Below are 57,671 nucleotides of genomic sequence, written 5' to 3'. Positions count from 1 at the left end.
AGGGGATTTTCAGTATCCCTTTACAATACAGAGTATCTCAAAGGTTATTACTTTGCTGATTGCATTAGAAGACAGAGGGCCAGAAGAACTCTTCCAATTTGTTGGAATGGAGCCAACAGGGGATTCTTTTAATTCTATGATGAAACTGGAGGTAGTAAGGCCTTCAAAGCCCTTTAATCCAATGATTAATGCGGGGGCTATTGCAGTAACTTCCTTGATTAAAGGAAACCCAGAAGAGAAATTTCAAAAAATCTTAGATTTATTTAGAAAAATAACAAATAATGATACTTTAGACATTAATCTTGATGTGTACTTGTCTGAGAAAAAGACAGGTGATCGTAATCGTGCAATGGCCTATTTTATGAGGGATGTTGGGGTGATAGATGGAGAAGTAGAAGAAAATCTAGATGTTTATTTTAGACAATGCTCTCTAGAGGTTACCTGCAGAGATATTGCCAGAATAGGAAGATTTTTAGCCAATGATGGGGCGTTAATTGAGACTGGTGAGCAATTGGTGGACCCAAGGTATGCAAAAATTGCAAAAACCTTTATGGTGACCTGTGGAATGTATAATGCCAGTGGAGCCTTTGCCATCGAAGTGGGGATCCCTGCTAAAAGTGGTGTAGGTGGTGGAATAATGGCATTAGTACCGGGAAAAATGGGGATCGGTGTAGTTGGTCCTGCTCTGGATGAAAAAGGAAATAGTAGTGCTGGAGTAAAGATACTAGCTGATCTAGCAAAAACTTATAACTTATCAATTTTTTAATCATTACAGTTTTTTAATAATTTTGACAAATTGTTAAAAAAGAAATATAATTAATATTAAGAAACTGATAAAAAGGGGACGAATAAATGAAGGATATACTTGTAATGAGGGATCTAGAGCAAATAAAAGCCATATCTCATCCCTATAGAGTTGAAGTTTTTGGTGCGTTTGAAGGGGATCAACCTCAATCAGCCAAACAAATAGCTGAAAAGTTAGGGGAACCCCATGCAAAAGTAAATTATCATATTAAGAGTTTGCTTAAAGTGGGTATTCTAGAGTTGGTGGACGAAAAGGTGAAATCAGGTATTATAGAGAAGTATTATTTACCAGCTGCCACAAAATTGGTCATTGATAAGAGTTTTATGCAAAATGTAGATGATGATGTTCTTCAATCTATCAATCAGGCCAGTATCTCTATATTTGAAAAAATCAGTGCAGATTTTTATAAATCAGCGGAAAAATCAAATAATGGGCTACCGAAGTTCTTAGACTACCACAATGATTATTATTTAACTACAGAGGAATCTAAAGAGCTCATTGGTAAAATTAATGACTTGGTGAAGGATTATCTAACGGATAAAAAAGATAAAACAAGAGAAGATACAAGAACATTTTCGATTGCAGTTATAGGAATTACTAAAATGTCTAAAAATAAACAACAGCGTGGATAATTCCACGCTTTTTGTTAGCCTTTCTTTAAGCTTGTTTGACGAGGAGTAGAATAGGATGGTATTTCTTAAAGTGGCAATAATAGATAGTGTATAGTACATGATTTTAAAAGGTTGGTGATGGGGATATGAACTACTATTTATTTTTTAGTGTAATACTAATAATTCTAGGAATTATAGGGATATTTGTAGCATTTTTACCGGGGCCTATTTTAGTTTTAGCAGGAATTGTCCTTTATGGCTGGTCCACATCCTTTACTGTTATCTCTTTAAAGGTGATAGTGTTGTTTGGGTTATTGACTTTAGGAGGAATTCTATTTGATTATTTAGCCTCTTTTATTAGTGCAAAGAAATTCAACGTCTCAAAAACAGGAACATGGGGTCTGATTATTGGTGGTATCGTTGGTTTTTTATTGTTAAACTTAATTGGCTTAGTAGTGGGGCAGTTTTTAGGAATTATGGCTGGGGAGATTTTATCAGGAAAGAACTTAAAATCCTCTATAAAATCAGGTACAGCAAGTTTAGTGGGATACGTATTGAGTATTATCGTCAATGTAATAATCGTCACCATTATGATGGGGTATTTTAGCCTTGTTGTATTAACTTAAAATAGAGCTTAACATAGTGTCAATAATTTAAATCCAACCACTGTAAATTTAGGGGTGCAAACCTTCCTATATTTATAGTGGTTTTTTAATTTTTTTCACCATTAAGGGGATAATATCCCTAAAAGTAATCATAATAATAAAAATAGGGAGCGGTCTGTTAATAGAGGCCACTAATTTATTAACATCGTCAATTAGTTATCCAACCAAATATTGGAAAAATAACTTATATACAGACATTAGGAGATGTGTTATAATGGTGAAAAAATTAAGTAGATTCGGTGAATGGTTTGAAATTATTTTAGTGGCGCTAGTGATTGCTTTTTTTGTAGAGAAGTTCGTATTTGGGTTTGCTGTGGTACAGGGTCAATCTATGGAACCTACTTTAAAGAATAAAGACAGGCTTTTTGTCTTTAAATGTGCCTACCTTTTTCAACAGCCACAGGTTGGGGATTTGATAATTTTTACGCCCCCGGGCAATCATGGGAACGGGCAACTTTTTGTTAAACGCATTGTAGCCGATGAAGAAGATTATTTTGCCCTCAAAGAAGGGACTTTATATAGGAATGACGAAGAAATAAAAGAGGAATACATAAATTCAGAAGGATATATAGATCGAGTGTACCCCTATCTTCAAGGGATCGTACCAGAAAAAGCAGTTTTTGTTATGGGGGATAACCGAAACGATAGTAACGACAGCAGGAACTTTGGCTTTCTTGATACCGATAGGATTAAGGGGAGGGTGTTATTTAGGGTGTGGCCGTTGGATGAGCTGAGGCTATTTATACACCAACATTAGCCTGTTGAAAAACCTCCAGCTTCTGCGTCACGGCGTAAACCCAGCACACTCACGTATTACTGCATACGCTACGATCGCTGGCTTCACTTGCTCCTTGAATCTGAAGGCTTTTGAACAGGCTCCAATATTGAAAAACCTCCAGCCGTAAAAGGGGAATTATAATGAATTTAAAGGATAAAATCATAAATTACGCAAAGGCAATCGGGGTGGATTTAATAGGCTTTACCTCAGCCCAACCCTTTGAAGAAGTGCGACAAATTCTTGAAGACCGTAGGGAAGCCCAATATCTTACCGGGTTTGAAGAGGAAGATATAGAGTTAAGGATTGATCCCCGCAAAACCCTCCAGACGGCAAAATCCATCATCGTGATTGGACAAGGCTACTATATAGATGACTCCCAGTTGGAGGTGGAAAAGCCCCAATATTATGGAGAATTGGCCAGAACTGCTTGGGGAAAGGACTATCATCTTGTCCTCCATGAAAAGCTGGAGGCTATTGGAAAATTGCTGGAGATTGAGGTGGCGGGGGCTGAATACAAAGCCTTTGTGGACACAGGTCCACTGGTGGACCGAGAAGTAGCCCATCGGGCAGGGCTAGGGTGGTATGGATACAATTCAACTCTAATTAATGAGGAATATGGATCATGGTTTTTTATCGGTTACATGATCACAAATGTAGAAATTAAGGGGGACATGCCCCTTAAGAATAAGGAATGCTTGGGTTGTAATCTATGTATAGAACATTGTCCATCAGGTGCAATAGAGGCGCCCTACGTCTTCAATGGAAATAGGTGTTTGTCCTGTCTCCTACAAAAAAGAACCGATATTGCAGAAGAAGACAGGGTTAAACTAGTCAAAAGGCTCTACGGCTGCGATGTATGCCAAACAATATGTCCCCATAATAAGGGGGTAAGGGCTTCGTCTACTAAAGATTTTGTCCCTATGGGTACTTCCCATCAAGTGGATTTGGTCAAACTATTAAATATGTCAAACAAAGAGTTTAAGGAGGCATTTAAAGATAATGCTTCTGGCTGGAGGGGGAAGAAAGTCCTTCAAAGGAATGCCATTATTGCTTTAGTAAACCAAGGAACCCCAGAGGCTATACAGTACCTAACCCCTCTTTTAAAGGACCCTAGACTAGATATACGACAGTATGCAGAGTGGGGGATTGAGCGGTTGAAGGAGAAGAAAAATACGAGTAAAGCTAACACAGAAAATAACAATCAATAAAAACACTAGATCAGAATTATATAAGTTGATACAAACAGAATAATAGATTAATCAAAACAAGGGGGGAATACAGTGGCACAAAAGAAATACTACGCTATTAAAATGGGTAGAGAGACGGGTGTGTTTGATAATTGGAATGAGTGCAAAAAACATATACAAGGTTTTAGTGGAGCGATTTATAAAAGTTTCTCCTCCTATGAAGAAGCCTATAACTATGTCAGTGGAGATGCTGCTTCAAATCCACTGCAGGAGGATGGTAAAGAAATCAAAGCTGAAGTCGAAGCCTATGTTGATGGTAGCTACATGAATGGTTATCAGAGGTACGCCTATGGATGTGTGATCCTACATAAGGATGAAGTGATTCGTTTGGCTGGTGTAGGGATTGAAAAGGAATATGTAGAAATGCGGAATGTAGCTGGAGAGCTGCTGGGGGCCATGAAGGCGATTGAGTGGGCCCATGAAAATAAATGTGCATCCATCATGATCTACCACGACTATGAAGGAATCGAACGATGGGCCAATGGTAACTGGAAGGCAAATAAGCAGGGGACTCAAGAATATGTTGAGTTCATCAAGGATTATAGAAAATACTTAGATATAAAATTCACAAAGGTAAGGGCCCATACTGGGGATAAATACAATGAAGAAGCTGATCAACTGGCTAAGAAAGCTCTATTGGGAGAAATTAAGGATGGGCATATGAAGGTGGAGAAAAGGGAAAGCACTGGAAATAGTTCAAGCATATACTCCTTAGATGAAGAAATGAAAATATTTAAGAAAATAATGAAGGTCAGAGAGCGAAAGAAAAATTCTATTGATTTTATCTTCAAGGAATATGTCATCTCCGAGAGTAAATTAATCAAGTTTGCTAAGGAAGTATGGGAACTTAAGGGGTATGATAAAAATGCTCTAGATACGATAGAGATAAAATTCGATATAGAGAATTCTAAGATTCAATGGACAGTAACGGATAAAGAAGGTAATAAGAAGGATTTTCAATACGAGGTATAAGTGAATGAGAAATGCAGTCTCCTTATTTTAAGGGGACTTTTTTTTTGCTTATATTTTCATGACGAAATTAGTCACGAAATCACCTTTTAAATACTAATATAAAAATATAGTAGAGAATGATGTCCACTATGAATATGATGGTAGTAGTCTATTATTTAAAAAAGAATGGAGGGATCATGTTGAGACACCCACTGGAATTAACCCCTGATCAATTAAGACGATTATGTAATATAACAGCATTTCCATTTAAAACCACCGATGAAGTCCCAGAGATAGAAGGGATGATGGGTCAGAAGAGGGCAGAGGAAGCTATGCAATTTGGATTGGGGATTGAACACAACAGTTATCATATGTATATCAGTGGTCCAAAAGGGACTGGTAGAACCAGCTATGCAAAATCCCTAATAGATAAATTATCAAAAGAAAAGCCAATACCAGAGGATTGGTGTTATGTTTATTGTTTCCAACAACCTGATAAAGCGCAGGCGCTAAATCTTCCAGCAGGGAGGGGGAAAGCGTTTCAAAAAGATATGGTGGAAATGGTGGAGGAGGTGGTTATCCAAGTCTCCAGAGCCTTCAATAGCGAAGATTATGACCGTCAAAGAAATGAAATCTCTCGAATTTATCAAGAGGAAAAAAATAGACTGTTAAATTACTTGCAGGCATATTCAAAAGAAAGAAATTTTTTCGTAAAGGCCATCAGTACTGGTTTTGCCTTCAAGCCCATCTACAAGGATGAGGAGATAACAGAGGAAGAATACGAGATGTTGCCGGATGAAGTAAGGGAAGAGATGGATGAGTATTTAGCAGAAGTTCAAGAAATGGCACTGGAGGTATTAATTAAGATTAAGAAACTTGAACGATTAGCTAAAAAAAGACTTCTTCAGTTGGAAAAGAAAGTGGGGATTTTTGTAGTAAGCCCCATTATCCAGGAATTTGTCGAGATCTATGAGGATTGTGAAAAAGTAGTTAATTATCTGAAGGCAGTAGAAGAAGATATGCTGGAAAATGTATATCAGTTTGTAATGGATGATGAAGATTTACTAATTTTATCTGAAAAGATAGAAGGGGAACCTTTCCTGCAGAAATATCGAGTGAATCTATTTATTGACAATAGTAACACTGAGGGAGCTCCCCTTGTAATGGAGTTCAACCCTACCCTTAACAAATTAACAGGGGCAGTTGAATACATCAATAGTAATGGTGTTCTTAAAACCAGTTTTCTTCATATTAAGCCAGGGGCAGTACATATGGCCAATGGTGGGTATCTGATGATGGAAGCAAGCAAACTCCTTACAAATCCTTATTCATGGGAAACTTTAAAACGTATCCTACAGACCAAGGAAATCACTGTAGAAAATATGGGAAGTCAGTTGGGAATTATAGATGGAGGTTCGTTAAAATTAGAACCGATTCCAATTCAACTAAAGGTAATTTTAATCGGTAGTGAACAATTATACTATCTACTTCATCATTATGATGAAGACTTCCAAAAGTATTTTAAAGTTCTAGTGGATTTTGATGATGAAATGGAAAGAAATAGAGAAAATGAAATTAGGATGGCGCAGTTTATCAGTAGTTATACAAAGGCCAAGGGGCTACGTCCCTTTGACCATGAAAGTGTAGCTAGATTGGTGGAATATAGCAGTAGACTTACGGGTAGTCAGAAGAAGTTGTCCACAAGATTTAATAAAATTATAGAAATTATCGTGGAGGCTGATCGTTGGGCAGCATTAGCACATCACGATATCATCACTGTTGAGGATATCAAAAAGGCCATAGGTCATAAATCCTATCGAGTCGGTAAGTATCCGGAAAAGATTCGACAACAGTTTAAGGATGAACATGTATTAATTGATGTAGCTGGAGAAAAAGTTGGCGTAATCAATGGTCTTTCAGTCCTTTCAATCGGTGAAAATTCCTTTGGTAAGCCTAGTGTTATTACAATCACCTCCAGTGCTGGTAGGGGTGGCATTGTCAACATTGAAAGGGAAGTTAATCTCAGCGGTGAAATCTATGATAAGGGTGTCTTGATCCTGACAGGTTTTCTACTGGAGCAATTTGCCCAAAACCGACCATTGGCATTGTCAGCTAGAATATGCTTTGAGCAGTCCTATGGAGGTGTAGATGGAGATAGTGCCTCCAGTACAGAGCTATATGGTCTTCTTTCTAGTATTTCAGGAATCCCCATTAAGCAAAATATAGCAGTAACAGGTTCTGTTAATCAAAAAGGATTAATCCAGCCAGTAGGGGGAGTGACAGAAAAAATTGAAGGCTTCTTTAATGTATGTAAACAAAAGGGACTTACTGGAGATCAAGGGGTAATTATTCCCCATCAAAATGTTGAAAATTTAATGTTATCGGAGGAAATCGTAGAGGCGGTGAAGGTAGGGCAGTTCCATATTTATGCTGTGAAGCATGTTAATGAGGGAATGGCACTAGTGATGGGAGAATCCCATGAAAAAATTTATGAAGCAGTAAATAAGAAATTAGACAAATATTATGGTGTCCTTACAAATGGCAAGGTGAAGAAAAAGAAATCTGAGAAGTCTAAGTTTGAAGCTTATAAGGAAGACGATTTAAAGGAAGGGCAAACTAAGGAAGAGCAAGCTGAGGAAGAGGAGTTGAAGAAAAAATAATCCATTTGACTGTCTTCGGAGAAGATCAAAAGTTAGCGGAACAAGTAAATGAGCCTTAAAATTTAAATTAAGCTAAATCAATAAAAATAGGCATCCTTGAATAGGATGCCTATTTTTTAAGGTATAGTTGTATAGGGACAAATTAGTAAGTTATACATATTTTCATTAGTAATTTTTAAAAAAGTTTGTTAAAATTATAATTAATAAATTTAATTTTCTAACTTTGTAAAAAAAGAAGAAATTTCCTCATAGATATGTTATTCTATGGATGGAGTAATTTTGGCGAAATTTAATTTATTTAAATGTAATTATACATATATTGGGAGGTTTTGTCGAATGGAAGGTAAGATGAAGGTTGTTATGAAACAGGAAGCAAAGGCAGGAGCTGTTTTATCAGAGATGGACATTCCTAAAATTGGACCAAAGGATGTATTAGTTAAGGTTATGGCAACATCCATATGCGGTACAGATGCCCACATCTATAGCTGGGATGCTTGGTCTCAAAATAGGATTAAGCCACCTTATGTAATGGGACACGAATTCGCTGGTGAGGTTGTTGAAATAGGAGCAGATGTTAAATCTATTCAAGTAGGAGACATTGTTTCTGCTGAAACTCATATTGTATGTAATACATGTGAGCTTTGTACAACTGGAAAGGCTCATATCTGTAAGGATACAGCAATCTTAGGAGTAGACACTAACGGTACATATGCTGAATACGTTGCAATCCCAGAAACAAATGCTTGGAAAAACCCAAAGGGTATCGACCCAGCTTACTTAGCAGTTCAAGAACCCCTTGGAAACGCTGTACATACCATCATGTCTGGGGACATCATTGGAAAAACTGTAGCGGTTGTTGGTTGTGGACCAATCGGGATCATGGCAGTGGCTGTTGCTAAAGCTGTAAGTGCATCAAAGGTAATCGCAATCGAAGTTAATGAATATAGATTAGAGTTAGCAAAACAATTAGGAGCAGATGTAGTCATTAATCCAATGAAGGAAGATCCTATTGCTAGAATCTTAGAAGAAACTGAGGGGCTTGGAGTAGATGTAGTAGCTGAAATGTCAGGAAATGCCATTGCCATCAAGCAAGCATTAAAGTACATCAAGTTGGGTGGAAGAATGGCTATGCTGGGAATCCCAACTGCTGAAGTTCCTTTAGATATTGCAAATGATATCGTATTTAAAGGAATCACAATCCACGGAATTGCTGGTAGAAAAATGTACGAAACATGGTACCAAGTAAAGGGACTAATTGAATCAGGAAACCTTAACTTAGATGCCATTATCACCCACCGCTTACCAATGGAAGAGTTTGAAAAAGGTTTTGATTTAATGGCAAGTGGAGACTGTGGTAAAGTTGTACTTTATCCAACAAAGGAGCTTTTCGATACATACAATAAATAAGAAATTTTTGAAGTTAGCTTGATATTTTATTACTATTTATGTTAATAATATATTGAATAGAAAAGAAAAAAATATGAGGAGGTAATCAAACATGTCAAACATACATGAATTGAGTTTCCTAAAAGAAAAGATCCAAGAGTTAAAAAATGATGGAGTATATCGTAAGCTTCCAATCTTAGAAGGAGCAAACGAATCAGAGGTAATCCTTAATGGAAAGAGTGTTATTAACCTTTCTTCAAACAACTACTTAGGGTTTGCTAATCACCCAAGATTAAAGCAAGCTGCTATTGATGCAGTAAATAAGTACGGAGTTGGTTCTGGTGCTGTTAGAACAATCGTAGGTAACATGGATATCCATGAAGAATTAGAAACACTATTAGCTGAGTTTAAAAGAGAAGAAGGGGTTATGGTTTACCAATCGGGCTTCAACTGTAATGCTGGTACAATTCAAGCAGTTACAGAAAAAGGTGACTTAATCATCTCTGATGAATTAAACCATGCTTCCATCATTGATGGTGCTAGATTAAGTAGAGCTGATAAAACAGTTTACAAGCATTCTGACATGAATCACTTAGAAGCAGTACTTAAGGAAAAAAGAGATAACTACAGAAATGTATTAATTATTACTGATGGTGTATTCAGTATGGATGGAGATATTGCTCCATTACCAGACATCGTTAACTTAGCTGAGAAATACAATGCCATGACTTATGTAGATGATGCCCATGGTTCTGGGGTATTAGGTGAAAGCGGTAGAGGTACTGTAGACCATTTTGGACTTCACGGACGAGTAGACTTCACCATCGGTACATTATCTAAAGCGATTGGTGTAGTGGGTGGTTACGTAGCAGGTAGCGAAACAATGAGGGATTGGTTAAGCCATAGAGGTCGACCATTACTATTCAGTACATCTTTACCACCAGCTGCTGTAGGTGCGATTATGGAGGCTGTAAGATTATTGATGAGCACGACTGAGTATACTGATCGCCTATGGGATAACGCTAAGTACTTCAAGGCTAAGATGAGTGAACTAGGATTCAACATTGGTAACAGTCAAACACCGATTACACCTGTAATTATTGGTGAAGAATCTAAGACTATGGAATTCAGTAGAAAATTATTTGAAAATGGTGTTTTCGTTTCTGGAATTGTATTCCCAACTGTTCCGAAGGGTACCGGTAGATGTAGAGTAATGGTAACAGCTGGCCACACTAAAGAGCAATTAGACCGTGCAGTTGAGATTTTCAGAAAAGTTGGTAAGGAAATGAACTTAATCTAGTAAATATAGATGTAAAAAATTTTGGGGATTGTCACAGAGGTAACTAGTCTGTGGCAATCCTTTTTGTGTCTTGAATTCCACTATTGTTAACGAAGGACTCCGTTTATTTTTAAGGAAACTTGGAGATATTTAGAAGTAAGAAGAAACTAGAGGGGGTTATTCTATGACAAGAAGGACACTGGCAAAAATAGCTTTAATTATGGTGATGCTTATCACTTTATTAGGGTGTCGAAAACAGGCTGATACTGAGGAAAATAAGGCAGTTGCAGTGGAGGTAGAGACGGCAACCCTAAAGGATATAGAAGAAATTAGCACCCTTAGAGGACAGTTAAAACCCAAAGATGAGTTCATGATTTTTGTCAAAACACCTGGATTGAAGGTAACAAAACTTTCAGTTCAAATGGGGGATGAAATTAATGAAGGGGCGTATCTATTTGAATTAGATAAAACCTTGGCAAGGAAACAGGTGGAGCAGACAAAAATCAATTATGATATAGCATTAGAAAGTTATAATAATCAAAGACAGCTACAGCAGGAGAGTGGGAAGGAATTAGATGAAGGCGAAGAAGGGCTAAATGAAAATGAACAGCCTGAGGTTGATATTTCAGTCTTCAAAAGTCTAGGAAGAATACCTTCTCAATATCAATCTATGGTAGAGGAACAGATGAAACAAGGGCAGGCGGCTGCAAGTCAGCAGGTGATGGAGGTCTCCATGATGACAGCTCAAGCCCAGATGGAACAGGCACGAATGGCTTATACAACCTCTATTCAACAATTGGGGGAGCTGGAGTATTATGCTCCGATCTCTGGCATAGTATCACAATTAAATTTGCAAAAAAATCAAATGGCATTGAATAATATGCCTGCGGTGGTAATCTCCAATACTGACCAATTGAAGGTAATGCTTTCGGTATCTTCTAGTCTTTTAGATGACTTGAAAAAAGGACAGAAGCTTAGGGTTCGCCATGGGGATGATACTGTGGAGGGGGTTATCAGCTTAGTAAATCCTGTAACAGATCTGAGAAGTAATCTTCATACGGTGGAGGTTTTAATTGAAAATCACAAAAAGGCGTTTAATTCAGGTGGATTTGTTCACGTGGACATCCAGAGGGATAAAAAGACTGATGTGGTGGTGATACCAAAGAAGGCAATCATTACTGAAGATCAAAATCACTACGTCTTTCTAGAAGTTGATGGAAAAGCCCATCGAAGGAAGGTTGAGCTGGGAATAGACTCAGGGGAAGAAGTAGAGGTTTTAGACGGGATAAAAAAAGGAGATCGGGTGATTGTAAAGGGGCAACACTTTATTGAGGACTTAAATCCTGTATTGATAAGGGGGGATCAGGGTGAAAATAGTTAATTGGGCAGTTGAAAAATCTGTGTCTGTCATCATGCTGATGGCCTTCATTATTTTATTGGGGGGGGTATCTATTTTTAGGTTATCAATGGACCTTTTACCCAAGATTAATGTTCCCATAGCAGTAGTGAATACCCAGTACCCAGGTGCAGGCCCCCACGAAATAGAAAACTTGGTAACCAGACCTGTAGAAGAAGCTTTGGCTATGGTGCATAATGTAAAAAGAATTAATTCAACTTCTTCTGAAGGGAACTCATTGGTGGTAATTGAGTTCAATGAAAATACAGATATGGACTTTGCTACCCTAGAAATGAGGGAAAAGATAGATTTAATTAAAAATTATCTTCCTAAGGACACAAAGGCACCTCTAATATTAAAGATCGACCCCAACGCCCTACCCATCATGACTTTAGGGGTTTCCGGTGAGGGGGATTTGGGGGATTTACAGGAAATCGCCGAAAAGAGGATTAAACCCAGACTCGAAAGAATAGAGGGAGTGGCATCTGTCACCATTACAGGGGGGGATGAAGAACGGGTGGAGATTGTGACGGACCCAGCTATTATCCAGAGCTATGGAATAACATTTCAACAATTGGCAGGCATCTTAATGGCGGAGAATCTCAATTTGCCAGCAGGGGAGGTCTATGACGGTAATAGTAAGAGACTAGTGCGGACCCTTGGAGAATTTCAGTCTGTTGAGGAAATCCAAGAGCTACCGATCCCTTTACCAACGGGAAACACCATCCCTTTGAAGGAGATTGCCTTTGTTGGGATTAAAGGGAATGAAGTACAAGAAATGGCCCGTATGGATGGTGAGGCCAGCATTAGGATGACAATTCAAAAGCAATCCATCGCCAATACTGTGCAGGTGGCGGGCACGTTGAATCGGGAGTTGGAGCTTTTGAATGAACAGATGGATGAAGTGGAAATCAAATCAATCATTGACCAATCCATCTATATTAAGAATTCTATTGAAAACGTAGGGAAAACAGCAATCTATGGTGGATTATTAGCTGTTTTTGTATTGTTTCTTTTTCTAAGGAACTTCAGAAGTACCATGATTATTGCCTTGGCAATTCCCATATCTATATTGGCAACCTTTTGTATGATGTACTTTTTTGACATGACCCTAAACCTCCTATCCTTAGGGGGGTTTGCATTGGGGGTAGGAATGCTGGTGGATAATGGGATTGTTGTAACGGAGAACATACATCGATATAGAGAGGAAGGTTGCGGTGCTAAAAAAGCCGCTACGAAGGGGACTAGAGAGGTGGCTATGGCGGTAACTGCCTCTACCCTTACTACCACAGCAGTGTTTTTACCCATTGTATTTGTTGAGGGGATGACAGCACAAATCTTCAGGGAATTGGCCCTTACCGTCACCTTTGCTTTATTGGCTTCTCTATTGATTTCTTTAACCCTTGTTCCTATGTTATCCTCTAAAATGCTGGAGAAACAGTTACCAATGCAAGGGAAAAAAAGTAACTTCTTGTTTAACGCCTTTGATGGGATGATGGAGTCAATTCACAACAGTTATAAAAAGCTTCTTGAAAAAAGTCTAAGACAACGAGGCTGGGTAATGGCACTGGCGGTATTAATCTTTGCTGGTTCTGTTGGCGTTTTAATTTCCTTAGGGGCAGTATATTTCCCAGAATTTGACGAGGGGTCCTTTTCTATTGATGTGAAGCTACCCCATGGGGCGACAATTGAAGAAACCACGGCTATTGTGGATGAAATTGAGGAGATCGTAAAAAATCACAAGGATATAGACTCTATATTTACCAATATAGGGGGCTCCGATAGCTACTATTACGGACAAAGTAAAAAGTCCAACAGAGGATCCATTGAAGGAAAATTGGTTCCTCAAAAGCATAGGGACAAAAGGACCTCAGAAGTGATTGATGAAATTCGGGAGGAACTAAAGGGGATTGCTGGGGCTGAAATCAGCATGAGTAGTACCTCCTCCATCATGTCTATGGGTTTTGGTGGAACGGCTGTGGAGCTGGAAATCAGAGGGGATGATTTAGAAACCCTCAAAGCTATTTCGGCTGATTATGTTCGTCTTATAAAAGAGGTAAAGGGGACTAGAGAAGTGGAGTCCAACTATGTGGAGGGACCTCCCCAGTTGGCTTTAAAGCTCAATCGACATATTACATCCCGTTATGGGCTACAGGCGATGCAGATAGCCACCACCGCCAAAGGGGTTCTCCAAGGTTCTACCGCCACCATGTTTAAAATCAATGGACGCGAAATGGAAGTAGTCCTAAAGGGAGAGGACTATTTGAAGGAAAGTGTGGCAAATTTCTTGCAGGTACGAATTCCTTCACCGTTGGGAATTACTGTTCCATTGGAGGAACTTGTAACCCTTGAAAGAATTAAAAGCCCCACCAGTATTAGAAGATCGGACCAAGTACGGACAATCACCATTGATGCTGCCATATTTGGACGGGACTTAAACTCAGTAATTGCAGATATTAAAGATAAAATAGATAATTATCCACTGGAAGCAGGCTACAACTATCGCTTTAGGGGACAACAGGAACAATTGGAGGAAGCTTTTAATAGCTTGATTTTAGTTGTTATTTTAGCTATATTATTGGTATATATGATATTAGCAGCACAATTTCAATCACTGCTACATCCCTTCACCATCATGTTCTCTGTACCTTTGGCCTTCTCTGGTGGAGCAATCGGACTACTGTTATCCAGTCGTCCTTTAAGTGTTCCTGCTATGATTGGAGCTATTGTTCTAGCAGGGATAGTGGTTAATAACGGTATTGTTTTAATTGACTATATTAATATCCTAAGGTTAGAAGGTACCGACAGACATGAGGCTATTCTTACAGCCGGTTATACGAGATTAAGACCAATCATGATGACTACCTTTACCACGATTTTAGGTCTTTTACCACTGGCGGTGGGAATGGGGGAAGGGGCTGAAGCCCAAGCACCTATGGCAACGGTTGTGATCGGGGGGCTGATATCGGCTACCCTGTTGACTCTAGTAGTGATTCCAGTGATTTATACAATATTTGATGATCTAAAAATGAGGTTTAGTCATCACTAGTTCCTAAAGAAAGAATATACTAATAGTCTATAGGGTTGAAGGGAGCTAGCAGAAAGGATGGATAGATATGATGGTAGGAATCTGTACTATGAGGCTCTTTATCTATGAGGTTCAATCTTTAAAGGAAAAAAGACATGTAGTAAAAAGTGTTATTGAAAGGGTAAAATCTCGGTTTAATGCCTCCATTGCTGAGGTGGGAGATATGGATAAGTGGCAGTCGTCTGAGATTGGTTTTTCCTGTGTCAGTAACAGTAGAAGGCATTTAGATGAGATGTTAAACAATATTATTCATTTTATAGAAAGAGACGGTAGATTTGAGGTTTCCCACATTGAAATGGAAATCCTGTAGCAAGGGGGTAACAAATGAGAAAGAAGATGTTAAATAAAGAGGAGCGGAAAAAGGCCCTAGGGATTTTGCAGGGGCTTTATCCAGGAGCAGAGAGTGAATTGGAATACAGCAATCCTTTTGAACTATTGATTGCTGTAATTCTTTCTGCCCAATGTACTGATGTAAGGGTAAATCAAGTAACGGGGGAATTGTTTAAGCATTATAGGACGGCAGAGGATTTTTTGACGTTAACAGAGGCAGAAATGGAAAAATGGGTCAAGAGCTGTGGATTTTACAAAAACAAGAGTAAAAATATTTTAGCCACCTGTAGGATATTGGTTGAAAAATATGATGGAAATGTCCCTGAAAACCGTGAGGATCTAATGGCGTTGCCAGGGGTAGGTAGAAAAACCGCCAATGTAGTGATTAGTAATGTATTTGGACAAGATGCCATAGCTGTGGATACCCATGTCTTTCGAGTCTCCAATAGAATTGGATTGGCCAATGCTGAAAATGTCGATTTGACCGAAAAGCAGTTGATGAAGAATATTCCTCAAAAAGATTGGTCTGAAGCCCACCATTGGCTGATTCTTCATGGTAGAAGGGTATGTAAAGCCCGAAAACCTGATTGCGAAATTTGTCCTTTAACGGAAATTTGTCTATATTATCGTAGAAATACTCCATAAGAAAAAAAGGAAATTTTATTTCCGTGCAGAAATTAATACAAACAGATACCGCTTTTTAAGAAAGGATGTACTCTATGGATAACAATTCTTATGATAAAGGTTCTATAGTCTTTGCGCTGGATATTGGAACCCGTAGTGTCATTGGAATACTTGGCAGCTACAGGGATAAAAAAATAGTAATCCATCATAGTGCTATTGAATTCCATCAAAATAGGGCAATGTTTGATGGACAAATCCATGATATTGAGGAAGTAGCAAGTATTGTTGGGAAGGTAAAGTCCCAATTGGAGGTAAAGGCAGGTTTCACCTTAAAGGAAGTTGCCATAGCTGCTGCGGGTCGTGCCCTCAAAACCCAAAGAATAGAAATAGAAAAAGAATTGGATGAAAATAAAAGTATAGATCGTCATTTAGTCAATAGTATTGAAATCGAAGGTCTACAAATGGCAAAGCTTCAGTTGGAGGAGAGGGATGCTGAAACCACCAACTATTTTTGTGTAGGTCACACAGTCATCAACTATTTTTTAAATAATGGAATCATCACCAACCCTGTAGGACATCGTGGCCGTAGTCTAAAGATGGATATCTTAGCTACCTTTTTACCCCATGTGGTGGTGGATAGTCTATATACAGTGATGAATAAAGTAGGGTTAGAGGTAACCTATATGACCCTAGAGCCGATTGCTGCCATTGAAGTTGCTGTACCTCAAAGTATCAGGCTACTTAATATTGCTATGGTTGATATAGGGGCAGGGACATCTGATATTGCCATTACAAAGGATGGCGCGGTGGTTGCCTATGGTATGACCTCCACTGCAGGTGATGAGCTTACTGAAGCCATTGCAAAGAATTATCTATTGGACTTTGATACAGCAGAGGCTGTAAAATGTCAGCTTTGTCAAAAGGAGTATCAGCATTTTACTGATATTTTAGGCATGCAGCATGAAATACCAACAGAAACAGTGTTGGAGGCGATTCAACCTGCTATTAAAACTATTGCAAAGGACATCGCTTCTAATATATTACTGCAAAATGAAAAAGCACCTAGTGCCATTTTCTTAATAGGTGGAGGTAGTCAAATCCCTTTTTTGAATGAAGAGGTAGCAAATCTATTGGAGATGCCAAAGGAAAGGGTTGTGGTGAGGGGAACTGAAATCATCCAAAACCTCAATCAAGAAAATCTCTTGGTGGTGGGCCCGGAAGGGATTACCCCAGTGGGGATTTTAGTAAAGGCACTGGAAAATCAATCCCGTGATTTTATAGAAATTAATGTAAATGGTAAGGAAATAAAACTCTTCCAGTCAAAGAAATTAAAGGTCAGTGATGCTTTGGTGTTGATTGGCTTTAATCCGAGGGACTTGATACCAAAACGGGGTAAAACCATTACAGTCATGGTTAATGGTAAGGAAAAAAGCTTCTATGGGGAATATGGTGTAGCAGCAGAGATTTATGTGAATCGGCTAACCTCCAGTTTAGATTCTCCGATAAAGGGTGGGGACACAATCAATATATTACCTGCTAAACAAGGGAAGGATGCCCTATGCTCCTTAAAGGATGTTGTAGATCTAAATACATTGGTAGAAATGAATGGTAATCATGTAAAGTTAGTCCATCAATTGACCCTTAATGGAGAAGCAATGACTGAAAATGTCCCCCTAAAGGATGGGGATATCATTTCATACAAGATGTTTAAGACGGTGGAGGAGCTTTGTCATCAGCTTAATATAAAATACAACGATAAGGTAATTTATATTAATGGAAAGGTTGCAAATCTATTTGATTTTATTAAAGACCATGATAAAATTGAGCTGATAGATATGTTGGAAGTAGAGGAATCGGAGAATATAGTCGAGGAAGAAATCATTGAAGAGGAAAACGTTCAAAGGGAAATGGTTTGGCAAAAGAATGAAGTGTTGGAGGAGATCGAATCTTCAGAGGAAGCGATTAGTTTAATCTACAATGGTAGACCTTTGACTATTCCAAAGACAAAAACAGAAATGATTTTTGTAGATATTTTTGACTACGTTGATTTTGATCGATATCAACTCAAGGGGAAGTTGATTTTATTACACAATGGAGAAAATGCAAATTATGTTCAGCCCCTTATGGACGGAGACGAGATTGTTGTAAAGTGGGATACTCCAGATAGACAGCATTAGGGGCTATTGTAAAGTCCCTAATTTTTCATCTTATTTTTTAAAAAATACAAACTTGTTTGATTGATATGTATCATGAATATTTTCTTTTCTATTAAATAAAATGTATTGAGCGGGTAATTAAAATTACTTGCACCGGGGAGTGATTGCTTATGGAGCCTTTAGCTGAAAAAAGAAATGCAAAGAGATTAGTTTTATGGTTAACTGGAATTATTCTTACTTCTGTTTTTGTTTCACTAATTACATTAGGAGTTCTAATTTTTAATGAAAATGCAATATATGAAAATGTTTATGTAGAATCAGTGGGTGTAGGACATCTTACTAAAGATCAGGCGAAGGAAAAACTACAGTCGGTTTTTGAAAATGAGTTGGGACGACACTATTTAAAATTAAAACATTACAATACAACTTGGGACTATTCCTATGAGGAGCTAGGATTTAGCTATTTGTATCAGGATGCCGTAGAGGAAGCCTACTCGGTAGGTAGGCGTGGCAATTTTTTCAATCGATTGAGGGAAGTTTATCAACTTAGAAAAAAACCGATGATGATTACCATCAACACCTTTTATGATTCCGACAAGCTGGAGGCAATTATAGAAGAGGTGAATCTAGGAGTTTATAGAGAACCAGTTGATGCCAATATCGAAAGGAAAAATGGTGTTTTTGTAGTTACTAAAGAAGTAGAAGGTGTTGAAATGGATGCCCATGAGTTGCGGCGACTGATGAGGGAGGCAGTAGAATCCTATAGGGCGGATGCAGTGACGATTCCAGTTCAATATGTTGTTCCTACAATTACAGAAGAGCAATTAAGCCAGATTCAGGATGTAATGGGGGAATTCTCAACGGTATTTAATGCTGAGGTGACAGGAAGAAGCGCCAACATATCTATAGCTTCAAATAGTATTGATCATAAAATTTTAATGCCGGGGGAGACCTTCTCCTTTAATAAACAGACGGGACCAAGGGGTGTAAAGGAAGGGTATCAAGAAGCGCCTGTAATCCTAAATGGCAAGCTGGTTCCAGGTGTTGGAGGCGGTATCTGCCAAGTTTCCACTACCCTATACAATGCTGTGGTAAGGGCGGACCTTGAAGTCATCGAAAGAAGAAATCATTCTTTACCAGTTTCTTATGTACCCCTCGGACAGGACGCCACTGTTTCTTATGGTTTTATAGATTTTCAGTTCATTAACAATACCCAGTATCCTCTTTTTATAGAGAGCTCCATCTATGGTAGCAAAATTTCCGTAAGGATTTATGGTAAGTCTACTCAAGATTACTCAATCAATCTCCACTCAAATATAACTGAAACCATTGAGCCTAAGGCTGAGATTATGAAGGATCCAACCCTATTTGTAGGGGATACTAAGATGGAAAAGGAAGCTAAGACTGGCTATCGTGTAGAAACCTACAAGATTTATATGAGGAATAACAAGGAATTTATGAGGGAGCTAATTTCTAAGGATTTATATATTCCTGTTCATGGATTAACCTTTGAGGGTACAAAACCAAGACCTCAAGCTGAAGGAAACACTAAAATACCCGATAAGGAAGAGAATCCAGCGTCAACCCCAACTGATGTAGAAGAAGTAGAGGAAGAAGAAAAACCTGAGTGATAGGGGAATAGGGAACATTGCAGCAATAAAGGTAAGAGAATAAAAGAAAAAGAAGAGATTGAAACATAAGGATAAATATGAAACCCATAAGGTGTCTGTTGATGCTTTGTGGGTTGTTTTGTTTAACGCAAAATCCACACAAAAGTAGAAAAATGAGATGAATTTATTGTTTTAGAATCTCAAGGGTTCAAAGTAGTCTATTTTTAATATTTACATGAAAATTAATTAATATAGATTTCTTTGGATATTTATAAAAAAAATTGCAATATTAAATAGAATCGAGAAATATTTTGTGCTATAATTAAGGGAAAATGCAACTGAAGGAGGGAAAGGATGGACACGTTGTTATATGATAAGACAGTAAATTGTCCTGTTTGCCAAAGAGACTTCACATCTAAAAAAGTAAGAAGCAGAAAATTGATTATAGCTGAAAAACAGGATGACTTGAATGTTGTCTATAAAGATATTAATCCATTATATTACCACGTACTTGTATGTCCTGAGTGTGGATACACTGGGACAGAAGTAGAGTTTGAAGATATTTCCCCAATACATAAGAAGATTTTTGATGACCAGATTAGATATAAATGGAAGCAAAGAAACTATGGAAATCCACGAACAGTAGAAGAAGCTATTGAAACATATAAACTAGCTCTATTAATGGCTCAGTTGTTTAAAAAACCCAAAAATTACATTGGAAATATATGCTTAAAACTAGCATGGATTTATAGAGAAATTAAGAGTAACAAAGAAGAAGAATTCCTCAAGTATGCTCTTGTAAATCTACAAGAATCCTACCAAGAGGAAAGACTGGAATCAGCCAGTATCAATGAGATTACCACTGCTTATATAGTAGCTGAGATAAATCGTAGGTTCGGTAACTACAAAGAAGCTATAGTATGGTATGCAAAGGTACTGGACAATCCTGTGATTAAAAATCATAGACAACTCCAATTAAAAACAAGAGAACAATGGAGGGTAGCAAAGGGGCAATATGATGAAGAAAAAACTGCTTAAAAGATCAAAAATATATATTAGTCAATTGTCTTTTGACGATCTAAAGCTCTTTTTGGCATCTACTGAAAAAGGATTAGCCATCATAGACTTTAATTCTGATGAATTAGATTTTATTCAATCCCTTACTAAAAAGTTTGGAGAAGTAGAGATTATTAAGGACCCTCAACACAATAAAGCTTATGGAAAAGAGATTAATGACTATTTCCTAGGAAATACGACAAAATTTACAGTAGCCCTAGATTTGATTGGAACAGACTTTCAAAAGCAAGTATGGCAGGCGCTTATGGATATCCCCTATGGGGAAACAACAAGCTATAAGGAGATTGCCAATAAAATTAATAATCCCAACGCAACGAGGGCAGTGGGAATGGCAAATAATAAAAATACAGTTCCAATTATTATCCCCTGTCACCGTGTTATTGGGGCCGATGGGAGCCTCGTTGGTTACGGTGGTGGACTTCATATAAAAGAAAAACTTCTGCAATTAGAAGGAATAAAGATAGATAATCAAAAAGTGGTGAAATAGCCACTTTTTTCTGTTCATTACCTCAATTTCCTCGCATAGATTATAAGAAGAAAACATATAAGGAGGGGGTTGTATGGAGAGACCATCAAAAAATCCAATAATATTTCTACCTGGGTTAATGGGATCTATAGGCGGAGAGATGATTCCAGGATTAAAGGACTGGAGCTTTGGCGTTGCAAGTACAGTTTATGATCCATTAATAGAAGGGCTAGAAGAAATGGGCTACAGAAAAGACCAAAATCTATTTATATGCTATTATGATTGGAGAAAAAATACAGAAGAAATCATGGAAAATTTCTTATTACCAATGATGCAAACAGTGAAAACAAAGTACCCTAATCAATCGGTGGATATCATAGGTCACAGTATGGGGGGCGTCGTAGCAAGACAGTATGTACAGGGAAAATATTATCATTGGGATGTTGAAAAACTAATTATGCTGGGTACACCCAATAAGGGATCCCTAGATGCCTATTACTTATGGAGTACAGGACAATTGGCCCCCTCCCGTCGGAAGAGCTTTCTTAAAATCATCTACAGGGGATACATATGGTTGCTGACCAAAATACTTAATATCCCAATGGGAGTAAAGGATTTAAAGAAGCTTCATGAAAATTTTCAAGGTCTTTTAGATTTAATACCAACCTATGATTATGGAGATTTTCTATGGGTAGAAGATGCACCAAACAAATGGGTAAAGATTCCAAGACGAAATATAAAGTACAAAAACAAAAGACTGGATTACTTAAACAGAGACCTACAATTATTGAAAAATAGGGTGAAGGAAATTAAATGCTTTGTAGGAACAGGATACGAAACAAATAAGGAACTGATATTAGATCGTAAAGCTCTGTTGATGCAACGTAAAGAACTGATTAGGGATGTAAGAGCCACCCTTGAAGGGGATAATACAGTTACTGTGAAGAGTGCAAGCATAGAAGGAGTAGAAAATATAATCATGCCAACAACCCATAGGGGGATTGTCAAAGAATGCATAGGATCTATTGCGCAGATTTATGGAGTAGAACTGGAGGCAAGGAGTACATCAACTGAGGAAGAACATGACGAAACCCTTCATATTATATTTAAAGGGGAAGTAGATTTGACTTTAGATTTAAATGGAAAAACACTTATGACTTATTCTAAAAAAACGGTGAATAGTTTTCTAAGTCATTACAGGGAAGAATTTGTAGGAGAATATGTTTGGTTAGTTATGAAAAATGTACCAAATGGGAATTATTCCTTAAAGTTGAATAATGGAACAAAACAAGGATTAAAGATGCTGGTAATGGCCACCACTGTAGAGGAGGAATATAGTAGTGGGGTGGGATCAACGAAGTCGCAAGAAATTATGCGGTTCACCCTCTAGCCTGTTGAAAAGCACCTATCTTTCTTCGTCACGGCAACGAACTAACACCCTTACGTATTTACTGCATACGCTTCGGTCGCTAGTTCATTTTGCTCCTTGAATCTAGGCACTTTTGAACAGGCTTACAGCCAGTTGAAAGCACCTATCTTAATAATATAGAGATATTTGTAGAAATGCATTGATAATAAAAACATATTCTGATAGAATAAATAGGAAGTGAATACTTAAATATAGTGATGGCGCATAGACGCTTAATAGGGAAAGTGGTTAAAATCCACTACAGCCCCCGCTACTGTGAGTAAGGACGAAAGCAAGTTGATTGCCACTGGTGAAGATCATCGGGAAGGTGTTGCGAGTAGATGGAGTTACGAGTCAGGAGACCTACCAACACTACATTAAACAACCTTCGGAGGGAAGGAGTGTTTCATTTTTATGTCAATATCCCCTGACCTAGGTTACTATGGTGGGGGTTTTTTATTTAGAAGATGTGGGGTGATTTATGAGTCAGAAAATACTAACCTTAGTTACTGGAGGGGCCAGAAGTGGCAAAAGTAGCTTTGGAGAATCTATTTTAATAAATGAATCTAGGAATGTACTGTATATTGCTACAGCCCAAGCATTTGATCAAGAAATGAAGGACAGAATTAAAAAACATCAGCAAAGTAGACCTCAAGAGTGGATTACTTACGAGGGCTATAAAAACTTTAATGAAGTATTAGCACCTTATGCTTCAGAGGTGAACGGGATTTTTTTAGATTGTGTCACCATTATGACCACCAACCTATTACTGGCACAACAGGTGGATTGGGATACTGTGAGTCATCAGCAAATTGATGAAATTGAAGCAATGATTTTTGATGAATTTAAGAAATTAGTACAGTTTATAAAGTCTTCAAAAATGAGGACTGTCTTAGTCACAAATGAAGTGGGATTGGGGATTGTACCTATTGATCGATTAACGAGGGTTTTTAGGGATATTGCAGGGAGAGTAAACCAATACCTAGCTCGAGAAGCCGACGAAGTATATTTGGTCACTTGTGGCATATCCACTAAAATTAAATAAGGGGTGAAGTGAAAATGAAAAAGCTAGAAAGAGGATTAATACATATATATACAGGTGATGGAAAAGGAAAAACCACTGCAGCAGTAGGACAAGGGACTCGAACCTCTGGTGGAGGTTATAAAGTATTGATGACCCAGTTTTTAAAAGGGGATGATACAGGGGAACTCTATAGTATTGAAAAAATGGCTCCCAACTTTGAAATCAAACGATATGCCAGTATCAAAAACTTTTACAGAAACCTTGATGAAGCAGGAAGACAGCGGGTACAACAGGAGGCTCAGGAGGGTATAAGTCTGATTAAAGAAGCCTTAGAAGAAGAACAGTACAACTTAATCATTATGGATGAAATCATGGCGGTTATGTACCTTGAAATCATCCCTGTAGAGGTAGTTATCAACCTATTAAAAAACAAGCCTGAGCATGTGGAAATGATTTTAACAGGAAGAAATGCTCCCGAAGAATTGATCCAATTAGCTGATTATGTCACAGAAATGAAAATGATTAAGCATCCCTTCCAACAGGGAATCTACGCTAGAAAAGGTATTGAGAGTTAATGTATAGTTTCATTGGGATACTGCAATTCCTAACTCGTATATCTGTAGTGAAGGCCCTACCCTTTAATGAAGAGTTTGAAAAGGGAGTGGTGTATTTTCCGCTAGTTGGCCTAGTCCTTGGGATTTTACTGGTGGCATTTAATTATATCCTATCCTTTCTGCTGCCCCCATCGATAGGAGTCATATTAACCGTGACCCTTTATATTTTTTTAACGGGAGGACTGCACCTAGATGGTTTGGGGGATTCCTTTGATGGGCTATATAGCAACAGGCCCAGAGAAAGGGTTCTAGAAATCATGAAGGATAGCCGATTGGGAACCAATGCCCTATTGGCGATTTTAATGATTCTATTGATTAAAATTGTAGGACTGCAAAGCCTGGGAGAACATCAGCTTAATATAGCTTTAATACTAATGCCAGTAATGGGAAGACAAGCCTTGGTATTGGGGAGCTATCATGCTGTCTATGCTAGAAAAGAAGGTATGGGAAATATATTTATTGGCAAAGTTACAACAGAACAGTTGATGATCACCCTTTTGATAACAATTCTAATTAGCATGATTAGTATTAAAAGCTTGCTATTTCTAACCCTTCTTCTGGGGTTTGCCCATTGGTATAAAAAACATACCACAAGGATTATCGGAGGAATGACAGGGGATACCCTTGGGGCCTTGTGTGAGCTAACAGAGGCGATTTATTTGTTGTTCTTAATCATTCAAATAAGGATATAAAGGGTGTAGGGTATGACAGAAATTTATTTTGTAAGACATGGGGAGACTGATGACAATCGTGATCATAACCTCTGTGGATGGATAAACCCTTCTTTAAATAAAGAGGGACTTATACAAGCAGAGAGGGTAGCACAACAATTAAAAAATGAATCCTTCGATGCCATTTATACTAGTGGGTTAAAGCGAACCAATGAAACCGCCGCCATGATTTTAGGTTGTAAACATGAAAAAATCCAACCATTAGACACTTTAAAAGAGCTAAACTTTGGTGATTTTGAAGGCCGTAAAATGGTAGAGTTGGAAAAAGAGCACCCTCAACTGTATCAGCAAATGAGGGATGATTTCATAGGCTTTCGTTTTCCAGGGGGAGAGAGTCTGAGGGAGATGCATCATAGGGTGAATAAAACCATGAAAGAGTTGATTTCTAGACATGATGGAGAAAAAATTCTGATTGTTGCCCATTCAGGTGTAATTCGTTCCATCATGGCAGAACTCATTACTGGAGACATGAAGAAGCACTGGAACTTTAAGATAGACCATTGTAGTGTCTCTAAAATAGAAGCCCATGGTGATTTTTATATCTTAACTAAATTAAACGAATGATCAATATTTTGATCAGAGCTTTATTTAATACTGGTGTTAATATGTAACTTTAAAATTACGTATATCTCATATTTAAAACATTAAGTTAGACAAAACAAGGAGGAGAATAAATGAAGAAAAAATGGTTAGTTGTATTAGTTGCATTTATGATGTTGATATCTGTTTTAGCTGGTTGTACTGGTGAGAAGGAAATGGGAGATGGGGGAGCAGAAGAAACAACGCCTGTAGAAGTCTCGTATCCAATGACTGTAGTTGATGGAGTAGGAAACTCTATAACGATAGAAAAGATGCCAGAGAAGATTATCTCCATCGACCCAAGTCAAACTGAAATCCTATACGCGTTGGGATTACAAGATAAGCTTTTAGCTGTTTCTGATTACTGTGATTACCCAGTTGAAGCAAAGGAAAAGGAAAAAGTAGGTAGCTCATGGGGAATTAACTTAGAGAGGGTAATTGAATTACAGCCAGAACTAGTATATGTATATGGAAATGGACAACCGGATGCAGTTGAGCAAATGCAAGCTGCAGGAATCACTGTTTTAATCTATGATCCCACTTCTATAGCACAAATTTTTGATGCCATCAAGACTACTGGTAAAGTAAATGGTATAGAGGAAGAATCTAATGCAATGGTCAAGGATCTAGAAGAAAGAAGAGACGCCATTGTAGAAAAAGTGAAGGACCAACCAAAGGTGAAGGTATTCTACCAAGTATGGGATGAGCCTTTGATGACAGCTGGACCAGGATCATTTATTGATGAGCTAATCCAATTGGCAGGTGGAGAAAATATCGCTGCCGATGCTGAAGGTGCATGGCCTACCTTTAGTGTTGAGTCATTAGTAGAAAGAAACCCAGAGGTATACTTAGCACCAGCCCATGTTGGTGAAAAAATGAGTTTAACAGAAGATGAAGAGCAACAATTGATTGATACGATTAAGTCAAAACCAGGATTCGAAGAAATCAGTGCCATGGTCAATGATCGTGTAGAATTAATGGAACCAAATATTATGTCAAGACCAGGGGCAAGAATTATTGATGCTTTAGAATTGTTAGCTAAAGAATTACATCCAGATTTATTTTAGTATTTTAAGGAGTAATTAATTCCCGCCTAAAAAGGCGGGAATTCTTCTATGGAGGAAAAACTATGATTAATAAGTTTAAGCATCCCAGAAATTTTATGATATTACTTATATTATTATTTGTTGTAATTATTGGGGCATCTATTTCTGGCTCTGCCAATATCACAGCTAGCAACAGTATTAAAATTATATTTAGTCGTATTCCTGTATTCGGGGAAGGAATTGATTTGACTGATATTCCAAAATCCCATTTGACTATTGTTCATAATATAAGGCTCCCAAGAATTCTACTGTCCTTCATTGTGGGCTTTGGACTATCGGTGGTGGGAGTGGCACTACAGGGACTATTAAAAAATCCGATGGCGGACCCCTTTATTATGGGAACATCCTCTGGTGCGGCCCTTGGAGCGGCTATTGCCATCCTATTAAAGCTGAATATGGCCTTTTTAGGAGTTGGAATCATTTCAGTCTTTGCTTTCTTTGGAGCATTACTGGCTACCTTCATTGTTTATCAACTGGCAAAGGTTAAGAACAAAGTGCCTGTTACCACCCTTTTATTGGGGGGGATAGCAGTAGGTCAGTTATTTACCGCCATGATGTCCTTTATCATGGTGATTTCCTCAAAGGATGTCACCAGTATCGTCTACTGGACGATGGGGAGCTTTTCTTCCCGTGGTTGGAATCATATACAGGTGGCAGTTCTACCAATTTTTCTTGGGACTGCTATCATCTATATCTTTGCAAAGGATTTAAACATATTACTCTTAGGGGAATCCACCGCCCAAAATACAGGGGTAGAGGTGGAGAAGGTAAAGGGAATCATATTAGCCATCAGTGCATTAGTGACGGCATTTGCCGTTTCTGTCAGTGGAATTATTGGCTTTGTCGGACTAATCATACCCCATATCGTGAGAATGCTAGTGGGACCAGATCATAGAATCTTAATCCCTGCCAGTGGACTACTGGGGGGAATCTTTCTAATCGTTGCTGATACACTGGCAAGGACAATGATTTCACCTACAGAAATTCCTGTAGGGATTATTACAGCCTTAGCGGGAGGTCCATTTTTTATTTATCTGTTAAGAAATTCTAAAAGAGCAATTTAGTGGAGGGGAGAAGTCATGAAAAATTCTATATCAACTAAGGCAATTACCTTTAAATATGACGAAAGTACAATTGTTGATGAGATTAGTCTACAGGTAAAATCAGGCTCCTTCCTTACCATCATAGGACCCAATGGATCTGGTAAATCAACTTTACTAAAGCTTATTGCTGCAAATCTTACCCCTGATGAAGGGACTATCTTGATAAATGACCGTCAGTTAACGAGTTATAAAATGAAGGACTTAGCAAAGGAAATGGCTGTGGTTCCTCAAGATACCAACGTAGCCTATGATTTTGATGTTTTTGATATTGTATTAATGGGAAGAAATCCTCACCTAAAACGTTTTCAAAAGGAAGGGGATGCTGACTTTGCCATCGTGAGGGATGCAATGGAGCAGACAAATACATGGCATCTGAGGGAAAGAAAAGTAAATGAAATCAGCGGTGGAGAGAGGCAAAGGGTAATCATTGCTAGAGCCTTAGCCCAACAGCCGAAAATTATCCTATTGGACGAGCCCACCTCATCCTTAGATATCCATCATCAAATCGAGGTATTGGAACTTTTGAAACGTCTGAATCAAGAAAAGGAAGTAACCATTGTGGCAGTACTTCATGATATGAACTTGGCCGCCCGATATAGTCAAGAGGTATTGTTATTACATGTTGGTAAAATCATCACCATGGGTAAAACGGAGGATGTTATGACGGTGGAAAATCTCCAAAGAGCCTACAAAATGGAGATGATTATTCAAAGAAATATCTATACCAACGCCCTTGAAGTTATCCCCTTATCATTAAGTGCCAAGAAGGAAAAGAGGACTAATAAGAAAATCCACCTTGTCTGTGGGGGAGGGACTGGTAAAGAACTCTTGCAACATCTTCTAGAAGAAGGATATAAAGTCTCTATGGGGGTGGTGAATGTGGGGGATAGTGATTGGGAGTTAGGAAAGCTTCTCGCCATCCCAATGGCGGAGGAAAAGCCCTTTAGTGAAATCAGTGAAGAGGCATTGGGAAAGGCTGAAAAATTAGCAAATGAAAGTAATTTAAGTATCATGACCAGTGTCCCTATAGGATGGGGAAATATAAAAAACCTGCAACTCGTAAAGAATCAACTACAGCAGAGTAAGAAGGTCTTTCTATACAAGCAAAATCTGTGGGGAGAAAGGACTGATTTTACAGAGGGGAGAGGTAATGCATTAATAGAAGAATTAAAATCTCTAGGACTACAGGAGATTTCAACTATGGAAGAATTACTAAATCAATTGGGGGAATATAAGTGATGGCAGGAAAAAAAGTGATGATGCAGGGGACGGCTTCCTCAGTGGGAAAGAGCTTATTGGCAGCTGCCCTTTGTCGAGTGTTATATCAAGATGGACATCGGGTTGTACCATTTAAATCTCAAAACATGGCTTTAAACTCCTTTATTACTGATGAAGGTTTGGAAATGGGACGGGCGCAAGTGATGCAGGCAGAGGCGGCTAATGTAAAGCCCCATGTATTAATGAATCCAATACTATTAAAACCCTCTGCCGATACTGCAGCTCAAGTAATCATTAAAGGAAAAGTTCAAGGAAACATGACAGCTGCCAGTTACCACAAATTCAAACCACAGCTTAAGGAAATGCTGGGGGAAGTATTTCAAGAGTTGTCAAAGGACTATGATATGGTGGTGATGGAGGGGGCTGGAAGTCCTGCTGAAATTAATCTAATGGAAAATGACGTGGTGAACATGGGAATGGCTGAGATTGCAGACGCGCCGGTAATCTTGATTGGAGACATTGATCGGGGTGGGGTTTTTGCGGCTCTTTATGGGACGATACAACTATTAGGAGAGCACCGTAAAAGGGTTAAAGGAATCATCATCAATAAATTTAGAGGAGACAAGCAAATCCTCGAGCCAGGATTAAAGATGTTGGAGGATCTAACAGGAGTTCCTGTGCTGGGGGTAGTCCCCTATGGAGATTTCAATATAGAGGATGAAGATAGTGTAACCGAGAGATTTAATAGAAAAGTGAAGGGGGAGGCTAAGATACATATTGATATTATCCACCTTCCCCATATCTCCAACTTTACAGATTTCCACATATTAGAGACCTTCCCAGAAGTGGAGATTCGTTACGTAAAGGCAAGGGATCATATTGAAAATCCAGATATGATCATTATCCCAGGCTCCAAAAATACCATAGCAGATTTAAAATATATTCGTGAAAGTGGCCTAGAAAAAGAGATTTTACAGGCCAATAAGAAGGGGATTTTAATCTTTGGTATTTGTGGAGGCTATCAAATATTAGGGAAGAAAATCATGGACCCACAGGGGGTGGAAAGCTCCTTAGAAGAAATAAGAGGATTGGGGTTATTGGATGTTGAGACGGTGTTTGAGGGTGAAAAGGTAACAACACAGGTGGAGGCCGTCATCCAAAGGGAAGACCTCCCCTTTCTCAAGAGTGGAAAGGATTTTAGCATAAAGGGATATGAAATACATATGGGAAGGACGACTTTAGGAGAATTGGCAAAGCCTTTAATGACCATCACCAACAAGCTAGGGGAGGAAGTCAGCTATGGAGATGGTGCTGTAAATGGAAATCTTCAAGTGATGGGGACCTACCTACATGGGGTCTTTGATCAGTTGAATTTTACAAGTAGTCTTATTAACTATTTTATGGAAAAGAAGGGGTTAGATCCATTAGGAGAAAATCAGATGACTTTAGAAGAGTATAAAAATAAGGAATACGACAAATTGGCTAAGATCTTCCGAGAAAATGTAGATATGGAAAAAATCTATCGTATATTAGGTGGTCAAGAATGATGGTACTAGTTGGTGGATATATCCTTGATTTAATATTGGGGGACCCTCAGGGGTTTCCCCACCCAGTGCGGTTTATTGGTGGATTAATAAATAGATTAGAAAAACTTCTATACACCGATGACCAGCCTAAGAAGCTCCTTCTGAAGGGGGGGCTACTGACACTTCTAGTGGTATCGATTACCTGCTTCATTACCTTTAGTATTATTCGATTGGCTACTCTGCTACATCCTGGGGCAGGAATGATTATCTCAATTATTCTTGCTTATACCATATTAGCCACTAAGAGCCTACATAAAGAAAGTGAAAAGGTTTTAATTCCATTAAGGAATAACGACTTACCAGAGGCTAGAAAATATCTTTCCTACATTGTTAGTAGAGACACCTCCCATCTACAGGAGGAGGAAATCATTCGAGGAACAGTGGAAACAGTGGCGGAAAACATATCCGACGGAATCATCGCTCCTTTATTTTATCTATTTTTAGGGGGCGCGCCTTTAGCCATGGCATACAAGGCCATCAATACCCTAGACTCTATGGTGGGATATAAGAACGATAAATACCTGTATTTTGGTAGGGCATCGGCAAGGTTAGATGATATAGCTAACTATATTCCAGCCCGTCTAACGGCGGTTTTTATCGTCCTCAGTAGCTATCTATTGGGGAAAATGGGTAGTCATTCTTTAAAAATTGCTTTAAGGGATGGAAGAAACCACAATAGCCCCAATTCAGGTTATCCCGAGGCTGCAGTTGCAGGAGCATTGGGAATCCAATTGGGGGGAGATAATCAGTATTTCGGAAAAATCCTTCATAAACCCATCATTGGTGATGCAATTCAGTCATTACAACAAAAACATCTTACAGAAACCTATCAATTGATGTATATGTCATCGGCCGTTGGTGTAATTACTTTCCTGCTATTGGGACAAACTTTGGAGGTGTTGTAGTATGAAGCATGGGGGAAATGTCTTTGAGATAGAACAGAAGTATGGCTTTGACAGGAGGTGTTTGTTGGACTTTAGTGCCAATATAAATCCTTTAGGTGTTCCAAAACTCTATAAAAAGATGATGATGGATGCCTTTGATGATTTAATAAATTATCCAGATATCAATTATTTTGATTTAAAAAATGACATTGGGGAAAAATACAATCTGTCAGTGGAAAATATCTTTGTGGGGAATGGCGGTGTACAGGTCATTTTTGATTTTATTAAAGCCATTAATCCTAAGAAGAGTTTAGTGGTGTACCCAACCTTTGGGGAATATGAGAGGGCCATTAGGGCAACTGGTGGTCAGGTGGAGGAATTCTTTTTAAAGGAAGAAGAAGATTTTCAATTAAATGCAGAAGAAATTATGGAAAGAATACATAGGGATTTAGATTTAGTGGTTTTATGTAATCCTAATAATCCTACGGGTACATTGACAAATAAGAGCCTTCTAGAGAATCTGTTAAAAAAGTGTCGAGAAAATAATGTATTCTTAATGATTGATGAGGCCTTCATGGATTTTGTTGAAGGAGCAGAAGAATACTCACTACTTTCTCAAGTGGAGACTTATGACAATCTATTGATCACCCGTTCTTTTACCAAATTTTATGGGATACCAGGGCTTCGACTGGGTTTTGGGGTATGTAGTCATCCAGAGATTAAAGGACAATTAAGGGAACACGGGATACCTTGGCAAGTAAATACATTTGGCAGTTATTTTGGTAGAGTACTATTGGAGGATGGGGAGTATGAAAAGAAGACCCATCTATGGCTGAAGGAGGAGACGCCAAGGTTTGTGGAGGAACTAAAAAAGCTAGCTTTATTTAAGGTTTACCCCCCTTCAGTAAATTATATATTACTAAAACTGCTTCCATCACAATTAGATGTGAAGGGTCTAAAGGAAAGATTGTTGGTGGAAAAAATCTTGGTACGGGATTGTAGTAATTTTAAAGGATTATCAGATCGGTTTATTAGGATTGCCATAAAAGGAAAACAAGATAACGATAGGCTATTGGAGGTCTTAAAGAGAATATAGGATTTTTGCAAAACAGGACTGATATTAAAAACAGGGCTTATAATAAAGCAACCACTTGCTGAGGCAAGTGGTTGAAATATAAGTCGAAATATAAGTATTAATTATTGCTATTGCTGCATTCAGGGCAAATTCCAAAAAAGCTTAATTGTTGCCGTTGAATTTGATAATTTTTCTTTTCTTCTACGATGCTGGATAATCCACTAAAAAAATCTCCTTCCAAGTCTTCTACTTTATGACACTTTGTACAGATTACATGGGGATGACTTGTTGGTTTACAATCATATCTAAAGCTATTTTCGCCAATATTAATAATTTGAATGAGACCTAACTCAGCAAATAAATCTAATGATTTATACACTGTTGCCAAACTGATGGTAGGGTAAGTAGGAGCAAGTTGGTTATAAATTGCCTCTGCATTAGGGTGGTTTAAATTGTCCTTTAATGCATTGTATACAGCGATTCTTTGGGGGGTAATTTTGCAACTACCTTCCTTCAATACTTTTACTAAGGTTTCCATTATGTTCACCACCTAAAAAATAAAGATTATTATTAGCTATCTTTTTTCATTATAGAATAATGTTAATTAATTGTCAATCCTTGCTTGGGCAAAAATTTGACAAAATTAGTTTGGAAAAATTGAGGAGGAATAAAATGAATTATAAAATGGTTGTGTTAGATATGGATGGAACACTATTGAATAGTCAAAGTCAAGTCTGCAATGTGGCGGAGGATGTGTTAAAGGAGAGCGTTAAGAGAGGAATTATCGTTGCCATAGCCACTGGGAGGATCTTTACATCGGCTAGGGCATACGCAGAGCTACTGGGGATAGAGGCCCCCATCATTGCCTGTAATGGGGCTTTGATTCGTAATCATATTACCAATGAAGTAATCTATCAAAATGAAGTGAAAAAAGAGGATGCCCTCAAAGTGATTGAGATTTGTCAAGAACATGATGTATACTTCCATTTTTACGATCAAGAGAATCTATATGTGGAAAAAGAACGGGTAGACTATTTATTGGAGCATTATTGGGGAGGTCGTCGGAAAAAAGGTAGTGAAAACATTCAGTTTCAAGAATTGGAAAATGCCCTTGCTTATGTTGCGGGTAATGATGTAGAAATATTAAAGTTTGTATTGGTGGATCATCGTCCTGAAAGATTGGTGAAAATCAGAAAAGTACTGGAGAATATCCCAACAATCGAAGTTGATAAGTCTTGGCACAACAACCTAGAAGTAATGAATCAAGGGGTGTCAAAGGGAAAAGCCATCAAGCAACTTGGAGAAATATTAGGAATAGAAAAGGATGATATTATCGCCTTTGGAGATAACTATAACGACTTATCCATGAAGGATTATTCTGGAGCCTTTGTGGCGATGGGAAATAGTGATGATGCTATAAAAGAAATTGCCACCTATGTCACCACCAGCAATGATGAAAATGGGGTGGCAGAAGGAATTAAGAAGTACGTTTGGTAAAGATTTTCTATGGGCTGTTTAATGAGTTTAAAATAATGTATATGGAATCCTCCCAATGGAAAGAAATAGAATAGTACTATTTCATTTTTAAGGGAGGATTTTTCATGAAAACAAAAAGAGTAAGGGAGCCGATTGTTGCCATCGCCCGAAATCGAGCGGAGGAGCAATCCATTGTAGAAGCACTAGACCTTCTACCGATAGATCAAATTATTAAGGCTGATGACTGTGTTGTCATTACCCCCAATTGGGTAAAGGCTCAGCCTCCAAATACTGCCACAGTGGTAGGACCAGAGACTTTAAGAGAACTCATACAATATGTAAAGACAAAAAACCCTAAAAGAATAGTTGTTGCCACTGGGTCTGGTGGAGACGATACAAAAAAGGTGTTCCACAGTATCGGCTATGATCGGGTGATTGCCGAGGAAAATGTAGAGTTCATTGATTTAAACTATGGCCCCTATGTGAAGCTACCTTTAGGTCATGAAATCATCAAAGAGACAGAAATTAATCAATTAATCAATGAAACTGATGTTTTGATCAGTTTTACCCAGTTGAAATATCACGAGGAAGCCACCATGAGTGCTTCTATTAAAAACATTGCTCTTGGATGGCCACCAGCTGAGGTTCATGGTTTCCCAAAGAAAAAGTTAGGCATTCACGAGGATCTACATGGATTTATAGTCGCCATGACAAAGAAACTACCCATTGATATATCCATCATCAGTGTTGATAAAGCCATGATTGGAACAGGGCCATCGGGGGGAAAAGCAGTCAATACAGAGGGACTGGTAATTGTCTCTACAGACTCTTTAGCGGCTGATGCAGTAGGGGGAAGACTCCTTGGTTTTCTACCTCAAGCAGTACAGTACCTTTATACCTTGTATCGGGATGGTGTGGGGGAAGCAGACCCAAGAAATATGACTATGAAGGGAGTAACCCTAGAGGATGCAGAGAAGATTTTCTCTGTAGCAGCCTATGGGCAAGAGGTTGTATTGGATAAGAATAATCAGATAAAGGATTTGCATGGGAATAGATAAATGAATGTAAAGATATAACGGTAAAGAATAAGACAATAAAAAAACTGCCTTGAATAAAATCAAAGCAGTTTTTTATAACGAACTTTTTCGTAAATGGGTTTCAACATAAGTCATCATTTAAGTCTTCAGGAGAAAGACTTTGTTCTTATTTTATACAATTGTCTTCTTATTGACTATAGATTCTATTCCTTACTCTTTACTAATTTGCACCCTCTGAAATATAATTAACTCCTAAAGTATTTGGACCACAATGGCTAGAAATAACACAACCAGCTGAAGCAATGATGATTTCTTTATCTGTAAATACCCTGCTGAGTTCTTCTTTGAGATAAAGGGCTTCCTCCTGTGCCATGGAGTTGATGATCATAATCTGGTTACTAATGATGGAATCTGCTTCATCTAATACTTGATTTAGTAGGGAAGAGATCACTTTTTCACGTTTTCCCATACTTTTATCCCCTAAAACTAACTTACCCTCTGTCACCTGAAGGATAGGTTTAATCCCCAGCATATTTCCCATGATGTTTTCTATTGAGGAACAGCGTCCCCCTTTTCGAAGGTATTCAAAGGAATCCACAATAAAAGAAGTTCTAATTTTTGGAACTAATTCTAAGATTTTAGTAGCTACCTCTTGGTAGTCCATACCTAAAGCAACAAATTCAACAGCTTGTAATGCCAATATTCCAAGACCACTAGAGATATTTAGAGAGTCAATTACTTTTATCCTATGGTCATGGAATTCATTGGCAGCTATTTTTGCATTTTGAATCGCAGATGCCAATTTAGAAGATGTACCAATATAAATGATCTCCTTACCTTCCTCCAAATGCTTTTTGAAGGTTTCATAGTAGTCGTTGGAGCTTGGAGCAGCTGTCACGGGAATCTCTCCTGTGGACTTAACCCATTGATAGATAACCTCTGGTGTAATATTAATGCCATCTTTATATACATTCCCTTGGAACTTGACGTACATTGGAACCACTGAAATATTGTTGTGATCCAGTATAGTTTGGGTAAGATCGCAGGTACTATCTGTAATTATTTGTATCATGAAATTAACCCCCAATTAAATAATACTTATAAAGAATAATTTATTTTAAAAGCAAAACTGATGGAAGTGAATGGCGAGATATCTATATAATATGTCTATACTTATATATTACTAAAAATTAGTAAAATATTAAAGTATTATAAAGAGAATTTATTTTGTAGCTTGATTATTTGATTTGATACCCATTATTATATATATTATTGTCAAGGAGTAATTCTTGAGACATTAAGCAAGGGGGAAAATAATGAAATATAATGTACGACTGGCAAAGAAAGATGATTTAATGGCTATAAAGGAAATATATAACGAAGGAATTGAGGATGGGATTGCAACACTAGAAACGAGACTACGGAATGATGAAGAGATACTGACTTGGTTTAGAGGAAAAAGTACCCGTCATAAGGTACTGGTGGTGGAAGGGTTAAAAGACCCCCACAGTCAAGGGGGAATTGTTCTAGGATGGGCTGCTTTAAATGTATTCAACCCAAGGGCTTGTTATGATGGTGTAGCAGATTTTTCCATCTATATTAGAAGAACTATGAGGGGTAAAGGCCTTGGTAAATTATTGTTACAGGCTTTAATAGAAGTTGCCCCAAAGGAGAATTTTCATAAGTTAGTTTTAAGTACCTTTGTAATAAATGAAGCAGGTCAACGGCTATATCAATCCTTGGGCTTTAGAGAGGTGGGGACCTATTTCAAACAGGGAAGGGTAGGGGATCAATGGATAGATATCACCATTATGGAGAAAATACTTATACAAGATTAAAATTACCTAGCTTAATATTAAAATATACGACTAATAACAGGAGATTTCATATTTTATGAAGTCTTTTTTTATCAAATACAAAATCAAAAGAAAAACAATTGGTTTCAAAACTTAATGAAACGTACTTCTTAGGGCAAAAAGGAAAATAGATGAAATAGAGTAAATATAAAAACTATTGATGTTTTAGAAACATACATCAATAGTTTTTTGCTGTGTTTGCATAAACTTATTCAATTTAGAAACCTGAATATTAAAATAATTACAGTGAAAACTAGTAAAGATATAGGCAAAAAATAAGAAATATTAAATTTTGTAGAAATATGAAAAATTTATGTATAAAAATATAGGCATTGGATAATAACTTATGTTAAAATAATATGCTGGATGAATGATTTTAAGGAGGTTGATAAGGATGCAGGTTACTATACACGATTCACTAGAAACAGCATTGGAGTATTGGATTAAATACTCTACCGTTTACCAGAACAATAATGAGTCTAAGGAAGAAATTCGCAGTAAAAGATTAGAAATAAAGCATCTATTAGACAAAAAAGGAGTCACTGAGGTGGAAATCTACGGAATCCAAGGTAGCACCTACACACTACGTTATAAATATCGTGGTAACAAAATCTTCACTACACTGGAGGTTCAGTAATCAAACTGTAATAATAAAAGGTTTGAAGAAACGTCCATAATATATTAAAATAGAATATGCTTTGGAAATAATAGGATAGACAGAGAAATCTATCCTATTATTTTTTAGGCTTCACTGGTGTTTGGGCGTATTAGATTGTTGTTTTATAGTCAGTTATGGAAGGAGGAAGTATATGTCGGTAAAAGAGCATCCAGATTACGGAGAAGAAATTGAGCGGTTGGAATATACCAAGGATTATATCAAAATGACCTTGAGGGCAACTGAGGAACGAAAAAAGACGTTCCAAGAAAATATTAAAGAGGGAATTGCAAACATAGATAGTAGTGAGGGCTATATTAATATTTTAATCAACTCAAAGTTTATGGAGACGGCAGAACGAAACTTCTATGGCTTAACTAGAGCTAAGGAGAAGCCGTATTTTGCAAGAATAGATTTCAAACCTAGTGATAGTGAGATAATGGATAAAATCTATATTGGGAAGACCTCGTTATTTAGAGCAGATGACGATGTACCGCTAATCGTTGACTGGCGAGCTCCCATTGCCAATGTCTATTACGAGGGACGATTGGGGGAAACCTCCTACCCAACAGAAGTAGGGGTGGAGGAAGGGGAGTTAAGCTTAAAAAGGCAATATACCATCGATGAAGGAGAACTGGAATCCATTTTGGATGTAGACATTACCACCACAGATACATTCCTTCAAGCCTCCCTATCTGCCAATGCTGACAATAGATTAAAGGATATTGCCGCCACCATTCAAGGAGAACAAAATAGAGTCATTAGAGCGGAAATGGACAGACCTCTGATCGTTCAAGGGGTTGCAGGTAGTGGTAAAACCACCATAGCCCTACATCGTATCGCTTATTTCATTTATACCTACGAAAAAACCTTCGACCCCGAGAACTTTATGATTATGGCCCCCAACAATCTTTTCATCAACTACATATCTGAAGTATTGCCAGAACTGGGAGTAGAGCAGGTAGTTCAAACAACCTATACGGATTTCATGAAGGAATTGGTGGGATCTTCCTTTAAATTAACAAATGCAAAGGATAAGCTAACGGATCTAATCCAAGGCTCAAGTAAAGAGAACAAGGAATTATCTTTGATGGCTTGGGCAGCCGCCTACAAGGGTTCTATGGATATGAGGGATGTTATCGATGCTTATGTCAAGGATATTGAAAAGCAGTTCTATCCAAAGGAGGATTTTGTTTTAGGGGATATCCTACTGGTGACAAAGGAACGGATAAAGGAAATGTTTTTAGAAGAGCTGACATATCTACCACTGTATAAGAGAATAGACGAGATTAAAAAAACCTTGAGAAATCAATTGAAATATAGAAAAAATGATATCCTAAAGGACATTCAAACAAACTATGACAGCAAAATAGATAGAATCAGAAGCACCCAAGAAGCAACGGAGGAAAGAAGACTAAAATTAGTAGCTTTGATGGAGGAGCGGGATCAGGTCCTAGAAAGCACAAAAAAGACCATCAAGACAGTGATTAAAAAATACACAGCAAAGTTCCCTTCAAAAAAGCTCATGGACTACTATCAAGACCTGATGACGGTGGAGGAGACACTACGATACTATTCCAATAATTCTTTAATGAAAGAACAATACAAATATCTAGTAAATCTCAATAGACTACTACTGGCAAAGAAAAATATCGAGATGGAGGATTTAGCATCTGTAGCTTATTTACGGCATAAAATATTTGGCTTTGATACCAAACTAGATATAAAAAACATTGTAATAGACGAAGCGCAAGACTTTAGTTTGTTTCAGTTCTATGTGTTAAAGGAAGTGCTAAAGACCAATATGTTTACCCTCCTGGGGGATCTTTCTCAAGGAATTCACAGTTATCGCAGTATTCAGAACTGGGAAGAGGTAATCGAGATAGTCTTTGATAAAAATAGGTGTAACTATATGACCCTAGTGCAGAGCTATCGTACCACTATAGAAGTCATGCACCTTGCCAACGAAATTATCAAAAAACTAGATAACGATAAAATCGTATTAGCAAAGCCAGTAATACGACATGGTGAAAAGCCCAGTATTAAGCGTTATAAGGAAGAGTCGGATCTGATTGTAAACTTAGTAGAAAAAATTAAAGAGATGAAATATCAAGGCTATAAGTCTATTGCTCTTATTTGCAAGACTTTAGAGGAAGCAAGTGTCCTAAAGAAAGTCCTAGATCAACATCAGTTGGATGTTAGATTTTTAGATGGAAAGGAAGACAAATATTCTGCAGGGATTATGTTGGTCCCTTCCCACATTGCCAAGGGGCTTGAATTTGACGTAGTATTTATAGTTAATATCAATGAAACATATCAACAAAATGACTTAGATATCAAGCTACTATACGTAGCCATGACGAGAACCCTCCATAGATTGTTTATCTATCAAAAAGAAGGGACTATTCCTTTGTTGGAGGGGGTTAAACAAAGTCTTTACCAAGAGTAGTCGTTGCATGATAACTCTGGCAACAACCACATCCATAGCCTAAAGGTTATGGATGTTTTAATATTGGATAAATATTTTTGTATTACGATAGTAAAAACTATATTAATGAAAAGACTAAAAACAATTGACAGAAAAATTAGCCAATGATATAATATAAACCAATCATAAACAATCATAAATAATCAAATAAAATAATAAATATTACTAAAATCAATCATAAACCATCATCGAATAGAATAATGTATAAGAACGGGGGTTAAGAATGTTTGTTGAGGAACGTAAGTCTAAAATACTAGAGATTTTAAAAAATTCCCATAGAATTCAAGTCAATGACTTAACGGAAGCACTGGAGGTGTCGGAGTCAACCATTCGAAGAGATTTGCAGGATTTGGAGCAGGCGGGACTTTTAAAAAGGACCCACGGTGGGGCCGTTAAAGTTGAACATACAGGCTTTGAGGCAACAATGGGGGAGAAACAACTATCTAATATGGAGGAAAAAACAGAAATAGGAAAGCGAGCAGCAGCCCTGATATCCGATAATGATACGGTAATATTAGACGCAGGTACGACGACCTTACAGATCGCAAAACATATTAGGTCAAAGAACGTTACTGTGTTAACCAACTCTATTCTAATCGCCTCGGAGTTATCACAAAATCCAGATGTCCACATAGTCGTAACAGGGGGATATATCCGTAGGGAAACCGTTTCCATTGTAGGTCCCTTAACGGATAAGATTATTCAGAGTTTTAGGGTTGACAAAGTTTTCCTTGGAACCAATGGCATTACCCTACAGGATGGTTATACCACTCCAAACTTAGAAGAGGCCCACACCAAGAGGGTGATGATGAAATCAGCGAAGGAAATATATATTGTTGCAGACCATAGTAAATTTGGAAGGGTATCCTTTGCTAGATTTGCTAACTTAGAAGAAGTAGATGGAATAATAAGCGACTCAGGAGTAGATCAGCATATGGTTGATAAATTTGCCTCTAAGAATATTCAAATCATCTACAGTTAGAAGGAGGACAATATGATTACAACAGTAACACTTAATCCTGCCATCGATCAGAGTCTAGGATTTGAGGGACTTCAATTTGGGCAAGTAAATAGAGTAATAGAATCAAGATTAGAGGCGGGGGGGAAGGGAATTAATGTATCCAAGGTTCTCAAAGCCCTTGGCGAACCCTCTACTACAACAGGATTTATAGGTGGAGAAGCGGGTAAATGGCTTAATCAATGGTTAAAGAAGCAAGAGATTATGACGGATTTCGTAGAAACCGATGTGGAAACCCGAACCAACATTAAGATGATTGATTATAAAAGTAAGATTATAACTGATATTAATCATCCAGGGGGTCCTATAAAAGAGGAGTATCTAAAGATATTGCTTAACAAAAACAAGATGTTAGCACAAAAAAGTAAAGTTATGGTGCTATCGGGGAGTTTGCCAATGGATGTACCTACTAGCATTTACAAGAGTTTAGTTGAGATAGCCAACAGTAGTGGGTGTATTACAATCCTCGACTGTGAAGGAGAAGCTTTACTAAAGAGTATTGAGGCAATGCCCTTTATGATTAAACCAAATATCCATGAATTAGAAAATACTTTGAAAGTTAAAATAAGCAGTGAAGCGGACATTATTAACTATGGCAGTACTTTCCTAGACATGGGAGTTCGGATGGTGGTGGTTTCAATGGGGGAAGATGGAGCAATTCTAATGACTAATCAAGAGATGTTGAAGGCAGAAACAATTAAAGTTGAGGTAAATAGTACAGTGGGGGCTGGAGACTCCATGGTGGCAGCCTTTGCCTATGGACTAAAAAAAAGACTAGATCTAAAGGAAGTCTTTAAATTAGCCATAGCCTCCGCCACTCTAAGTGTAAGTAAAGGAACAACCCTCCATAGACTAGAGGAAATACAACGATATAGGGATAAAGTGAAAATTAGTAGACTAAGATAAAAGGAGAATTAATATGGAAATAAAAGATGTTTTAAATAAAAAATTAATGATTTTAGATCTTCAATCTAGCAGTAAAGAAGATGTGGTGATGGAATTAGTTAAGCCATTAGTAAAGGAGGGGATTGTAACGGAGGAGTCTCATTTTATTAAGACTGTGATGGATAGGGAAGCCCAGTCAACAACTGGAATAGGTATGGGCATAGCCATTCCCCATGGAAAGTCCTCTGTGGTGACAGAACCTTCAATTGTATTTGGGAAGTCTCAAAAAGGAATTGACTATGAAGCACTGGATGGAGAACCAAGTTATATTTTCTTTTTAATAGCAGTACCGGAAAATTCCGATGATCAACATTTAAGAGTACTAAGCCAGTTATCTCGAAGCCTCATGAGTGAAGAAATTCGAGAAAAATTATTAAAAGCTACTTCTGAAGAGGAAGTATTAAAAGCTTTTCAATAAAAAGAAACTAAGTATTAAGGTAACTACGTATTTTATTTTTTAAAAATAGTAAAGGGGGATCATTATGAAATTAATAGCAGTTACTTCATGTCCAACTGGAATAGCCCATACCTATATGGCAGCTGAAGCCTTAGAGAAGGCAGCGAAGAAGAAGGGTGTGGAAATTAAGGTTGAAACCCAAGGGTCTGTAGGAGTAGAAAATGAGTTAAGTACAGAAGACATTCAAGGGGCCCATGCAGTCATCATAGCAGCGGGAGCAAATGTATCAGAGGAAAGGTTTACACATAAAGCAATGTTAGAAGTTCCAATTTCAGAAGCAATTAAAGATGCAGAAGGAATAATTGAAAGGGCCTTAAAATTAGAAGCAAAGAAGCAAGATTTATCTCAAAAAGTATCAGAAATTAAAAAAGAAAGAAGTGAAAAAAGAACAGGTCCCTATAAGCATTTAATGAGTGGAGTTTCCTTTATGCTTCCTCTAGTGGTGGCAGGGGGATTAGCTATTGCCTTATCCTTTATATTTGGTATAGAAGCATTTAAAGTTGAAGGGACACTAGCAGCAGCTTTAATGCAAATAGGTGGTGGAGCAGCCTTTGCTCTAATGGTACCAATATTAGCAGGATATATTGCCTATTCCATAGCAGAAAGGCCAGGTTTGGCACCAGGATTAATTGGAGGTATGATTGCTTCTCAAATCGGTTCAGGATTCTTAGGTGGTATTATTGCAGGTTTTATTGCAGGTTATACAGCTGACTTCTTAAAGAAGAACATTAAGTTACCAAAGACGATGGAGGGCTTAAAGCCAGTATTAATATTACCTTTATTATCATCTCTAGTAGTGGGATTATTAATGATTTATGTAATTGGAATGCCTGTTAAAGGTATTATGGATGCCATGACCAACTGGTTACAGGGATTAACAGGATCAAATGCCCTATTATTAGGAGCTATTTTAGGGGCTATGATGGCCTTTGACATGGGGGGACCCATTAATAAAGCTGCCTATACCTTTGCTGTAGGACTTCTTGGATCTAATATATTTGAACCTCAAGCAGCAGTTATGGCAGCAGGTATGACGCCTCCACTGGGATTAGCATTGGCAACAGTTCTTTTCAAAAATAAATTTACAATGCCAGAAAAAGAAGCTGGTAAAGCTGCTTGGGTTCTTGGAATTTCCTTTATTACAGAGGGGGCTATACCATTTGCAGCAGCAGATCCCTTCAGAGTAATTCCTTCAATTGTAGCAGGTTCAGCAGTTGCAGGAGCATTATCAATGGTATTTGGGGCAACCTTGAGGGCTCCCCATGGTGGGATCTTTGTTCTTCCGATTCCAAATGCAGTAGGAAATCTAGGGGGCTATGTCTTAGCCATCTTAGCAGGTACAGTAGTAACTGCCCTATTAGTAGGGGGATTAAAGAAAAAAGTAGACCAGTAGTAAATATAATGGCAGAATAGGGGGAATGAATCCTTCTATTCTGTTTTCCACATAATAAACATGTATTAGTAATTATAGAAAGGATGAAGAAAATGATTAAGCAAACAGTTGTAGTTAATAATGGTTCGGGTCTACATGCAAGACCCGCAACACTTGTAGTCAAAGAAGCCAGTAAATTTGAGAGTGATGTTACCTTTATCAGTGGCACGGCAGAGGTAAATGCCAAGAGCATAATGGGAATTATGGCACTTGGGGCAAAACAAGGACAGTCAATTAATGTTAAGGTGGAGGGGAATGACGAGGAAGAAGCAATGAAGGCAATAATTGCTCTATTCCAATCTAATTTTGGTGAAGCCTAGAACAGGAGTGAAAATATGCTTAAAGGAATTGGAGCATCGCCAGGTATTGCAATAGGAAAAATATTTTTAATTGAGCAAGAAGAACTTAAGATTGAATGTAAAGCCATCAATGATAATCATATAGAAAAGGAAATAAAAAGACTAAAGAGTGCTTTAGTAAAATCTAGGGAACAAATACAAGAGATCAGAGAAAAAGCATCAACTGAACAGAGGAATATTTTAGAAGCCCACATAATGATTCTAGAAGATCCTGAATTAGTAAAGACAGTGGAAACAAAAATTCAGTCGGAAAAAATTAATTCAGAGGCTGCTTTACAAACGACTTTGGAGATGTTTGTAGCTATCTTTGAAGCAATGGAAGATGAATATATGAAGGAACGGGCAGCGGATATACGGGATGTGGGACAAAGATTATTGATGAATCTCCTCGGTAAAGAACAACTCAATCTAAAAAATCTAAAGGAACCAGTCATTCTAGTGGCCCGTGATATCACCCCTTCAGATACGGCCCAGATGGACCCTGAGAAAGTGATGGGCTTTTTGACGGATATAGGTGGACGAACCTCCCACAGTGCCATTATGGCAAGGTCAATGGAGATACCTGCAGTGGTGGGTTTAGGAAGGATTACAGAGAAAATCAAAACAGGGGATTTTGTAATTTTAGACGGAGAAACTGGGCAAGTATACATTAACCCTGAAGAAAAATTAGTAGACTTATATAATGAAGCAAAGGAAAAAGAACTGGCTGTAAAAAGGGGTCTAAGAGCCTTAATCAATAGGGAAACCATATCAAAGGATGGGAAAAAGGTGGAGTTAGGCTGTAATATAGGCAACCCTAATGATGCTGAAAAGGCCCACGAAAATGGTGCTGAGGGTATCGGACTATACAGAACAGAGTTCCTTTATATGGATCGATCCGACCTACCTTCTGAAGAAGAGCAATTTTCTGCCTACAAAAAAGTACTGGAAATTATGGGGGATAGACCCGTAGTCATTCGAACCTTAGATGTTGGAGGGGATAAAGAATTACCTTATCTACAGCTTCCTAGGGAGATGAATCCCTTCTTAGGGTATCGAGCTATAAGAATTTGCCTTGATCAGAAGGAAATTTTTAAAACCCAACTAAGGGCTTTACTAAGGGCTAGTACCTATGGAAATTTAAAAATCATGTATCCTATGATTTCCTCTGTGGAGGAGGTAAGGTCTGCTAATACAGTACTGGAGGAGGTGAAGGAGGAACTAGAAAGGGAAAATATTGCCTATTCAAAGGATATTGAAGTAGGAATCATGATTGAGATTCCTGCTGCGGCCATCATCTCAGATCTTTTGGCTAAAGAGGTAGATTTCTTTAGCATCGGCACCAATGATTTAATCCAGTATACTACTGCTGTAGATAGAATGAATGAAAAAATATCTCACTTATATAACCCCTTTAATCCTGCAGTATTACGCCTTATCCAGCAGGTTATTGTTAATGGTCACAGGGCTGGCATTTGGGTAGGAATGTGTGGTGAAGTTGCAGGAGACAAAAGGTTAATACCAATTCTGCTAGGAATGGGACTGGATGAATTTAGTATGAGTGCTGGAAATCTTTTACCTGCCCGACGGCAAATACATGGTCTCATCTATGAAGAAATGAAGAATATCAGCGAAAAAGTATTGGAGATGAGTACAGCAGAGGAAATACAACAGTTTCTAACCGAGGCTACATCCCAATGACAGACATTTAAGATATATTTATGGTAGATAAAGCTAAATTTGTTTAAATAAAACCCCCAATGTAGAAGTGATACAAAGGGGGTTTTGTGATTTACTTAATTGGTTTTACTTATTAATATTTTTAAACCAATTTAACCTGATGATATCCTTTTTTACCTTTTTTGATCATGATACTGCCATCCTTGAAGATTTCTGTAGTAATAGCAAAAGTAATATCAGTCACCTTTTCATCATCAATGGAGATTCCCCCCTGTTGCACTAGGCGACGACCTTCTCCCCTTGAAGCTGTTAGTTCAGTTTTTACCAGTAAACCTAGAATATCCATTCCTTCTAAATCAGCAATGGTAACATCAGTAGTGGGAACAGATCCAGCTAAAGGACCTTGACCAAATAAAGCTTTAGCAGCAGCTTCTGCTTTTTTAGCTTCATCTGTACCGTGGACTAGTTGAGTAACCTCGAAGGCAAGGATTTCCTTAGCTTTGTTAATCTCTGACCCTTCTAAAGCACCCAATCTTCTTACTTCCACCATTGGCAGGAAGGTTAACAGGGCAAGACATCTTTCAACATCTTTATCATCAACATTTCTCCAGTATTGGTAGAACTCAAAGGGGGATGTTTTTTCAGGATTTAACCAGATAGCTCCCGATTCAGTTTTACCCATTTTCTTACCTTCACTGGTGGTCAATAGGGTAAAGGTCATACCGTAGGCAGCTTCACCTTCGACTCGACGGATTAAATCGGCTCCAGCAATGATATTAGACCATTGATCATCTCCACCGAACTGTACACGACAGCCGTGTCTTCTAAATAGCTCTAGGAAGTCGTAGCTTTGCATAATCATGTAGTTAAACTCTAGGAAGGATAGCCCCTTTTCCATACGGCTTTTAAAACACTCAGCTGTAAGCATACGATTTACTGAGAAGTGCCTACCCATTTCCCTTAAGAAGGGTAAATATTGTAGATTCATCAACCAATCAGCATTGTTCACCATGATGGCATTACCTTCGGAGAAATCTAAAAAATTCTTTGTTTGCTCCATGAAGCAATCGGCATTATGTTGGATTTCCTCAAGGGTCATCATTTGTCTCATATCGGTCTTACCAGTAGGATCCCCCACCATGGCAGTTCCGCCGCCTAGTAGAAAAATAGGCTTATGACCAGCCTTTTGTAGATGGGACATAACAATGATTTGTAGGAAGTGACCTACATGTAGACTGTCGGCAGTAGGATCAAACCCAGTATAGAAGGTTACTGGCCCTTTTCCAAACAACTCTCTTATTTCGTCCTCGTGGGTTGCCTGTTGGATAAAACCCCGTTCCTTAAGCACATCAATAATATTAGACATATCTATACCTCCTTTATTTTTTAAAGATTAATACAAGTCAGAACTCTTAATTATGAATGAGTAATTATCGGCTATCTGCTTTCCTCAATAAAAAAAGGGCCTGCTCGTCTGTAAAGGACGAGAGAACCCGTGGTACCACCTTATTTTGCATATTCCTATGCCTCTAGCCATGTTAACGGATGGGAACCGTCGAAGCTTTTTACTTCGAAACTCCAAAGTGTATTTCATCCTTCCATGTGCTGTAGATTTTTCACCTACCAATCTACTCTCTAGCTTTGTAACCATGGGGATTACTAATCTTTTTCATAGTTTTTTCCAACAACTTATTTTAGTTATATTAACACAAAGCATAGGGGATTTCAAGGGTTAAATTGAATTTTAATAATTACATTATCCCCTATAGGGAGAAAAATATAACATCAAATAGAAAATATTGCTTATGTAAACTAGAAGGTTTTTTTAGTATAATTAACTTAAGTATTTTTTGATGATCGCTATAAACTTGTGGATGAGAGGATTTGGATGATGAGGGGACTAATGAAGAGAATCAATGTTAAAATAGCAGTATTTGTTATGCTAATAGTGGGGCTTACCCTATATACAGCCTATTCGATGCTAGCAGAGGAGGAAATATCTTTAGAAGAAGTAAGAGTTCTTGCTGCTGATGGTATGATTACACCAATAACAAAAGAAGATGTGACAGGTGAAGGGTCTGAAAAGATTGGCAAAGAACTACTAGAAGACACATTGGAGGAGCAGGTAGAAAACGAAATAGATAAAGAGGGCGGTCAAAACGAGAAAAAAGCAACAGAAGAAGTGAATCAATCAGACGATTTAGAAAAAGAAGAAAGAAAACAAGAAGAGTTGAGGAAAGCAGAGTTACTTAAAGAAGAAGAACGTAAAAGAGCAGTTTTAAGAGCAGAAGAGGCAAAAAGAGAAGAAACCAAGAAGCAAGAAGAAAACAAACAAATTGAAGCAAATCCCAATGCCCTTCAAGTGGACTTAAATTCCTATGTGCTGAATGTGATGAAGACCTATCCTAGAAATGGAAGCCATCCCTATCTCTTAAATAACGATTATCAAAACTACAATGGTGTTACAGCTAATATTAACTATCAAAACAAGTTGTTATTAAAGGCCCACCCAAGTGGTAGTCGTGCCAGCCATTGTTCAGGTCTTACTTTTGAAGTTTTCTTTAAAGCGATGCAGCAGAGAAATAAAGAAGCAGGTATTTCACCTGAGGATTTTAATGGTATGAGCTATGACCAATTATATAATTTTGCCATGACTTGGTATGTGGCTAATGGAAATAAGCAAAGTAGCAATATCGCCATCGCTGTAGAAAAGTATGGTATTGGACATAGGGTTTCAAACTTAGAAGATGCAAAACCAGGGGACTTCCTAGATTTTAGTCGAGAAAATAATACTGGGCATACAGTTGTTTTCCTTAACTGGATTCGAGACAACGGTAAAATTATAGGTCTAAGATATTGGTCAACCCAAGGTTCTACTAATGGGATTAATTATAATGAGGAATATTTCAATGTAGAAAAAAGTAATGGGACTAAATATGGTGATCTAATCATTGACCAGATTTATATTGCAAGGGTTACATCAATCAATAAATATAGATAAAGTATGTATAGAAAAAGACTAAATTTGTATGTAATATAAAAAAACCATATAATATAGATCAGCCCAAAGAAAAAAAGCTGATCTCTTTTTCTTTGCGGGTTAGATTTAAAATTCTAGTCTCCTCCAAAATTAGTATATCCCCAGCTAAAGGGAATTCTAAAAAGCAATTTGAAAAAATAAATGGTTAAATTTAGGAAAAAGTAGATATATTATATATAACAGGGGTATAAGTATCAATTATAATAAGTATACGTAGATACTAAAGACAGAGTAAAAACGATTTAAAGGAGGTCTTGATAAATGGTGGAGTCAACTGGAGGGGAGAAGAAAAAACGACAGGAGACAGTGGCATATCGAGCTTCCTTGGAAATCGATAAAATACTACATCAAGGGGAAAGTGGGATTTACCGTCCTTGGCAATTGGAAAATTATAAGGTTGTAACAAACACCCTAACAACCACCTATGATGAGTTTCTGATCCTTTGGTGGGAGGAGGCAAGATTTCGTGAAGGATTTAAGGTGGAGGACAATCAAATATATCTACCAAACATTTTTGCAAAGATAAATGGTACTACCTCTGATATAAATCTATATTGGAAGCAGATTAATAATTTAATAGAGGAACAAGAGTCCATTATATTTATTAAAAGAATACCCTTTACCATGTCCAATTTATCTAAAAAGCATTTGAGCTATTCCCATGTATTTGATGGAAATGGGAACTTGAATTTAGACAAAGTAAAGGAACTAAAGGAATATAAAATGCAATACTTAAGGACATCTGTACAAAATCTAATTCTCTATAAGTTAAATGAATTGATCTCCACCGATGGACTATTTATATGGCCTATGGAGATGGAATTTAAAAGCAGGATATTGGATACTATCTTAAACCTGAATCAGTCATACCTTGAGCTGATTCAAAAATTTGATTACCCCTATCATATACCAAAGCTACTCATTTATAATGGGGATGAAGGTGGCTTCACAAAGGAAGATTTTATTATATTAGCCTTTTTACATTTGGTTGGATTTGACATAGGTATTTTTACCCCAACAGGATTTAACAATATTGAAAATGGAATAGACCCTTCCTATTACGATATACATAAGTTGGAGCGGTTGGATTTCAATATAGAATTAAGCAATACACTAAATCAAACAGTAGAAGCAAAAGAAAAAACAAACCGATTGAAAAGAAGTTTTTTGTGGTTCTTTCAATAGAGAATTGATAAAAATTATATTTAAGGAGGACTTTTTTATGGATGGCCCATTGGAAACTACTAAAACCTCACAGGAGCTTATAAAAATTGCTGCACAACTTGATATTAAAAATCCCCAGTTAATTATGTCATATGGCGAAGAAACAGCTGTAGGAATCTCAAAATTCAGTGATCAGATATTATCCACTGTAACCAATTCATCTTTGGAGGATCGGGGTGAATTATTAAAGCAACTGACAGCCATTATGGAAAAGTTCGAGCCACAGGATTTTGAAGAAAAGAAGCAAGGTTTTTTAGGTAAGGTTTTGAATAAGATGAAGGATGATATTAACAAGCTAGTGGCTAAATATCAAAAAATGGATAAAGAAATATCAAAAATTTATGTGGAAATAAAAAAATATGAAGATGATATTAAAAAAAGCAATGAAATATTGGATGAGATGTATGAAAAAAATTTTCAATATTACGGGGAACTGGAAAAATACATAGAAGCTGGGTTTATGGTGATTGAACATGTAAAAAATCAAACCATTCTCCAATTACAGGAGAGCATTTTAATCTCCAATGAAGAGATGGACCAAATAGAGTTGAAAAATACTTATCAAGCATTGGAAATGATAGAGGCAAGGGTTCATGATTTAGAACTAGCTAAAATGGTATCCCTTCAAATGGCTCCTCAGATTAAGTTAATTCAGAAAGGTAATTATAACCTATTAAGAAAAATCAGTAGTGCCTTCGTCATTACATTACCTGTATTCAAGTTAACCCTTATGCAGGCAATGGCTATCAAAAAGCAAAAGATACAAAGTGATGCAATGAAGGCACTGGATGATAAAACCAATGAGTTGCTATTAAAAAATGCTGTGAATATCGCCAATCATTCTGTTGATCTTGCCAAATTAATATCCAATCCAAGTATTAAAATAGAAACCCTAGAGGAAACCTTTAATACAATCATCAGGGGAATTGATGAAACAAAAGAAATCGAAAGGGAAAATAAACACAATCGCGAGAATAGTAGACAGCGATTAGCAGAAATAAAACAACAGCTGGAAAGTAGGAGTAATAAAACTTCATAAAATTCTATAGTATCTGACTCCCAATGTATATCAAAGGGAGTTTTTTTATTGTCCTATTGCATGAGGGGATAGCTCTATTGGTAAGCGTACGTGAATTTGAAAACAATTGAGTTATAATGGTTTAAAATCCAAAGAGTTTCATATACTATACCCAACGATTTGCAAATCTACTTAAAAAACAGATAAAAAAGAGGTGTGGTGTATATATGCTTGACTCCCCCTTTGTTCAATTAACGCTGGAACTGGTGACAGGTTTTTTTGCTCTTTTTGCAGTAACTAAAGTCATCAGAAAGACCCAAATTAATGAGATCACTCCCTTTGACTTTATATCGGCTATTATTCTAGGGGAGTTGGTTGGAAATGCCCTATACGATGAGGAAGTGAAAATCTGGAGTGTAATATATGCCTTAGCATTGTGGGGGGCATTGATGTATGTAGTTGAAAGTATAACCCAGAAGTACAGAAAAACACGAAAACTTCTCGAAGGGGACCCAGCCATCATTATAAGGAATGGACAAATTGATTTTAACGTCATTAAAAAAGAAAAACTAGATATCAATGAGCTGTTAAGTATTCTAAGGCAAAAAGATGCCTTTTCTATACGGGAGATTGAATTTGCTATTTTGGAGCAGAGTGGAAACATTAGTGTTCTAAAAAAGTCTAAGTATAACAATCCGACTTTTGAAGATTTAAATCTACCTGACAAACCTATGTATATGCCCATCAACTTAATCCTTGATGGGGAGGTATTAGAGGACAATTTGAAGGTCATTGGTTTTGGGCGGGAATGGTTGGAGAATCAAGTTAAAACCTTCGGGGTAGATGAAATAAAGGATGTCTTTTTTGCTGACTGGAAACAAGATGAAGGTATTCATGTAGTTTCGCTGAGGAAAAATAAAAGCATATAAGCACCTCTACCCTTAGCTTGTAAATGAATAATAGCTTTTCCACTATACTTTATCAATCCCACATAATAACATGAAAAAACAGGTAAAAAACAATTGTAATTAAATTAATCTTTACCCAATTTTGGTTGAAAAGAAAAATACGGAAACTATTTTCCAAATTTCCATAGGATGTTATAAAAGGGAGTGTTTAAGTTGAAGTATAGTGTTCAGTTTTTAAAAGTAAGTAATATGGTGGTAAAGGAAGCAATAGCCACACCCATCAATGGTCGAATTACCGATATAGTAGATGTAGGAGAACATATTGCCGATGCAACCAAAAAGCTACTGGATGCAGGATACAAACTGTATCATATTGTTCCATTGGGCAGTGATGGTGAGAATGATCGACATAAATACATCTTCATAAAGAAGATTAAAGAAAAAGGTGAAAAATGTAAGTGCAAGGGGACTTGTAAGGATTAGATTCTCATAACAAAAATATATTATTGACATATAAAGAATATTTTGGTAGTATGTTTAGAAACAATAATATAAAACGCAACGATGGGAAGTAGTAGGTTACTTATTTGTTTTCAGAGAGCTACTGGTTGGTGGGAAGTAGTAACAATTGTGCTGAACTCGTCCTTGAGCTATTAGAATGAAATAGTAGTAATTCTAATCGGTTGACCCCGTTATGGTTTTGAGTGGATGACATAGTGTTAATCTATGTCATCAATTAGAGTGGTACCGCGGACCCTTCGCCTCTAGATTTGAGGTGATGGTCCTTTTTTAGTTTTTGATAATATTACTTAAATAAATCAAAAAAGGAAGTGATCTATTAATGGCAATGGAAAAACAGTATATTCCCAGTGATATAGAAGAAAAATGGCATGAAATTTGGGAGTCTAATAAAGCTTTTGAAACAACAGAAGACAAAACTAAACCAAAGTTTTATGCATTAATCGAGTTTCCCTATCCGTCTGGACAGGGGCTACATGTAGGTCATCCCCGTCCCTACACAGCAATGGATATCGTGGCAAGAAAAAGAAGACTAGAGGGTTATAATGTCTTATATCCCATTGGCTGGGATGCCTTCGGTCTGCCTACGGAGAACTATGCAATCAAGAACAAGATTCATCCTGCTATTGTGACGGAGAGAAATGTTGCTAGATATAAAGAACAGGTGCGATCTTTAGGCATTTCCTTTGATTGGTCAAGGGAGATCAATACAACAGACCCCAACTATTACAAATGGACCCAATGGATTTTCCTAAAGCTGTTTGAAAAGGGGTTAGCCTATAAAAAAGAAATTCCTATCAATTGGTGTACCGATTGTAAGGTGGGACTTGCAAATGAAGAAGTCGTAAACGGTGGATGTGAACGCTGTGGAGGGGAAGTTGTCCGAAAAGTAAAGAATCAATGGATGTTAAAGATTACTGAGTATGCTGAGAAATTGATTAAGGATTTAGACCTTGTTGACTATATTGAACGGGTAAAGATTCAGCAGAAGAATTGGATTGGCCGATCTGAGGGAATGGAGGTTGATTTTTCTGTTACCGAAGATGATGGAATAAAAGTGTATACCACTAGACCAGATACAATATTTGGTGCCACCTATATGGTTATTGCACCAGATCATCCAATAATCGAAAAACTACAGAAAAATATTAGGAACATGGCAGAGATAGAAGCCTATCGAGAAGAGGCCAATAAGAAATCAGAATTTGAAAGAACAGAGCTGGTAAAGGAGAAAACAGGATTGAAGGTAGAGGGGATTGAAGCGACTAACCCCGTTACTGGAGAAAACATTCCAGTCTTTGTATCGGATTATGTATTGATGTCCTATGGTACAGGAGCGATAATGGCTGTCCCTGCCCATGATAGCAGAGATTGGGAGTTTGCCAATCAGTTTCATTTGCCCATTATTGAGGTGATAGCTGGAGGAAATGTCAAAGAAGAAGCCTTTACAGATACGGAAGCGGATACGATGGTGAATTCAGGATTTTTAGATGGATTATCGGTGTCAGAGGCAAAGCTAAAAATCAGCAGTTGGTTAGAGGAAAAGGGGATTGGTGAGAGGAAGGTTAATTTCAAGCTGAGGGATTGGGTATTTTCACGTCAAAGATATTGGGGTGAGCCGATTCCATTGATATATTGCAAAGAATGTGGCTGGGTTCCTGTACCTGAAGAAGAACTACCACTACTACTACCAGATGTGGAAAGTTATGAGCCCACCGACAATGGGGAATCTCCTTTAGCTAATGTTACTGATTGGGTAGAAACAAATTGTCCCAAATGTGGTGGTAAAGGTCGAAGGGAAACGGATACAATGCCCCAATGGGCAGGCTCTTCATGGTATTTCCTTAGATACGCAGATCCCCACAATGACAAGGAACTAGCCAGTAAGGAAAACTTGGATTATTGGACTCCTATTGATTGGTATAATGGGGGTATGGAGCATACAACCCTACATCTACTTTACTCAAGATTTTGGCATAAATTTTTATATGATTGTGGCATCGTGCCCACTCCAGAACCCTATCAAAAACGTACTTCCCACGGAATGATTATGGGGGAGAATAATGAAAAAATGTCAAAATCCAGAGGAAATGTAATCAACCCAGATGACTTGGTAAATGAGTATGGAGCCGATACCCTTAGGATCTATGAAATGTTCATAGGTGACTTTGAGAAAAGTGTTCCCTGGTCTCACAATGGATTAAAGGGCTGTAGGCGATTCTTAGATAGAGTATGGAAACTTCAAACTATTTTAACTGAGGACACTGAGTTATCAAAGAAGTTAGAGGGGAATATTCATAAAACCATTAAAAAAGTCAGTGAAGACTTTGAACAATTGAAATTCAATACAGCAGTTGCCAGTATGATGAGTCAAGTAAATGATTTTTATGATCTTGGCTCAATTACAAAGGAGGATTTTAGAATTCTGTTAATCCTTTTAAATCCAGTAGCCCCCCATATTACGGAGGAACTATGGCAAGAATTAGAATTTGACGGTTTTGTTTATAAAGCCCAGTGGCCAAAATGGGAAGAGGTTAAAACCATTGATGAAGTAGTGGAGATCGTGGTACAAATCAATGGGAAACTAAAGGGAAAGGTTTCGCTTGCAAGAGGGGCAAAGAAGGAAGATGTCAAATCAAAAGTGATGGAGGAGCAATCAATATCTTCAGCTATTGCAAATAAAAGGATTGTGAAGGAAATCTTTGTACCAGATAAAATCTATAATATTGTGGTTAAATAAAAGAGTATTCATGATAATCATTTTTAATATAAACCTTATAATGAAGGATTTGCTAGTGAGAAGAGCTACGGAAATAGGGAGATTTCTGTAGCTCCTTTATTTATCATAAATTTCAGACTAGTAGATCTATATTTTATTTGATATGATACGAAACAAATTAATTTGTCTCTACGTCTAATTAATGAATAAGAAAAACACAAGAAATAAATAGGAGGGAATACAACATGAAATCAAACAAAGTAATGGTGGGACTACTTTCAGCATCAATTTTACTTACTGCTACCACAAGTGGCTTTGCTGCTGACATACAACCCTATTCAGCTATTAAGGATGGAGCGGATCAGAACAGTACTGTAGTAACCACGGAGATAAGCGAATCTCAACAAGCCCATTTCAATTGCTTTACAGGTACTGTCAAAGAAATAAGGGAACACGGGGGTATTGAGGGGGCTAAAATGTTTTTGGTGGAGGATGAAAGGGGAGGTGTAGCTAATATCATCATTTCTCAAGATACATACGTTGTGAATGCTACAGAGATTAAAGAAGGAGTAAAACTTACTGGTTTTTACGATGCTTTTGCTCCAATGATTATGATTTATCCAGCACAATACAATGCAAGGGTTGCAGTAGTAGGAGAACTGGAAGGAGCTATAAAAGTAGATGAGTTTGACAAGGGCTTCCTCAGTAGAGATCAGTCCTTAAAGTTAAATGTATCGGAGGATACTAAAATCGTTATGGAGGATGGTAGTGTCTTTGAAGGTAGTCTAGCAGATCGAGATTTAGTTGTCTTTTATGATATTACCACAAGAAGTATTCCAGCCCAAACGACTCCAAATAAGATTGTGGTATTGACAGAAAAAGCAGTGCCAGTGGGGGAGGAACCTATTGATGAGGATTTAGAAATGGGTATGGATTTTTCTACTATGGAGATCATTGTTGAGAATAGTATAATACCAGCTTCAGCTGCCTATATGAATGAATTAGGTTTTGTAATGGTTCCCCTAAGAAGTATAGCTGAATCTTTAGGGTATGAGATTAAATGGGATGGAGAAAACAAGCGGGTCATGATGGGAAAAGGGATATCCTTAACAATAGGAAAAGACTACTATACCTACATGAAAACTGCCCCTATTCAGTTGGGCTCTGCTCCAGAAATCAAGGACGGTAGCACCTTTGTTCCTCTAAGCTTCTTTAGGGATGTAGTGGGTATGAATAATGCGTATGTATTTGAGGGACAGATTGTGATAGATGATGGGGAGAAGATGGAGTAAGAAGCACAGTCTAGAGTAATAGAGCAGTAAGATAGTTAAAAGTGCACCGTATTGTAAAAACCAACAGCAACTTTACGTATTTCTATATGCGTAGGGATTGCTGTTTTTTCTATTTTAGAATGTATTGGCTTCTAAAGTGATGGCGGTTAGTCAACTTGATTATTGGTTAAAAATTCCTTATACTTTGAATATGTCTGTTGGACAATTATTACTGTAAGAAAAAAACAAAGATGAATAGTATGATAATAGAGGGCAAAGACGAGAATCTAAAATGTAACTTAAATGAAAGTTACTAGATTATACGGATAGGAATTTGAGCAAATATAACATACAAGGGGGGAGTAGATTGAAGAAAATAGCAACCTTCATGGTATTTCTTACAATTATGACAACGATCTATACTGGCATGAACTATTATGTTTATGACAACTTAATGATGGGCTTTGGTTTAGTGGAGGGGAGTAAGTTATTCTTAGAGATACTTTTTATTACGTTAGGTTCAGTTTTTATCATTAGCCGATTTCTCCAGATGAAATTTCCCGTTTATAGGCTTTCATATATTGGGAATACGTGGTTTGGGATTATATCCACGGCTTTAAGCATCTTTTTATTAAAGGACATCATATTATTATTCTTAGGTAGGAAGTATAATCCAGTGATTTTTCCTATTAGTCTAGGTGTCATTGTTATAGCAATATTTTGGTCTATTTACAAAGTATCAAAGGGGCCAGTGGTGAAGGAGGTTAAGATTCAAAGTAAAAAGCTTAAACTAGATCGTGATCTAAGCATTGTTTTATTATCCGACATACATTTAGGGATGATGACATCACTGAAATGGGTAAGGTCAATGGTGCAGCAGGTAAATAAATTATCACCAGATGTTATAGTGATAACAGGAGACTTGGTGGATGATGAGTACAAATATGTTGAAAGATTTGAAGCTCTACTGAGGGAATTTAAGAGCAAATATGGGGTGTATGCAATAGCTGGCAACCATGACCATTATAGGGGAATGAAGGAGTATAAAACCTTTTTAGGCAAGGCTAATATTAAGCTACTAATGAATCAAGGGATAGAAGTGAATGATGAACTGCAATTACTGGGGTTGGATG

At 37.5% G+C, this 57,671-nt stretch carries 50 protein-coding genes, 1 riboswitch and 2 other annotated features (2 of these 53 cut by a window edge); of the genes, 47 read left to right on the top strand and 3 right to left on the bottom strand.

Going from position 1 to position 57,671, the window contains the following annotated elements:
- The 28 genes from glsA to cobD form a co-directional block, all read left to right on the top strand.
- Positions 1–766 carry the 3' portion of a glutaminase A gene (gene glsA, locus JOC73_RS04660; protein ID WP_204400700.1) on the top strand. It extends 149 nt beyond the left edge of the window, so the window shows 766 of its 915 coding nt (coding positions 150–915); its start codon lies beyond the left edge, outside the window; the stop codon is at positions 764–766.
- Between the two features lie 86 nt (positions 767–852).
- A complete protein-coding gene (locus tag JOC73_RS04655) occupies positions 853–1,437 on the top strand; it encodes a winged helix-turn-helix domain-containing protein (protein WP_204400699.1) in 585 nt (194 codons plus the stop codon).
- Between the two features lie 125 nt (positions 1,438–1,562).
- Complete coding sequence (locus JOC73_RS04650) at positions 1,563–2,042, top strand: DUF456 domain-containing protein (RefSeq protein ID WP_204400698.1); 480 nt, start codon at positions 1,563–1,565, stop codon at positions 2,040–2,042.
- Between the two features lie 253 nt (positions 2,043–2,295).
- Entirely contained in the window at positions 2,296–2,838 is a 543-nt protein-coding gene (gene lepB / locus JOC73_RS04645) for a signal peptidase I (RefSeq protein ID WP_204400697.1), read from the top strand.
- Between the two features lie 161 nt (positions 2,839–2,999).
- Positions 3,000–4,067 (top strand): tRNA epoxyqueuosine(34) reductase QueG, encoded by a 1,068-nt coding sequence (queG, locus tag JOC73_RS04640; RefSeq protein WP_204400696.1) that lies wholly within the window; start codon positions 3,000–3,002, stop codon positions 4,065–4,067.
- Positions 4,068–4,139: 72 nt separating this feature from the next.
- Positions 4,140–5,078, top strand: coding sequence for a ribonuclease H1 domain-containing protein (locus JOC73_RS15390; protein WP_204400695.1), 939 nt, complete (start codon positions 4,140–4,142; stop codon positions 5,076–5,078).
- Positions 5,079–5,206: 128 nt separating this feature from the next.
- Positions 5,207–7,717: a Lon protease family protein gene (locus tag JOC73_RS04630; RefSeq protein WP_243427858.1), complete on the top strand. Its 2,511-nt coding sequence runs from the start codon at positions 5,207–5,209 to the stop codon at positions 7,715–7,717.
- A gap of 336 nt (positions 7,718–8,053) precedes the next feature.
- Entirely contained in the window at positions 8,054–9,124 is a 1,071-nt protein-coding gene (gene tdh / locus JOC73_RS04625) for an L-threonine 3-dehydrogenase (RefSeq protein ID WP_204400694.1), read from the top strand.
- 91 nt (positions 9,125–9,215) lie between these two features.
- Positions 9,216–10,403 (top strand): glycine C-acetyltransferase, encoded by a 1,188-nt coding sequence (locus JOC73_RS04620; protein ID WP_204400693.1) that lies wholly within the window; start codon positions 9,216–9,218, stop codon positions 10,401–10,403.
- 163 nt (positions 10,404–10,566) lie between these two features.
- Positions 10,567–11,763 carry an efflux RND transporter periplasmic adaptor subunit gene (locus tag JOC73_RS04615; RefSeq protein ID WP_204400692.1) on the top strand — a complete coding sequence of 399 codons (1,197 nt, stop codon included), beginning with the start codon at positions 10,567–10,569 and terminating at the stop codon, positions 11,761–11,763.
- Positions 11,750–14,827: an efflux RND transporter permease subunit gene (locus JOC73_RS04610; protein ID WP_204400691.1), complete on the top strand. Its 3,078-nt coding sequence runs from the start codon at positions 11,750–11,752 to the stop codon at positions 14,825–14,827. Before JOC73_RS04615 ends, JOC73_RS04610 begins: the two co-directional genes overlap by 14 nt.
- A gap of 67 nt (positions 14,828–14,894) precedes the next feature.
- A complete protein-coding gene (locus JOC73_RS04605) occupies positions 14,895–15,176 on the top strand; it encodes a DUF503 domain-containing protein (protein ID WP_204400690.1) in 282 nt (93 codons plus the stop codon).
- A gap of 14 nt (positions 15,177–15,190) precedes the next feature.
- Complete coding sequence (nth, locus tag JOC73_RS04600; RefSeq protein WP_204400689.1) at positions 15,191–15,841, top strand: endonuclease III; 651 nt, start codon at positions 15,191–15,193, stop codon at positions 15,839–15,841.
- A 74-nt stretch (positions 15,842–15,915) separates the two neighbouring features.
- Positions 15,916–17,997, top strand: coding sequence for a cell division protein FtsA (locus tag JOC73_RS04595; protein WP_243427857.1), 2,082 nt, complete (start codon positions 15,916–15,918; stop codon positions 17,995–17,997).
- Positions 17,998–18,146: 149 nt separating this feature from the next.
- Positions 18,147–19,607 (top strand): VanW family protein, encoded by a 1,461-nt coding sequence (locus tag JOC73_RS04590; RefSeq protein ID WP_204400687.1) that lies wholly within the window; start codon positions 18,147–18,149, stop codon positions 19,605–19,607.
- A gap of 333 nt (positions 19,608–19,940) precedes the next feature.
- A complete protein-coding gene (locus tag JOC73_RS04585; RefSeq protein ID WP_204400686.1) occupies positions 19,941–20,624 on the top strand; it encodes a DUF2225 domain-containing protein in 684 nt (227 codons plus the stop codon).
- Entirely contained in the window at positions 20,605–21,150 is a 546-nt protein-coding gene (locus tag JOC73_RS15265; protein WP_204400685.1) for a methylated-DNA--[protein]-cysteine S-methyltransferase, read from the top strand. The genes JOC73_RS04585 and JOC73_RS15265 overlap by 20 nt, the downstream gene beginning before the upstream one ends.
- A gap of 73 nt (positions 21,151–21,223) precedes the next feature.
- On the top strand, positions 21,224–22,519 hold the full coding sequence (locus JOC73_RS04575) for a lipase family alpha/beta hydrolase (RefSeq protein WP_204400684.1): 1,296 nt from the start codon (positions 21,224–21,226) through the stop codon (positions 22,517–22,519).
- A 220-nt stretch (positions 22,520–22,739) separates the two neighbouring features.
- A riboswitch (cobalamin riboswitch) is annotated at positions 22,740–22,922 on the top strand.
- Between the two features lie 96 nt (positions 22,923–23,018).
- Positions 23,019–23,582: a bifunctional adenosylcobinamide kinase/adenosylcobinamide-phosphate guanylyltransferase gene (gene cobU / locus JOC73_RS04570; RefSeq protein ID WP_204400683.1), complete on the top strand. Its 564-nt coding sequence runs from the start codon at positions 23,019–23,021 to the stop codon at positions 23,580–23,582.
- A 14-nt stretch (positions 23,583–23,596) separates the two neighbouring features.
- Positions 23,597–24,136 carry a cob(I)yrinic acid a,c-diamide adenosyltransferase gene (locus JOC73_RS04565; RefSeq protein WP_204400682.1) on the top strand — a complete coding sequence of 180 codons (540 nt, stop codon included), beginning with the start codon at positions 23,597–23,599 and terminating at the stop codon, positions 24,134–24,136.
- Positions 24,136–24,867, top strand: coding sequence for an adenosylcobinamide-GDP ribazoletransferase (gene cobS / locus JOC73_RS04560; protein WP_204400681.1), 732 nt, complete (start codon positions 24,136–24,138; stop codon positions 24,865–24,867). The genes JOC73_RS04565 and cobS overlap by 1 nt, the downstream gene beginning before the upstream one ends.
- A 12-nt stretch (positions 24,868–24,879) precedes the next feature.
- Positions 24,880–25,470 (top strand): histidine phosphatase family protein, encoded by a 591-nt coding sequence (locus tag JOC73_RS04555; RefSeq protein WP_204400680.1) that lies wholly within the window; start codon positions 24,880–24,882, stop codon positions 25,468–25,470.
- A gap of 110 nt (positions 25,471–25,580) precedes the next feature.
- The gene (locus JOC73_RS04550; RefSeq protein ID WP_204400679.1) at positions 25,581–26,552 is read left to right on the top strand and encodes an ABC transporter substrate-binding protein; all 972 of its coding nucleotides are present in this window, start codon (positions 25,581–25,583) and stop codon (positions 26,550–26,552) included.
- Between the two features lie 62 nt (positions 26,553–26,614).
- Positions 26,615–27,655, top strand: a complete 1,041-nt coding sequence (locus tag JOC73_RS04545; RefSeq protein WP_204400678.1) for a FecCD family ABC transporter permease — start codon at positions 26,615–26,617, stop codon at positions 27,653–27,655.
- Positions 27,656–27,670: 15 nt separating this feature from the next.
- Positions 27,671–28,933, top strand: a complete 1,263-nt coding sequence (locus JOC73_RS04540; protein ID WP_204400677.1) for a heme ABC transporter ATP-binding protein — start codon at positions 27,671–27,673, stop codon at positions 28,931–28,933.
- Entirely contained in the window at positions 28,933–30,459 is a 1,527-nt protein-coding gene (locus JOC73_RS04535; RefSeq protein ID WP_204400676.1) for a cobyric acid synthase, read from the top strand. Before JOC73_RS04540 ends, JOC73_RS04535 begins: the two co-directional genes overlap by 1 nt.
- Entirely contained in the window at positions 30,456–31,403 is a 948-nt protein-coding gene (cbiB, locus tag JOC73_RS04530; protein ID WP_204400675.1) for an adenosylcobinamide-phosphate synthase CbiB, read from the top strand. The genes JOC73_RS04535 and cbiB overlap by 4 nt, the downstream gene beginning before the upstream one ends.
- Position 31,404: 1 nt before the next feature.
- A complete protein-coding gene (cobD, locus tag JOC73_RS04525; RefSeq protein WP_204400674.1) occupies positions 31,405–32,478 on the top strand; it encodes a threonine-phosphate decarboxylase CobD in 1,074 nt (357 codons plus the stop codon).
- Between the two features lie 97 nt (positions 32,479–32,575).
- Here the strand turns inward: cobD and JOC73_RS04520 are convergent, their stop codons facing one another.
- Positions 32,576–32,995, bottom strand: a complete 420-nt coding sequence (locus JOC73_RS04520; protein ID WP_204400673.1) for a transcriptional regulator PerR — start codon at positions 32,993–32,995, stop codon at positions 32,576–32,578.
- Between the two features lie 134 nt (positions 32,996–33,129).
- Here JOC73_RS04520 and JOC73_RS04515 point away from each other — a divergent pair, with 134 nt between their 5' ends.
- Entirely contained in the window at positions 33,130–33,954 is an 825-nt protein-coding gene (locus JOC73_RS04515; RefSeq protein ID WP_204400672.1) for a Cof-type HAD-IIB family hydrolase, read from the top strand.
- A 104-nt stretch (positions 33,955–34,058) separates the two neighbouring features.
- Entirely contained in the window at positions 34,059–34,991 is a 933-nt protein-coding gene (locus JOC73_RS04510) for a DUF362 domain-containing protein (RefSeq protein WP_204400671.1), read from the top strand.
- 199 nt (positions 34,992–35,190) lie between these two features.
- Here JOC73_RS04510 and JOC73_RS04505 read toward each other — a convergent pair whose 3' ends face one another.
- On the bottom strand, positions 35,191–36,042 hold the full coding sequence (locus JOC73_RS04505; RefSeq protein WP_204400670.1) for a DegV family protein: 852 nt from the start codon (positions 36,040–36,042) through the stop codon (positions 35,191–35,193).
- 244 nt (positions 36,043–36,286) lie between these two features.
- On the opposite strand from JOC73_RS04505, the gene JOC73_RS04500 reads away from it, so the two are divergent.
- The 9 genes from JOC73_RS04500 to ptsP all read left to right on the top strand — a co-directional run bounded on the left by JOC73_RS04500 (position 36,287) and on the right by ptsP (position 45,860).
- Entirely contained in the window at positions 36,287–36,808 is a 522-nt protein-coding gene (locus JOC73_RS04500; protein ID WP_204400669.1) for an arsinothricin resistance N-acetyltransferase ArsN1 family A, read from the top strand.
- A 412-nt stretch (positions 36,809–37,220) separates the two neighbouring features.
- Positions 37,221–37,463, top strand: a complete 243-nt coding sequence (locus tag JOC73_RS04495; RefSeq protein ID WP_204400668.1) for a hypothetical protein — start codon at positions 37,221–37,223, stop codon at positions 37,461–37,463.
- 172 nt (positions 37,464–37,635) lie between these two features.
- Positions 37,636–39,930 (top strand): RNA polymerase recycling motor HelD, encoded by a 2,295-nt coding sequence (helD, locus tag JOC73_RS04490; protein ID WP_204400667.1) that lies wholly within the window; start codon positions 37,636–37,638, stop codon positions 39,928–39,930.
- A gap of 262 nt (positions 39,931–40,192) precedes the next feature.
- On the top strand, positions 40,193–40,951 hold the full coding sequence (locus JOC73_RS04485; RefSeq protein ID WP_204400666.1) for a DeoR/GlpR family DNA-binding transcription regulator: 759 nt from the start codon (positions 40,193–40,195) through the stop codon (positions 40,949–40,951).
- A 12-nt stretch (positions 40,952–40,963) separates the two neighbouring features.
- The gene (gene pfkB / locus JOC73_RS04480; RefSeq protein WP_204400665.1) at positions 40,964–41,893 is read left to right on the top strand and encodes a 1-phosphofructokinase; all 930 of its coding nucleotides are present in this window, start codon (positions 40,964–40,966) and stop codon (positions 41,891–41,893) included.
- A gap of 13 nt (positions 41,894–41,906) precedes the next feature.
- Entirely contained in the window at positions 41,907–42,350 is a 444-nt protein-coding gene (locus JOC73_RS04475) for a PTS sugar transporter subunit IIA (RefSeq protein ID WP_204400664.1), read from the top strand.
- Between the two features lie 64 nt (positions 42,351–42,414).
- Entirely contained in the window at positions 42,415–43,782 is a 1,368-nt protein-coding gene (locus tag JOC73_RS04470; RefSeq protein ID WP_207755053.1) for a PTS fructose transporter subunit IIC, read from the top strand.
- 92 nt (positions 43,783–43,874) lie between these two features.
- Positions 43,875–44,141, top strand: coding sequence for an HPr family phosphocarrier protein (locus JOC73_RS04465; RefSeq protein ID WP_207755052.1), 267 nt, complete (start codon positions 43,875–43,877; stop codon positions 44,139–44,141).
- 15 nt (positions 44,142–44,156) lie between these two features.
- On the top strand, positions 44,157–45,860 hold the full coding sequence (ptsP, locus tag JOC73_RS04460; RefSeq protein ID WP_204400663.1) for a phosphoenolpyruvate--protein phosphotransferase: 1,704 nt from the start codon (positions 44,157–44,159) through the stop codon (positions 45,858–45,860).
- A 121-nt stretch (positions 45,861–45,981) separates the two neighbouring features.
- Here ptsP and tyrS read toward each other — a convergent pair whose 3' ends face one another.
- The gene (tyrS, locus tag JOC73_RS04455) at positions 45,982–47,205 is read right to left on the bottom strand and encodes a tyrosine--tRNA ligase (RefSeq protein WP_204400662.1); all 1,224 of its coding nucleotides are present in this window, start codon (positions 47,203–47,205) and stop codon (positions 45,982–45,984) included.
- A gap of 110 nt (positions 47,206–47,315) precedes the next feature.
- Positions 47,316–47,521: a binding site (T-box leader), on the bottom strand.
- 221 nt (positions 47,522–47,742) lie between these two features.
- Here tyrS and JOC73_RS04450 point away from each other — a divergent pair.
- The 8 genes from JOC73_RS04450 to JOC73_RS04415 form a co-directional block, all read left to right on the top strand.
- Complete coding sequence (locus tag JOC73_RS04450) at positions 47,743–48,840, top strand: hypothetical protein (RefSeq protein ID WP_204400661.1); 1,098 nt, start codon at positions 47,743–47,745, stop codon at positions 48,838–48,840.
- A gap of 300 nt (positions 48,841–49,140) precedes the next feature.
- Complete coding sequence (locus JOC73_RS04445; protein ID WP_204400660.1) at positions 49,141–50,064, top strand: YceG family protein; 924 nt, start codon at positions 49,141–49,143, stop codon at positions 50,062–50,064.
- 37 nt (positions 50,065–50,101) lie between these two features.
- A complete protein-coding gene (locus JOC73_RS04440; RefSeq protein WP_204400659.1) occupies positions 50,102–51,142 on the top strand; it encodes a toxic anion resistance protein in 1,041 nt (346 codons plus the stop codon).
- A 206-nt stretch (positions 51,143–51,348) separates the two neighbouring features.
- Positions 51,349–52,050 carry a DUF421 domain-containing protein gene (locus JOC73_RS04435; RefSeq protein WP_204400658.1) on the top strand — a complete coding sequence of 234 codons (702 nt, stop codon included), beginning with the start codon at positions 51,349–51,351 and terminating at the stop codon, positions 52,048–52,050.
- Positions 52,051–52,242: 192 nt separating this feature from the next.
- Positions 52,243–52,512: a hypothetical protein gene (locus tag JOC73_RS04430; protein ID WP_204400657.1), complete on the top strand. Its 270-nt coding sequence runs from the start codon at positions 52,243–52,245 to the stop codon at positions 52,510–52,512.
- 69 nt (positions 52,513–52,581) lie between these two features.
- Positions 52,582–52,798 (top strand) — a binding site (T-box leader).
- 78 nt (positions 52,799–52,876) lie between these two features.
- Positions 52,877–55,288 carry a leucine--tRNA ligase gene (gene leuS / locus JOC73_RS04425; RefSeq protein ID WP_204400793.1) on the top strand — a complete coding sequence of 804 codons (2,412 nt, stop codon included), beginning with the start codon at positions 52,877–52,879 and terminating at the stop codon, positions 55,286–55,288.
- Positions 55,289–55,512: 224 nt separating this feature from the next.
- Positions 55,513–56,559 carry a copper amine oxidase N-terminal domain-containing protein gene (locus JOC73_RS04420; protein ID WP_204400656.1) on the top strand — a complete coding sequence of 349 codons (1,047 nt, stop codon included), beginning with the start codon at positions 55,513–55,515 and terminating at the stop codon, positions 56,557–56,559.
- A gap of 346 nt (positions 56,560–56,905) precedes the next feature.
- Positions 56,906–57,671, top strand: the 5' portion of a protein-coding gene (locus tag JOC73_RS04415; RefSeq protein WP_204400655.1) for a metallophosphoesterase. The gene runs 326 nt beyond the window's last position; only the first 766 of its 1,092 coding nucleotides appear in the window; its start codon is at positions 56,906–56,908; its stop codon lies beyond the right edge, outside the window.

Source organism: Alkaliphilus hydrothermalis (genome assembly GCF_016908555.1).
Taxonomy (GTDB): domain Bacteria; phylum Bacillota; class Clostridia; order Peptostreptococcales; family Natronincolaceae; genus Alkaliphilus; species Alkaliphilus hydrothermalis.
This window is presented reverse-complemented; position numbering and strand designations above follow the sequence as displayed.

What these genes read in the sequence shown, in the direction of transcription:
- JOC73_RS04655 (WP_204400699.1), top strand. Translation starts at nt 853, where the DNA reads ATGAAGGATATACTTGTAATGAGGGATCTAGAGCAAATAAAAGCCATA.
- JOC73_RS04650 (WP_204400698.1), top strand. Translation starts at nt 1,563, where the DNA reads ATGAACTACTATTTATTTTTTAGTGTAATACTAATAATTCTAGGAATT.
- lepB (WP_204400697.1), top strand. Translation starts at nt 2,296, where the DNA reads ATGGTGAAAAAATTAAGTAGATTCGGTGAATGGTTTGAAATTATTTTA.
- queG (WP_204400696.1), top strand. Translation starts at nt 3,000, where the DNA reads ATGAATTTAAAGGATAAAATCATAAATTACGCAAAGGCAATCGGGGTG.
- JOC73_RS04630 (WP_243427858.1), top strand. Translation starts at nt 5,207, where the DNA reads ATGAATATGATGGTAGTAGTCTATTATTTAAAAAAGAATGGAGGGATC.
- tdh (WP_204400694.1), top strand. Translation starts at nt 8,054, where the DNA reads ATGGAAGGTAAGATGAAGGTTGTTATGAAACAGGAAGCAAAGGCAGGA.
- JOC73_RS04620 (WP_204400693.1), top strand. Translation starts at nt 9,216, where the DNA reads ATGTCAAACATACATGAATTGAGTTTCCTAAAAGAAAAGATCCAAGAG.
- JOC73_RS04615 (WP_204400692.1), top strand. Translation starts at nt 10,567, where the DNA reads ATGACAAGAAGGACACTGGCAAAAATAGCTTTAATTATGGTGATGCTT.
- JOC73_RS04605 (WP_204400690.1), top strand. Translation starts at nt 14,895, where the DNA reads ATGATGGTAGGAATCTGTACTATGAGGCTCTTTATCTATGAGGTTCAA.
- nth (WP_204400689.1), top strand. Translation starts at nt 15,191, where the DNA reads ATGAGAAAGAAGATGTTAAATAAAGAGGAGCGGAAAAAGGCCCTAGGG.
- JOC73_RS04595 (WP_243427857.1), top strand. Translation starts at nt 15,916, where the DNA reads ATGGATAACAATTCTTATGATAAAGGTTCTATAGTCTTTGCGCTGGAT.
- JOC73_RS04590 (WP_204400687.1), top strand. Translation starts at nt 18,147, where the DNA reads ATGGAGCCTTTAGCTGAAAAAAGAAATGCAAAGAGATTAGTTTTATGG.
- JOC73_RS04585 (WP_204400686.1), top strand. Translation starts at nt 19,941, where the DNA reads ATGGACACGTTGTTATATGATAAGACAGTAAATTGTCCTGTTTGCCAA.
- JOC73_RS15265 (WP_204400685.1), top strand. Translation starts at nt 20,605, where the DNA reads ATGAAGAAAAAACTGCTTAAAAGATCAAAAATATATATTAGTCAATTG.
- JOC73_RS04575 (WP_204400684.1), top strand. Translation starts at nt 21,224, where the DNA reads ATGGAGAGACCATCAAAAAATCCAATAATATTTCTACCTGGGTTAATG.
- cobU (WP_204400683.1), top strand. Translation starts at nt 23,019, where the DNA reads ATGAGTCAGAAAATACTAACCTTAGTTACTGGAGGGGCCAGAAGTGGC.
- JOC73_RS04565 (WP_204400682.1), top strand. Translation starts at nt 23,597, where the DNA reads ATGAAAAAGCTAGAAAGAGGATTAATACATATATATACAGGTGATGGA.
- cobS (WP_204400681.1), top strand. Translation starts at nt 24,136, where the DNA reads ATGTATAGTTTCATTGGGATACTGCAATTCCTAACTCGTATATCTGTA.
- JOC73_RS04555 (WP_204400680.1), top strand. Translation starts at nt 24,880, where the DNA reads ATGACAGAAATTTATTTTGTAAGACATGGGGAGACTGATGACAATCGT.
- JOC73_RS04550 (WP_204400679.1), top strand. Translation starts at nt 25,581, where the DNA reads ATGAAGAAAAAATGGTTAGTTGTATTAGTTGCATTTATGATGTTGATA.
- JOC73_RS04545 (WP_204400678.1), top strand. Translation starts at nt 26,615, where the DNA reads ATGATTAATAAGTTTAAGCATCCCAGAAATTTTATGATATTACTTATA.
- JOC73_RS04540 (WP_204400677.1), top strand. Translation starts at nt 27,671, where the DNA reads ATGAAAAATTCTATATCAACTAAGGCAATTACCTTTAAATATGACGAA.
- JOC73_RS04535 (WP_204400676.1), top strand. Translation starts at nt 28,933, where the DNA reads ATGGCAGGAAAAAAAGTGATGATGCAGGGGACGGCTTCCTCAGTGGGA.
- cbiB (WP_204400675.1), top strand. Translation starts at nt 30,456, where the DNA reads ATGATGGTACTAGTTGGTGGATATATCCTTGATTTAATATTGGGGGAC.
- cobD (WP_204400674.1), top strand. Translation starts at nt 31,405, where the DNA reads ATGAAGCATGGGGGAAATGTCTTTGAGATAGAACAGAAGTATGGCTTT.
- JOC73_RS04520 (WP_204400673.1), bottom strand. Translation starts at nt 32,995, where the DNA reads ATGGAAACCTTAGTAAAAGTATTGAAGGAAGGTAGTTGCAAAATTACC.
- JOC73_RS04515 (WP_204400672.1), top strand. Translation starts at nt 33,130, where the DNA reads ATGAATTATAAAATGGTTGTGTTAGATATGGATGGAACACTATTGAAT.
- JOC73_RS04510 (WP_204400671.1), top strand. Translation starts at nt 34,059, where the DNA reads ATGAAAACAAAAAGAGTAAGGGAGCCGATTGTTGCCATCGCCCGAAAT.
- JOC73_RS04505 (WP_204400670.1), bottom strand. Translation starts at nt 36,042, where the DNA reads ATGATACAAATAATTACAGATAGTACCTGCGATCTTACCCAAACTATA.
- JOC73_RS04500 (WP_204400669.1), top strand. Translation starts at nt 36,287, where the DNA reads ATGAAATATAATGTACGACTGGCAAAGAAAGATGATTTAATGGCTATA.
- JOC73_RS04495 (WP_204400668.1), top strand. Translation starts at nt 37,221, where the DNA reads ATGCAGGTTACTATACACGATTCACTAGAAACAGCATTGGAGTATTGG.
- helD (WP_204400667.1), top strand. Translation starts at nt 37,636, where the DNA reads ATGTCGGTAAAAGAGCATCCAGATTACGGAGAAGAAATTGAGCGGTTG.
- JOC73_RS04485 (WP_204400666.1), top strand. Translation starts at nt 40,193, where the DNA reads ATGTTTGTTGAGGAACGTAAGTCTAAAATACTAGAGATTTTAAAAAAT.
- pfkB (WP_204400665.1), top strand. Translation starts at nt 40,964, where the DNA reads ATGATTACAACAGTAACACTTAATCCTGCCATCGATCAGAGTCTAGGA.
- JOC73_RS04475 (WP_204400664.1), top strand. Translation starts at nt 41,907, where the DNA reads ATGGAAATAAAAGATGTTTTAAATAAAAAATTAATGATTTTAGATCTT.
- JOC73_RS04470 (WP_207755053.1), top strand. Translation starts at nt 42,415, where the DNA reads ATGAAATTAATAGCAGTTACTTCATGTCCAACTGGAATAGCCCATACC.
- JOC73_RS04465 (WP_207755052.1), top strand. Translation starts at nt 43,875, where the DNA reads ATGATTAAGCAAACAGTTGTAGTTAATAATGGTTCGGGTCTACATGCA.
- ptsP (WP_204400663.1), top strand. Translation starts at nt 44,157, where the DNA reads ATGCTTAAAGGAATTGGAGCATCGCCAGGTATTGCAATAGGAAAAATA.
- tyrS (WP_204400662.1), bottom strand. Translation starts at nt 47,205, where the DNA reads ATGTCTAATATTATTGATGTGCTTAAGGAACGGGGTTTTATCCAACAG.
- JOC73_RS04450 (WP_204400661.1), top strand. Translation starts at nt 47,743, where the DNA reads ATGAAGAGAATCAATGTTAAAATAGCAGTATTTGTTATGCTAATAGTG.
- JOC73_RS04445 (WP_204400660.1), top strand. Translation starts at nt 49,141, where the DNA reads ATGGTGGAGTCAACTGGAGGGGAGAAGAAAAAACGACAGGAGACAGTG.
- JOC73_RS04440 (WP_204400659.1), top strand. Translation starts at nt 50,102, where the DNA reads ATGGATGGCCCATTGGAAACTACTAAAACCTCACAGGAGCTTATAAAA.
- JOC73_RS04435 (WP_204400658.1), top strand. Translation starts at nt 51,349, where the DNA reads ATGCTTGACTCCCCCTTTGTTCAATTAACGCTGGAACTGGTGACAGGT.
- leuS (WP_204400793.1), top strand. Translation starts at nt 52,877, where the DNA reads ATGGAAAAACAGTATATTCCCAGTGATATAGAAGAAAAATGGCATGAA.
- JOC73_RS04420 (WP_204400656.1), top strand. Translation starts at nt 55,513, where the DNA reads ATGAAATCAAACAAAGTAATGGTGGGACTACTTTCAGCATCAATTTTA.